This window comes from Lactiplantibacillus xiangfangensis, assembly GCF_001438845.1.
GTDB classification, from domain to species: Bacteria; Bacillota; Bacilli; order Lactobacillales; family Lactobacillaceae; genus Lactiplantibacillus; species Lactiplantibacillus xiangfangensis.
In genome coordinates, this window is sequence record NZ_JQCL01000035.1 from 1 (window position 1) to 57,671 (window position 57,671).

The 57,671-nt window shown below is 45.7% G+C and carries 49 protein-coding genes (1 of these 49 running past the window's edge); 29 read left to right on the forward strand and 20 right to left on the reverse strand.

From position 1 onward, the window contains the following. Positions 1–578: 578 nt before the first annotated feature. From adhE to IV64_RS03155, 3 genes are all read right to left on the reverse strand, one after another. Positions 579–3,182, reverse strand: coding sequence for a bifunctional acetaldehyde-CoA/alcohol dehydrogenase (gene adhE / locus IV64_RS03145; RefSeq protein ID WP_083491556.1), 2,604 nt, complete (start codon positions 3,180–3,182; stop codon positions 579–581). A 366-nt stretch (positions 3,183–3,548) separates the two neighbouring features. Next, positions 3,549–4,010, reverse strand: coding sequence for a universal stress protein (locus IV64_RS03150; RefSeq protein ID WP_057705721.1), 462 nt, complete (start codon positions 4,008–4,010; stop codon positions 3,549–3,551). A 77-nt stretch (positions 4,011–4,087) separates the two neighbouring features. Continuing rightward, the gene (locus IV64_RS03155) at positions 4,088–4,639 is read right to left on the reverse strand and encodes a PadR family transcriptional regulator (protein ID WP_057705722.1); all 552 of its coding nucleotides are present in this window, start codon (positions 4,637–4,639) and stop codon (positions 4,088–4,090) included. Between the two features lie 239 nt (positions 4,640–4,878). On the opposite strand from IV64_RS03155, the gene IV64_RS03160 reads away from it, so the two are divergent. After that, positions 4,879–5,415, forward strand: coding sequence for a phenolic acid decarboxylase (locus tag IV64_RS03160; protein WP_057705723.1), 537 nt, complete (start codon positions 4,879–4,881; stop codon positions 5,413–5,415). Between the two features lie 169 nt (positions 5,416–5,584). On the opposite strand, the gene IV64_RS03165 is transcribed toward IV64_RS03160, so the two are convergent. Next, the gene (locus IV64_RS03165; RefSeq protein ID WP_057705724.1) at positions 5,585–6,388 is read right to left on the reverse strand and encodes a 2-keto-4-pentenoate hydratase; all 804 of its coding nucleotides are present in this window, start codon (positions 6,386–6,388) and stop codon (positions 5,585–5,587) included. Positions 6,389–7,022: 634 nt separating this feature from the next. After that, the gene (locus IV64_RS03170) at positions 7,023–7,496 is read right to left on the reverse strand and encodes a GNAT family N-acetyltransferase (protein WP_057705725.1); all 474 of its coding nucleotides are present in this window, start codon (positions 7,494–7,496) and stop codon (positions 7,023–7,025) included. Between the two features lie 156 nt (positions 7,497–7,652). Between IV64_RS03170 and IV64_RS03175 the strand changes: the two genes are divergently transcribed. Next, positions 7,653–8,531 carry a DegV family protein gene (locus IV64_RS03175; RefSeq protein ID WP_057705726.1) on the forward strand — a complete coding sequence of 293 codons (879 nt, stop codon included), beginning with the start codon at positions 7,653–7,655 and terminating at the stop codon, positions 8,529–8,531. A gap of 63 nt (positions 8,532–8,594) precedes the next feature. Here the strand turns inward: IV64_RS03175 and IV64_RS03180 are convergent, their stop codons facing one another. From IV64_RS03180 to rpmH, 9 genes are all read right to left on the reverse strand, one after another. Beyond that, complete coding sequence (locus IV64_RS03180; RefSeq protein WP_057705727.1) at positions 8,595–8,999, reverse strand: helix-turn-helix domain-containing protein; 405 nt, start codon at positions 8,997–8,999, stop codon at positions 8,595–8,597. Positions 9,000–9,011: 12 nt separating this feature from the next. Next, positions 9,012–10,328: a C1 family peptidase gene (locus IV64_RS03185; RefSeq protein WP_057705728.1), complete on the reverse strand. Its 1,317-nt coding sequence runs from the start codon at positions 10,326–10,328 to the stop codon at positions 9,012–9,014. Between the two features lie 170 nt (positions 10,329–10,498). After that, on the reverse strand, positions 10,499–11,086 hold the full coding sequence (gene lepB / locus IV64_RS03190; protein ID WP_057705729.1) for a signal peptidase I: 588 nt from the start codon (positions 11,084–11,086) through the stop codon (positions 10,499–10,501). A gap of 300 nt (positions 11,087–11,386) precedes the next feature. Continuing rightward, a complete protein-coding gene (gene mnmG / locus IV64_RS03200; protein WP_057705731.1) occupies positions 11,387–13,300 on the reverse strand; it encodes a tRNA uridine-5-carboxymethylaminomethyl(34) synthesis enzyme MnmG in 1,914 nt (637 codons plus the stop codon). 20 nt (positions 13,301–13,320) lie between these two features. Further along, positions 13,321–14,712, reverse strand: coding sequence for a tRNA uridine-5-carboxymethylaminomethyl(34) synthesis GTPase MnmE (mnmE, locus tag IV64_RS03205; RefSeq protein ID WP_057705732.1), 1,392 nt, complete (start codon positions 14,710–14,712; stop codon positions 13,321–13,323). Positions 14,713–15,024: 312 nt separating this feature from the next. Further along, positions 15,025–15,942: an RNA-binding cell elongation regulator Jag/EloR gene (gene jag / locus IV64_RS03210; protein ID WP_057705733.1), complete on the reverse strand. Its 918-nt coding sequence runs from the start codon at positions 15,940–15,942 to the stop codon at positions 15,025–15,027. A 931-nt stretch (positions 15,943–16,873) separates the two neighbouring features. Next, positions 16,874–17,707 carry a membrane protein insertase YidC gene (gene yidC, locus IV64_RS03215; protein ID WP_083491554.1) on the reverse strand — a complete coding sequence of 278 codons (834 nt, stop codon included), beginning with the start codon at positions 17,705–17,707 and terminating at the stop codon, positions 16,874–16,876. Positions 17,708–17,722: 15 nt separating this feature from the next. After that, positions 17,723–18,067 (reverse strand): ribonuclease P protein component, encoded by a 345-nt coding sequence (rnpA, locus tag IV64_RS03220; RefSeq protein ID WP_057705735.1) that lies wholly within the window; start codon positions 18,065–18,067, stop codon positions 17,723–17,725. 115 nt (positions 18,068–18,182) lie between these two features. Further along, positions 18,183–18,317: a 50S ribosomal protein L34 gene (gene rpmH / locus IV64_RS14035; protein ID WP_003640225.1), complete on the reverse strand. Its 135-nt coding sequence runs from the start codon at positions 18,315–18,317 to the stop codon at positions 18,183–18,185. Positions 18,318–18,823: 506 nt separating this feature from the next. Between rpmH and dnaA the strand changes: the two genes are divergently transcribed. The 6 genes from dnaA (at position 18,824) to gyrA (ending at position 27,951) form a co-directional block, all read left to right on the forward strand. Next, entirely contained in the window at positions 18,824–20,185 is a 1,362-nt protein-coding gene (gene dnaA, locus IV64_RS03225; RefSeq protein WP_057705736.1) for a chromosomal replication initiator protein DnaA, read from the forward strand. 175 nt (positions 20,186–20,360) lie between these two features. Then, positions 20,361–21,500 (forward strand): DNA polymerase III subunit beta, encoded by a 1,140-nt coding sequence (gene dnaN, locus IV64_RS03230; protein ID WP_057705737.1) that lies wholly within the window; start codon positions 20,361–20,363, stop codon positions 21,498–21,500. A gap of 507 nt (positions 21,501–22,007) precedes the next feature. Next, positions 22,008–22,241 (forward strand): S4 domain-containing protein YaaA, encoded by a 234-nt coding sequence (yaaA, locus tag IV64_RS03235; protein WP_057705738.1) that lies wholly within the window; start codon positions 22,008–22,010, stop codon positions 22,239–22,241. Further along, complete coding sequence (gene recF, locus IV64_RS03240; RefSeq protein ID WP_057705739.1) at positions 22,242–23,366, forward strand: DNA replication/repair protein RecF; 1,125 nt, start codon at positions 22,242–22,244, stop codon at positions 23,364–23,366. Beyond that, positions 23,363–25,309, forward strand: coding sequence for a DNA topoisomerase (ATP-hydrolyzing) subunit B (gyrB, locus tag IV64_RS03245; RefSeq protein WP_057705740.1), 1,947 nt, complete (start codon positions 23,363–23,365; stop codon positions 25,307–25,309). Before recF ends, gyrB begins: the two co-directional genes overlap by 4 nt. Before the next feature lie 80 nt (positions 25,310–25,389). Next, the gene (gyrA, locus tag IV64_RS03250; protein WP_157061005.1) at positions 25,390–27,951 is read left to right on the forward strand and encodes a DNA gyrase subunit A; all 2,562 of its coding nucleotides are present in this window, start codon (positions 25,390–25,392) and stop codon (positions 27,949–27,951) included. Positions 27,952–28,706: 755 nt separating this feature from the next. On the opposite strand, the gene IV64_RS03255 is transcribed toward gyrA, so the two are convergent. Next, positions 28,707–32,051: an Ig-like domain-containing protein gene (locus IV64_RS03255; RefSeq protein WP_057705742.1), complete on the reverse strand. Its 3,345-nt coding sequence runs from the start codon at positions 32,049–32,051 to the stop codon at positions 28,707–28,709. 516 nt (positions 32,052–32,567) lie between these two features. Between IV64_RS03255 and rpsF the strand changes: the two genes are divergently transcribed. The 12 genes from rpsF (at position 32,568) to IV64_RS03310 (ending at position 44,971) form a co-directional block, all read left to right on the forward strand. Then, complete coding sequence (rpsF, locus tag IV64_RS03260) at positions 32,568–32,867, forward strand: 30S ribosomal protein S6 (RefSeq protein ID WP_057705743.1); 300 nt, start codon at positions 32,568–32,570, stop codon at positions 32,865–32,867. Positions 32,868–32,901: 34 nt separating this feature from the next. Next, positions 32,902–33,522, forward strand: a complete 621-nt coding sequence (gene ssb, locus IV64_RS03265) for a single-stranded DNA-binding protein (protein WP_057705744.1) — start codon at positions 32,902–32,904, stop codon at positions 33,520–33,522. Positions 33,523–33,557: 35 nt separating this feature from the next. Further along, positions 33,558–33,794 (forward strand): 30S ribosomal protein S18, encoded by a 237-nt coding sequence (gene rpsR, locus IV64_RS03270; RefSeq protein ID WP_057705745.1) that lies wholly within the window; start codon positions 33,558–33,560, stop codon positions 33,792–33,794. Between the two features lie 215 nt (positions 33,795–34,009). Continuing rightward, the gene (locus IV64_RS03275) at positions 34,010–36,022 is read left to right on the forward strand and encodes a DHH family phosphoesterase (RefSeq protein ID WP_057705746.1); all 2,013 of its coding nucleotides are present in this window, start codon (positions 34,010–34,012) and stop codon (positions 36,020–36,022) included. Between the two features lie 11 nt (positions 36,023–36,033). Continuing rightward, positions 36,034–36,486: a 50S ribosomal protein L9 gene (rplI, locus tag IV64_RS03280; RefSeq protein ID WP_057705747.1), complete on the forward strand. Its 453-nt coding sequence runs from the start codon at positions 36,034–36,036 to the stop codon at positions 36,484–36,486. A gap of 15 nt (positions 36,487–36,501) precedes the next feature. Further along, positions 36,502–37,935: a replicative DNA helicase gene (gene dnaB, locus IV64_RS03285; RefSeq protein ID WP_057705748.1), complete on the forward strand. Its 1,434-nt coding sequence runs from the start codon at positions 36,502–36,504 to the stop codon at positions 37,933–37,935. Positions 37,936–38,027: 92 nt separating this feature from the next. Beyond that, the gene (locus IV64_RS14295; RefSeq protein ID WP_157061007.1) at positions 38,028–38,219 is read left to right on the forward strand and encodes a hypothetical protein; all 192 of its coding nucleotides are present in this window, start codon (positions 38,028–38,030) and stop codon (positions 38,217–38,219) included. A gap of 367 nt (positions 38,220–38,586) precedes the next feature. Continuing rightward, positions 38,587–39,813 (forward strand): MDR family MFS transporter, encoded by a 1,227-nt coding sequence (locus tag IV64_RS03290; protein ID WP_057705778.1) that lies wholly within the window; start codon positions 38,587–38,589, stop codon positions 39,811–39,813. Positions 39,814–39,842: 29 nt separating this feature from the next. Continuing rightward, the gene (proB, locus tag IV64_RS03295) at positions 39,843–40,631 is read left to right on the forward strand and encodes a glutamate 5-kinase (RefSeq protein ID WP_057705779.1); all 789 of its coding nucleotides are present in this window, start codon (positions 39,843–39,845) and stop codon (positions 40,629–40,631) included. Positions 40,632–40,654: 23 nt separating this feature from the next. Then, complete coding sequence (locus IV64_RS03300) at positions 40,655–41,905, forward strand: glutamate-5-semialdehyde dehydrogenase (protein ID WP_057705749.1); 1,251 nt, start codon at positions 40,655–40,657, stop codon at positions 41,903–41,905. Positions 41,906–42,230: 325 nt separating this feature from the next. Next, positions 42,231–43,853: a peptide ABC transporter substrate-binding protein gene (locus IV64_RS03305; protein ID WP_057705750.1), complete on the forward strand. Its 1,623-nt coding sequence runs from the start codon at positions 42,231–42,233 to the stop codon at positions 43,851–43,853. 350 nt (positions 43,854–44,203) lie between these two features. Next, positions 44,204–44,971, forward strand: coding sequence for a Cof-type HAD-IIB family hydrolase (locus tag IV64_RS03310; RefSeq protein ID WP_057705751.1), 768 nt, complete (start codon positions 44,204–44,206; stop codon positions 44,969–44,971). Between the two features lie 171 nt (positions 44,972–45,142). Here IV64_RS03310 and pgmB read toward each other — a convergent pair whose 3' ends face one another. From pgmB to IV64_RS03335, 5 genes are all read right to left on the reverse strand, one after another. Then, the gene (gene pgmB / locus IV64_RS03315) at positions 45,143–45,814 is read right to left on the reverse strand and encodes a beta-phosphoglucomutase (protein WP_057705752.1); all 672 of its coding nucleotides are present in this window, start codon (positions 45,812–45,814) and stop codon (positions 45,143–45,145) included. 14 nt (positions 45,815–45,828) lie between these two features. Beyond that, positions 45,829–48,552, reverse strand: coding sequence for a glycoside hydrolase family 65 protein (locus tag IV64_RS03320; protein ID WP_057705753.1), 2,724 nt, complete (start codon positions 48,550–48,552; stop codon positions 45,829–45,831). 235 nt (positions 48,553–48,787) lie between these two features. Further along, positions 48,788–49,282, reverse strand: a complete 495-nt coding sequence (locus IV64_RS03325; RefSeq protein WP_237757307.1) for a pyridoxamine 5'-phosphate oxidase family protein — start codon at positions 49,280–49,282, stop codon at positions 48,788–48,790. Between the two features lie 396 nt (positions 49,283–49,678). After that, a complete protein-coding gene (locus IV64_RS03330) occupies positions 49,679–50,833 on the reverse strand; it encodes a site-specific integrase (protein ID WP_057705755.1) in 1,155 nt (384 codons plus the stop codon). 61 nt (positions 50,834–50,894) lie between these two features. After that, positions 50,895–51,599, reverse strand: coding sequence for a helix-turn-helix domain-containing protein (locus IV64_RS03335; RefSeq protein ID WP_057705756.1), 705 nt, complete (start codon positions 51,597–51,599; stop codon positions 50,895–50,897). Between the two features lie 137 nt (positions 51,600–51,736). Between IV64_RS03335 and IV64_RS03340 the strand changes: the two genes are divergently transcribed. The 9 genes from IV64_RS03340 to IV64_RS03380 form a co-directional block, all read left to right on the forward strand. After that, positions 51,737–51,916 (forward strand): helix-turn-helix domain-containing protein, encoded by a 180-nt coding sequence (locus tag IV64_RS03340; RefSeq protein WP_041153480.1) that lies wholly within the window; start codon positions 51,737–51,739, stop codon positions 51,914–51,916. A gap of 281 nt (positions 51,917–52,197) precedes the next feature. Further along, positions 52,198–52,416 carry a hypothetical protein gene (locus IV64_RS03345; RefSeq protein WP_057705757.1) on the forward strand — a complete coding sequence of 73 codons (219 nt, stop codon included), beginning with the start codon at positions 52,198–52,200 and terminating at the stop codon, positions 52,414–52,416. Beyond that, on the forward strand, positions 52,413–53,246 hold the full coding sequence (locus tag IV64_RS03350; protein WP_057705758.1) for a bifunctional DNA primase/polymerase: 834 nt from the start codon (positions 52,413–52,415) through the stop codon (positions 53,244–53,246). Before IV64_RS03345 ends, IV64_RS03350 begins: the two co-directional genes overlap by 4 nt. Continuing rightward, the gene (locus tag IV64_RS03355) at positions 53,206–54,822 is read left to right on the forward strand and encodes a DNA primase family protein (protein WP_057705759.1); all 1,617 of its coding nucleotides are present in this window, start codon (positions 53,206–53,208) and stop codon (positions 54,820–54,822) included. The genes IV64_RS03350 and IV64_RS03355 overlap by 41 nt, the downstream gene beginning before the upstream one ends. Positions 54,823–55,121: 299 nt before the next feature. Continuing rightward, positions 55,122–55,532: a hypothetical protein gene (locus IV64_RS03360; RefSeq protein ID WP_057705760.1), complete on the forward strand. Its 411-nt coding sequence runs from the start codon at positions 55,122–55,124 to the stop codon at positions 55,530–55,532. Then, positions 55,529–55,867 (forward strand): phage head closure protein, encoded by a 339-nt coding sequence (locus IV64_RS03365; protein WP_057705761.1) that lies wholly within the window; start codon positions 55,529–55,531, stop codon positions 55,865–55,867. Before IV64_RS03360 ends, IV64_RS03365 begins: the two co-directional genes overlap by 4 nt. Continuing rightward, the gene (locus IV64_RS03370; RefSeq protein WP_057705762.1) at positions 55,860–56,249 is read left to right on the forward strand and encodes an HNH endonuclease; all 390 of its coding nucleotides are present in this window, start codon (positions 55,860–55,862) and stop codon (positions 56,247–56,249) included. Before IV64_RS03365 ends, IV64_RS03370 begins: the two co-directional genes overlap by 8 nt. A gap of 614 nt (positions 56,250–56,863) precedes the next feature. After that, on the forward strand, positions 56,864–57,337 hold the full coding sequence (locus tag IV64_RS03375) for a phage terminase small subunit P27 family (RefSeq protein WP_041153488.1): 474 nt from the start codon (positions 56,864–56,866) through the stop codon (positions 57,335–57,337). Next, a protein-coding gene (locus IV64_RS03380; protein ID WP_057705763.1) for a terminase large subunit crosses the window boundary here: on the forward strand, positions 57,334–57,671 show its start. It continues 1,366 nt past the right edge of the window; 338 of the gene's 1,704 nt are visible here — the first part of the coding sequence; the start codon lies at positions 57,334–57,336; its stop codon lies beyond the right edge, outside the window. The genes IV64_RS03375 and IV64_RS03380 overlap by 4 nt, the downstream gene beginning before the upstream one ends.

Consider the following 57,671-nt stretch of genomic DNA (forward strand, 5'->3'; position numbering starts at 1 on the left):
TTTGTTCAGTTTTCAAAGGTCTAATTCGTTACGTTAATTCCTTAACGCAACTTAATAATCATAACATCTTAAGTTTTTCATGTCAACATCTTTTTTTCAAGAAGCAACAATCTCAATTGTCATGGCTGTCGTTGTGACAACAAAAACTATCTTACCAATTACGAAACATCTTGTCAATAACTTTTAAAAGTTATTTTGGATTATCCTAAATTAAGTGTTCAAGCTTGCTGGTTATCGCAGCAACAGCATTTACTAATTTACCAGTCTTCTCCCCCACTTGCAACCCTTAATTACTAATAACCTCAAAAAATTCTACTAAGCCGCCTTTCCCCACCTGCCGCTACACCAAGAATATTGCACTGCGCCGTCTGAATTATTCTAACTCCAATGAACCTACTAACCTAAGTTCACATAGTTTAGTTTCAAACTTAGGCATAATTAATTTCGTTTTCTTCTATATATAGTACTTAATTTCCGTCACCTGATGCTAAAACTAAAGCCCCCAAGGAAACGATGACAGTTCATCGTTCCCCTGAGGGCTCTAGTTTTAAAATGGAAGACTTAATTTAACGGCACGATTATTTTTCAGTTCCTTGGCCATCCCATTCGCGTTCCAAAATAGTCTTCAGTTCGCTAATAAGCGGTTCCCGTGGGTTAGCAGTCGTGCATTGATCTTCATAAGCTAATTCTGCTAAATGGTCAACGGATTCGTCAAAGTGCTTCTTTTCAACGCGGTTAGCCTTGAGTGACAAAGTAACATCCATTGAATGTGCTAAGTCGATGAAGGCCTTAACCAAGCTTTCCTTGAGTTCTTCGTCAGTCTTACCTGGGAAGCCAAGCGCCCGGGCAATATCCGCGTAGTCCTTCAAAGCAGTGTTGTGGTTGTACTTAGGCCACATTGCTAGCTTAGTTGGGATTTCGGCATTGTAACGAACAACTTGTGGGTAAGTGATCGCAATGGCTAACCCATGAGGTAAGTTGAATTCCCCACCAAGTTTGTGCGCAATTGAGTGGTTAATTCCCAAGAAGGCGTTCGCAAAAGCCATCCCGGCTAACGTTGATGCGTTGTGCATCTTCTCGCGGGCGTGCTTGTCGCCATCGTAAGATGCTTTCAAGTACTTGAAGGCTAACTTCAAAGCTTGAATTGACCAGCCACGGGTGTAATCCGAAGCCATCGTTGAAACGTATGATTCTGTGGCGTGGGTAATGACATCCAGCCCAGTCCAAGCAGTCGTCCGCGCCGGAACCGTTTCAACAAATTGTGGGTCAATGATCGCAACGTCTGGTTGCATTGCGTAGTCAGTGATTGGGTACTTAACGTGGGTTTGTGAGTCGGTAATAACCGCATATGGCGTTACTTCAGACCCAGTCCCAGAAGTCGTTGGAATCCCAATGTAAGTTACCTTGTTAGGTACGGGTACTTTGTAAGCACGTTTCCGGATATCCAAGAACTTTTGCTTTGCACCTAAGAAGGATGTTTCTGGATGTTCATAGAAGAGCCACATCCCTTTAGCAGCATCCATTGCGGACCCACCACCAAGGGCAATAATCGTATCTGGTTCGAAGGTCTTCATCCGAGCAACACCTTTGTAAACCGTGTCTGAAGATGGGTTTGGTTCAACTTCAGAGAAGATATCGATGTCAACGGGTTCTTTCCGCTTGTTCAAGACAGCTGTTACCCGGTCAGCATACCCAAATTTGACCATCCCAGGGTCACAAACTAGGAAAACTTTTTTGATACCAGCCATCGTTTCCAAGTAACGGAGGGAGTTCCGCTCAAAATAGACCTTGGGAGGCATCTTTACCCATTGCATATTGTTCCGACGCTTCGCAACCGTTTTGATATTGATTAAGTCGGTATCTGTAACGTTATGAGAAATCGAGTTACCACCGTATGAACCTGTCCCTAACGTCAATGATGGTTTCATGTTGTTGTAGATGTTACCAATCCCACCAACGGCAGAAGGTGTGTTGACTAAGATCCGGCAAGCAGGCATTTCAAGGCCAAATTGTTTGATCAATTCGTCATCCTTAGTGTGAATCCCAGCAGTATGGCCTAAACCACCATAATGTAGTAATTCGTTAGCCCGCTTGAAGGCTGCTTCATGAGAAGTTGCTTTGTAGACCGTCAATACTGGTGATAATTTTTCACCTGATAATGGATGTTTAACCCCAACACCATCAATTTCAGCTAAAAGCACCCGCGCGTTCTTGTCGACATCTTTTAAGCCGGCCATCTGGGCTATTTCATAAGCAGATTTCCCTGCGACTGGGCCCCGAACCGTGTGACGGTTAGGATCAATAACAGCATCACTCAATGCTTGCACGTCTTTGCTCTTAACTAAGTAGCAGCCTAAGCGTTTGAATTCCGCCATCACGTCAGCGTAGATTTCTTTGTCAATAATGGCACTGTTTTCAGAAGCACAAACCATCCCATTATCGAAAGTCTTTGAAAGAACAATGTCGTTGACAGCTTGTTTGATATCAGCAGTCTTTTCAATATAAGTAGGGCCGTTACCAGGACCAACACCTAAGGCTGGTTTACCTGATGAGTATGCGGCTGTAACCATGCTTGGGCCACCAGTAGCTAAAATCGTGGCAACGTCAGGATGGTGCATCAAATCGTTAGTTGCTTCAATGCTTGGGTGTTCGATGAACAGAACGGCATCGGCAGGGCCACCAGCAGCGGCGATTGCGGTTTGAATCACCCGGGCCGTTTCAGCACAACTCTTTTGTGCTTGTGGGTGGAACCCGAAGACGATCGTATTACGTCCCTTTAATGAAATCAAAGTTTTGAAAACGACCGTTGAAGTTGGGTTGGTTACTGGGGTAACCCCGGCAACGATCCCGACTGGTTCGGCAATCGTCATCAATTGCTTTTCATCGTCATCTTCTAAGATTCCAACGGTCTTATCATGACGGATGCTATTCCAAATGTATTCGCTTGCATAAATATTTTTAATGGCTTTGTCTTCAACCACACCACGCTTGGTTTCTTCAACGGCCATCTTGGCTAATTTCATATGATTATCCAAAGCAGCTACAGCTACTTTTTCACATAATTCATCAATTTGTTCCTGGGAGTATGATTTTAATTCAGCTAACGCCTTTTTTGAACGAGCAATGAGGTCATTAACTTCATTCGTGTTTTTGTCGGTTTTGGTTGTTTCTGTGGCTTTCATCATAAATCTGTTCCTCCATTTCAATTCCTTGTGAATTATTTTACAATCTTTATTATAGGCGACCTTGTTAAAAAATCAACAAGAAATTTAAAATTTATTGCCACCAGTTGTCGTCTGTAGCCCACATCGCCCTATTTAAAGGCGTTTTAGATTTTTAAAATAACTAAATAACAAGCTCAATCATGCACAACGGCTGCTAAACGAAATATTAAATTAACTTAATATTCCTAGTACTTTTGACACAAAGTCACGTTAATTACTGATAGCGTTGCTACTATGAGACAATCTAAGCGACAAAAAAGACTGTTCAGAAATTTTTGGATTTCTGAACAGTCTTTTTTTATTATTTTAACTCAATATCGCTGTTTATCGCACCACAATAACCGAGATTGGGGCTTTACGTGCTAACCGTGGGCCAATCGCACCCGCAATTTTCGAATGGGCAAACTGGGTATCCGCCCCCGTCACTAACAGATCAGGTTTGAATTCTGGAATCACCCGGTCCAAGATAACGTCATCCACGTCGCCGCCTTCATAAACTAAGGGTTCAACGTGGGCCACGCCTTCCGCCTCAGCCATTTTGACGTATTCCGCCACGACGTCTTCAACGTGGTGACGCTTTGCCTGAATTTTAGATGGCGTCAGTGAATCAAAAATATTGATATCTTCGCTTTCCATTACTGAGCAAATCCCCATCGGCACCGCATAATCACGCGCCAACGTGGTGGCATAACGAAACGCCCGCTCAGATGACGTGTTGTCATCCTCGTCAACGGTCAATAGTATCCGCCGATAGATTAGTGGGTCACTCATGCTTTTGCTATCCATAGAATTAACGCTCCTTAATTGACTTGAATTAGTCTGATTATCGCTATTATAACGCTTTCCTCAACTTGAGACCGCAACTATTGTTCTGCCGGGAGCGCTGCTAGAGTCTGCTTAAGCCACGTCACGTAGTAGTTTTCCCGGCCAATCGCGTGTTGCAAGATTAAATAGTGTCCGTAGTGTGCCTCAATCAATGCTTTGTCTGGGAAGACGACCGTCATCCGTTGCCGCAAATGAACCAATTTATCCGTGTGTAACCGAAGCTGCTCTTGAATCATCATTGGTAACCGCGGATCACGGTTCGAATGAATAAAGTAGAGCTTCAAAATAAATTCGTCCTTAGTTGCGGTCAAATCGGGGGTCCCGACCGTGATCCACTGGCGCAATAGCTCCGCACCCGTGGCCGTCACGTGGTACAGCTTCTTTTCCAGCTTGGCTCCACTCACCGTAATTTCGTGGGTGACGTAGCCCTGCTCCTCCAACCGTTTGAGTTGCGGATAGATTTGACTATGCTGAGCCTGCCAGAACTCACCAATTTCAGTATCAAACGCCTTGGTTAGGTCGTAGCCCGTCAACGGCTGCTGGTTAAGTAGCCCCAAAATAATAAACTGGAGTTTGTTTTTTTGTGCCATCAAAAGCCCCCCTTTGCACTCAGTATACACTCAAAACCACTCATAAGGGACATGTTTAGAATTACTGAATATTCACCCCGTTAACGCACCTAACTAAGTACGCTCATCCCCGTCTTAGCGCTTAAAATTACTTTTAGCTTGACGTTTGCCAGTCAGCGCGTTAGACTAATCACATCGTTAAATACATGTAATTATTTACACGTTAAAAATAACATAATTTGAGAAAGCAGGCTATCTACATGACAAAAACATTTAAAACTCTCGACGACTTCTTAGGCACCCACTTTATTTACACTTACGACAACGGTTGGGAATACGAATGGTACGCTAAAAATGACCATACCGTTGATTACCGAATTCACGGCGGTATGGTTGCCGGTCGCTGGGTCAAGGATCAGGAAGCAAACATTGTCATGCTCACCGAAGGTATTTACAAAGTTGCTTGGACTGAGCCAACTGGGACCGACGTTGCCTTAGATTTCTTACCAAACGAAAATAAGGTTAACGGGACCATCTTCTTCCCTAAATGGGTTCAAGAACATCCTGAGATTACCGTGACTTTCCAAAACGACCATATCGACGTCATGGAAGCCGCACGTGAAAAGTACGCCACTTATCCAAAATTAGTTGTCCCTGAATTTGCAACCATCACTTACGCTGGTGACGCGGGTCAAAATAACGATGACGTCATCGCAGAAGCCCCATATGAAGGTTTACCCGATGACATCCGTAACGGCAAGTACTTCGACCAAAACTATCACCGTTTAAACAAATAAAACCTTACTATAGAAACAACCGGTACAGTTCAACCGGTTAAAATAGTAACTATTATCAAAACAAGCCTTACTAGCAATGATTTTAATCACTGTTAGTAAGGCTTGTTTTGGCTTCAATTCATTTTATTAGTAGCGTGCGAATGTTTCACGTGAAACATTCCATACACCTTTAATCGGCCGTTACGTCCAACTGAACGTTACCGAGTTCATGGTCAAAGTCCGCTTGCCAGTGTCCCGTCGTTAAATGTGGTGGTAGCACGAAGGTCCCTGAAGAAACCCGCTGACCAGCCGTCACCGCTTTGCCCTGAGCATCTAATTTCGAGACTAACCACTGTAAGGACTTCAGCGGGTTACCTAACACCTCACTCGCCGCGCCATCGACCAGCTTCTCACCGTCATGCCACAGTGTGCAGTGTGGCGTCGCAACGTCTTCGACTGAACTAAAACGTTGATCCGTGTCTAGTTCGGTGCCATAAACGACTAAGCCCCCGACCGCGGCATCCGCCACAACCAAATTTTTGGCTAAGTCTGGGAACCAGTCAGCAAACCGTGAGTCCGGTAATTCTAAGCCCGGTGCAACCGTTGTTTTATGCCATAAGTCTTCCAGACTATCCGTCGCAGCTAATTTCTCTTTAGCCTTAAAGACCAATTCAACTTCCACTAGTGGTGACATCATTGCCCCTTGGCGTACTGTCGCCGGCGCTGCTAAGAAGTGATTCGCAACCTGGGCCCCGTACAGTGGCGAATCGGCATCAAACATCTTTTGCGTCGTCGCACTCGTCAATGAGACTTTGTACCCGCCAACGGGTTGATTTTTTAAGGTCGTTAGTTCCGCTTGCACTCGGTAAGCCGCGTCTTCACCCGCGAGTTGCGTCGTGAAATCATTCGCGTTAAGCGCGTGTTTTGTCTGATACGCATTAAAAAGTTGTTGTGCTAATTGGTTTTCCGTTTCAGTCATTGTGGTAGTTGTCATAAGCTATTCCTCCGTATGTGTATGTTTTGTCCAATTGCTACTATGTGTTACTGCTATGTGTCGCATGAATTGCGCTTGTTTCTCAATATGTGTTTTGTGACTTCATTATGTGTTAACGTTCGGTACTAAACTATGTGTTGAATCAATCTTACGCAACCATCTCGAGGATGGTTCTTCCTAAAACGCGGCTAGTCATCGTTGCCCACACTTGTCGATCACTAGCCACCTGAATGTCCGATTTCATCATCCTCACCACCTTTAAATTCAATCAAAAAAACGTCCTTTAACTAACTCATTCGAGTCAATTAAAGGACGTTTTAAACGGGGTACCACCTTTATTCGTGCTTGCTTCACAACAAGCACCTCAACGTACGGCACAAATGCGCGATACGCCGGTATACTAATGGGTACCATCCAGCGTCTTCTCCAACCAATCTTCGAGACGCAACTCCGAGGTGATCCGTACCAAGTTGTCTTGACTGCCTTTCACCAATCCGCAGCTCGCTGACTAACAATCTTAATACCGTTCCTCATCACAGTTTTTAATCTAAATTTAATTAATGTTTAGAGCTTAATCCTGGATTAGCGGGATGTCAACTCAAAAATTAAAAAAAGATTAGATTTTTTATCACCCTTATTCTGGATGTGCTTCTAAATCGACAAGTGCGATATATTGATCGACCCTGGTATCGCGTAACGTGTAATTTGGCGGCAACGCATTCCGGTCCGCCTTAACAATTTGAAAGCCAACCTGGTCGTAAAATTTTAACGCGGGTTCGTTAGCCATGACGCACTTTAAGGTTAATGGTTCGGTCGCATATTGGCGCATCTCTTCTAATAAACTTTCGCCCACCTTCAAGTGCCGAAAATCCGGTGCTACGAATAGGAGGTGAATAAAGTTAGCTAATCGGTATAGCGAACAAAAACCAGCGCGTTGGCCATTTACCCACGCAACCAGCACAAATTCGCCGCGACTATCATGTTCGAAGTCTTTCAGTTGCGGTGAGACGACCCACGGAAAATCTTGCTGACGGTCAATCAAGTAGATTTGTGCCAACGCTGCTTGGTCCGCTGCCGTCGCCGCCTTGATTTCAACTTTTGCTGTCATGTGCATCCCTTCCCCAATTTTAGTTGTTCTTATTATGCCGGTTCTTGTTTTTAATTACAATCCTCACGGGCCCCACTGCCGGCGTCCGTGCTAGATTCGCAAGGTCACAAGCGGTATAATACTACTTAATTCTTTCACAACGAAAGTGGGGTAACCATGAAAACCGCAATTGTTACGGATAGTGCCAGCTACTTATCAACTGCTGACATCCAAAAGTACAACATTCACGTCGTTCCGATCACGGTCATTTTCGGGAAACAAACTTATTTAGAAAACGTTGAAATCACATCCAAACAGTTCTACGAACGGATGCGGACGACACCGGAGCTACCGACGACGACGCAGATTACCCTCGGGCAAATGCAAACAATGTATGATCAATTAGCAGCGGAAGGGTACGACGCAGTCATTAGCATCCACCTTTCCTCTGGAATCACGAGTTTCATTACCAACCTTGAGAGCTACTTGCCCAATGTCACTAATATTCGCGTTTACCCGTTTGATTCAAAAATCACAGCGGCTGGTGAAGCTTACATGGTCCTACTGGCTGCAAAGTTAATCGCTGCCGGATATACGCCTGAACAAGTTCTTGACCAACTAGTAAATATCCGGGATACAACCCAAGTTTACTTCGTCGTTGATAACCTTAGCCACCTCGTTCGAACCGGCCGTTTATCCAATGCATCCGGCCTCGTTGGTAACTTGCTCCGCATTAAACCCGTGTTAACTTTTGAGGACGGCAAAATCGTCGCCATTGAAAAGGAACGGACCATGCGCCGCGCCTACGCTGCCATCAAAGCAAAGCTCGCTGCAGCAATCGAAGCTGCGGATTACCCCCTCCGAGTCACTATCGAAAACGGGAATAATCCCAAGTTACAGGCTGAATGGACCGCTGATTTAACAGCGTCCTTCCCCGACTTAACCATTGACGAAGGTGAAATTGGCCCAGTGGTCGGCGTCCACGTTGGTGAGGGCGTGATGGGTCTCATCTGGGCAAAAGACTGGGAAAAGTGGCCCCTCGACAAAATTAACTAATCATTTAATATCATCATAAAAGGGAACCATCCGCAGTACGTGACTGTGGTGGCTCCCTTTTTACTAGGCTTTACGTTTTTTTGATTTCTTTTTCTTCTTTTTAGCTTTACGCTTCGGTGCCGGTTCAGTTTCTTTTTGTAGCAACCGGCGCCCCTTTTTTACTAATTTCGCCCGTTGTGCTTCATCTAGCTGTTCCCAGATTGAAACTAATTCGGGATCAACCACCGTAGCTGGTTCAGTTACGGCCGCTGCCTGTGGGGCCTGGACGTCACTCGTTCCAAGCAACCACTCCGCATCAACTTGTAAGGCATCCGCCAAAGTTGCGACCTTATCTTGCTTGGCCACGTATTTACTACTGAGCCACTGGCTGATCGATGAACGACCAATCCCAGTCTGCTTCGCCAGTTGCGCGGACGTCACGTCTGCTTGTTGCATCGCGGTCTTTAAACGATCAGCAAATACTCCCATTACCGCGGCCCCCTAACTCAACGGATCCCAGGCCGGCAAGCGCCGGGCTGGTTCCGTTAGCAACGCTTGAAATTCAGGCGCTAAGAACTGCTTATGCACGACAACTTCGTAAACGTACGCATCGAACCACTCCTGCGTCATCACAAAGTAGCCCTTATCACCGTTTTCAACACCCCAACTATTCTCAACCTTCCACTTAGTTGGTGTCTCGTTGACCAGATCAACGCCGGTCAGGGTCATTGCGTGACTCACTTCACCTTCACCCGTCAATAACCGTTGGGCTTTTGTCATATGGCCGTTAATGCCGAATAACTTGGCGGATTCAAATAGGTGCGCATCAAGGTAGCCGGCTTTACGATCCATTTGCCGTAAAACGTCGTTTCCAAACCAGATCGTTTCACCAGACTTCAATTGTTGGACCGCGACGTCCGTTAAAACGCCCATGTCAACGTTCAAAAATTCAATCGGTTTGCCGCCAATGATATTGTCTTCATCCGGCAAACTATAGAGCTGGTTGAACGGCTTATCGGGTGAGTTAGTAACGACCACGTAATCGTCCAAATCAGTGTCAAAATAGTCCTGATAAAACTGTTGTGGCGTTAAGTTAGCCGTGCGGTGGTACTGATGTTCATCATCGCGGTATTCTAGGTCAAAATGAGTCGGTGGCTCGCCAAAGGAATAGGCCGCCATCCGGTATACTTCCTGCAGCATACTCTTCTCGAGTGACTGTAACTCCGCTTCATTAGCGCCATTCATCACTAACTGCCGTAATTTCAAGCCATCCTTACGTAGCTTACGTGACAAGACTTCCTGAAATTCAGACGTGTTATCGGTGTTATAAGTTTCTGGCATCACGCTGGCGGGTACGACCCCGTACTTTTGGACGAGACTCGCCGCCATCGCCCATTGGCCACCATCTTCACCCGGGTTATCAAATAAAAACTGGACTAACCGGTCGTTGATTGGCTGCCGCGCCGTCTGTTCAACATTGCGGTAAAAAATATTGGCGCGTTCAATTTTATCCCAGAAAAATAAGTAATTTTCGGATAATTCAAAATCTTTAACGTGGTACTTCGTCGCAAATTTATGCCGTAACGTATTTAACAGTGAGAATTCCCAGCACCGTCCGCTGTGTTTCTGGTTGCTGACTTTGCCCGTTGGAACTTCTACTGAAAACGTCCGGTCCAAACGACTAGCGGCTTGATTATCAAAGCTGGCCGCCTTAATCCCATTTTTAGTGATGGTCCGGGTCAAAACCGGTGCGCTCGGATCTTCCGCGTGCTTGGCTCGCAATGCGGCTAACGCTTTTTGTGTTAATTTTGTTGCCATGTGCGTTCCCTCCATCAATGATTAATTTAATACAATGTCATGTCACTTAATATTGTTACCATTCTAGGCTTGTTACCGCTTAAATTCAATCAGAAAGCCGATTTTGTTTACTTTTCTGAACTCTAAGATTAAAAAAAAGAGGCTACTATATGATAGCAGTCTCGTTCAGCTTAATAGCCGATTACATTTACATTGTGACGCCTGGTTGCGTGCGAATCCCAGATAGGAATCTTAACAACGCCAATCACGCGGTTCGCCGGGACGAAGCCCCAGTACCGACTGTCATTAGAAACTGACCGGTGATCCCCCAACACGAAGTAGTTATTCTTGGGCACCTTAGTCGTCTTTAAGACCCAATTGTTCCGATTGGACAAGGCAGCAATATCCCAATTTCCCGTCCCCTGTGTCCGTTCAAACTGGCTAATGAACTTCTGTGAGATGGCCTTGCCGTTCACGAAAATCTTGCCGTCTTGCGCGCGAACGGTATCACCCGGCATCCCGATCACCCGTTTGACGTACTTCACATTTTTTGACGTCGCATCCGGATCAACTTTGTACGCGTTGAACACGATCACGCTTAAATGTTTGATCTGCGCCGTTTTAACGACCGCTACCCGTTCATTATTCTCTAAGTTAGGCTCCATTGACGGTCCATCTACACGAACCATTGTGAAGACGTAGTGCCGGATGACCGTGGCAACGAGCAACCCCACTACGATAGGCAGCACCCAGCTCATAATATTCTTGAAAGTTTTCATTCCGTTGCTCCCTTTAGCCCCTTATAACTTCCAATTATTATAATCCAATTAATGGCGCTTGTCTGTGAATGATTAACCGTTTTTACAAAAATTATCCTTATCTCTAAAATGGGACAAGCCTCAAAAAAGCCATTCAGAAATATTTCCGAATGGCTTTTTCCTATTGTTATGGTCGAAACGTGGTCCAAAAGGCAATTTGCTCCGCTTAACGTGAAATCAGCGACCATTCCAAACCTGGGAATAGTCGCTGATTTCACGTTAATGCTCACAAACTAATCGCCTTCTGGACCACTCTTTTAATTAATCTTGAACCTTAGCAATCCGGCCCTGTTGAATGTAAACACTCAAGATGGCGATGTCAGCGGGGTTGACCCCACTAATCCGGGAAGCTTGGGCAATGGTTGTGGGTTGAATCTTCTTTAGCTTTTGGTGTGCTTCAGTGGCTAGCCCATCAATGGCATCGTAGTCAATCCGGTCAGGAATCTTCTTGGCTTCCATCTTCTTCAGATGTTCAACCCGTTCTTCCGCCTTCATGATATAACCAGCGTACTTGATCTGGATTTCAACTTGTTCAATGATGTGGCGTTCCAATGGTTCTGGTGCTGCCGGCACAAACTTCATCAAATCAGCATAGCTTACTTCTGGCCGCTTCAAAAAATCAGCTGCCAACACGCCGTCCTTTAATTCACCGGAGTTATGTGCCCGTAAAAAGGCGTTAACTTCATCACTTGGCTTAATTCGGAACTTGCCTAAACGGTCAAGTTCATCTTGAATAGCTTGTCGTTTTGCTTCAAACGCAGCGTAACGATCGTCATCAATCAGACCAAGTTCGTGACCCTTATCGGTTAAACGTAAGTCCGCGTTATCATGGCGCAAGATCAACCGGTATTCGGCACGGCTCGTCAACAAACGATAAGGTTCGTTCGTTCCCTTGGTCACCAGGTCATCGATCATTACACCAATGTAGGCGTCACTCCGCTTCAGCGTAAACTGACCGCGGTCTAACGCACGTAAACCAGCGTTGATCCCAGCAATCAAGCCTTGGCCAGCGGCTTCTTCATAGCCGGAAGTCCCGTTAGTTTGTCCCGCGGTATACAAGTTCTTAACCCGCTTCGTTTCTAGGGTCGCCTTTAATTGGTAAGGTGCGACCACGTCATATTCAATCGCGTAACCAGGGCGCATCATTTCAGCATCTTCTAGTCCCTTAATTGAATGTAAGATTTCTTGTTGGACTTCTTCTGGCATCGAAGTTGATAAACCTTGAACGTACCATTCATCGGTATTCCGACCTTCAGGTTCCAAGAAGAGTTGGTGCCGCTTCTTATCCGCAAACCGGACAATCTTATCTTCGATCGATGGGCAATAACGAGGGCCTACCCCTTCAATCACACCGGTAAACATCGGCGCACGGTCGAGGTTTTCACGGATGATTTGGTGGGTTGTTTCGTTCGTATACGTCAACCAGCAAGATAACTGGTGCTTTAAGTCGAGGTAATCCTGATCCTTCGTTTCAAAACTAAAGTGATGTGGTTCTGGATCACCAGGTTGTTCTTCCGTCACGCTGTAGTCAATCGTATTCCCATCAACCCGTGGCGGTGTCCCAGTCTTGAACCGCTCCAGGTCGAAGCCTAGCCGTTCCAAATCGCCAGACAACTTCATGGCTGGCTGTGAATTATTAGGACCTGAAGAATACATCAATTCACCGATGATGATCTTCCCACGTGCCGCCGTTCCAGTCGTCAAAACAACACTCTTGGCGCTGTAACGGGCACCAGTATTGGTGATAACCCCTTTACAAATACCGTCTTCCACGATTAACCCGTCAACGATTCCTTGACGAAGTGTCAGGTTCTTTTCGCGTTCAATCGTGTGCTTCATTTCTGAATGGTAGGCATGCTTATCAGCTTGTGCCCGTAATGCTCGGACAGCTGGGCCCTTACCAGTATTTAGCATCCGCATCTGGACGTAGGTTTTATCGATGTTGCGGCCCATTTCGCCACCTAACGCATCGATTTCACGAACGACAATCCCCTTAGCAGGGCCACCGACGGACGGGTTACAAGGCATAAACGCAACCATGTCCAAATTAATAGTCATTAGTAGGGTTCGGTTACCCATCCGGGCTGCGGCTAACGCAGCTTCTGAACCAGCGTGTCCCGCCCCAACGACGATCACGTCGTAGTCGCGGCCCTGGTACTGCTTTACTTCTGTCATGATAATTTTTTCCTCCTACACTACTTGCCTAAACAGAATTGGCTAAATAGCTGGTCTAATAATTCATCTTCGTAACTGTCCCCGGTAATTTGTCCCAGAAATTCCCAACAACGGGTCATATCAATTTGTACTAGGTCGACCGGCATCCCGGCTGCAATCCCCGTTTGGACGTCTTGCAACGCCTGCTTAGCCTGATTTAACAGACCAATATGTCGCGCATTAGTGACCATCACACTGTTTTGACTGCTTTCGATACCTTCACTGAAGAACATCTTGGCAATCCGTTGTTCCAGTTGTTCAACACCCGCTTGTTGGAGCACCGACATGCTTAAAACGTCTTTTAAGTCGACGTTTTTAGCGAGTTCGTCCTGATCCAACTGGGCTGGTAAGTCCGTTTTGTTTAGGATGACAATCCGCTTAGAAGTACTCGTTTCCTTCAAAAGCGCACGGTCTTCCGCGGTTAGCGGTTGACTGTTATCTAAAACTAACAAGACCAAATCGGCCGCACCAATCGCTTTACGACTGCGTTCAACACCGATTTTTTCGACCTTATCTTCAGTATCCCGAATTCCGGCCGTATCAACTAATTTTAGCGGCACACCGCGAACGTTGACGTATTCTTCAATCACGTCACGCGTCGTCCCGGCAACGTCGGTCACGATGGCTTTGTCTTCGTGAAGCAAGTGATTTAACAGACTTGATTTACCAACGTTTGGCCGGCCAATAATCGCCGTCGCTAACCCTTCACGGAGCACTTTTCCTTGCTTCGCCGTGGCCAATAATTGATCAATACTTTGACCAACTTCAGTCGCCTTTTCTTTCAGCATCTTGGTCGTCATCGCTTCAACCGCGTCATATTCGGGGTAGTCGATATTGACTTCGACTTGTGCCAAGACGTCTAAAATATCTTGACGGAGGTGCCGAATCAGTTTAGATAAATCGCCATCTAACTGGTTCAACGCAACCTTCATTGATTTGTCCGTCTTAGCTCGAATCAAGTCCATGACGGCTTCAGCCTGTGACAAGTCCAACCGACCGTTTAAGAACGCCCGCTTCGTGAACTCGCCCGGCTCTGCCATTCGCGCACCGTGACTTAAAATCAGTTGCAAGATTTCATTCGTCGCGACTAAGCCCCCGTGGCAGTTAATTTCAATAACGTCTTCTCGCGTATACGTTTTAGGTGCCCGCATAACGGAAGCCATCACTTCATCAACTTCTTGTTGGGTGTCAGGGTCAATAATATGCCCGTAATTAATCGTGTGCGATTTAGCTTTGCTTAAATCCTTGCCTTTAAATATCTGGGAAACGACGTTAAACGTCTGGTCCCCGCTAATCCGAATAATTGAAATTCCACCTTCACCAGGTGGCGTAGAAATCGCCGCGATCGTATCAAATTCCGTGGTTGTTGGCATCACTCATCATGTCCTTTCTTGAACGTTGACTACCCCGTGCGTTTACCCCACGGTTTAGCTGTCAATACAAACGATTTATTTAAGCGCAAACGAGTGATAAAACCCGTTATACCGCCTAATACCATACCAAAAATACTTACAATTAGTTAATAATATGTCCTAAAGTGCAGAAAAAAAGCGCCTAGTCCACGCCACCTTAAAGCGTGGATAAAGCACTTTGACTACTTTATCTAAAAGATAAGAATGATTAATACTTACTATAATAGCTCAATAGTCGTTTGTCAAACGCCTGTTTGCGTTCTCTAAACTGGACTATTTCCGGATAGCAACAACCACGGCCCGGTGCGGATCACGCCCCTCTGAAAAAGTCGTTACGTGACGATTATTCGCTAGTTCGGCGTGAATAAGCTTCCGTTCAAACGATGGCATGGGATCTAAAAAGACTTGTTTGCCCGTCGCAATCACTTCCCGCGCGGTGCTTTCCGCTAACCGTTTTAACGTTGCTTCCCGGCGGTCCCGGTAATCGTCTACGTCTAAGACCACGTTGACGTGTGACGCCCCGTGATGGTTCATGTAGACCTGTGCCAAATCTTGTAAAGCGTTGATTGTCCGGCCGTGTTTCCCAATCAGCAAGCCTTGTTTAGCGGTATCAAAATTCAACGTTGCGTACCGGTTACCAAAATCAACGTCAAGATCAGCCGTAATCCCTAATTTTTTAACAACTTCGAGTAAATAAGCGCTCAAGTCACGGACCGCTTGCTCGTTGGCTGCTTGGCGCGCGGCAATTTCTTCTGGTGAACGCGTAGATTCCTGTGCCGCTGGTTTAGCATCTACTTGAACGTCCGCCGCAGCTTTAACACTGGCCTTTGATTTCTTGGCAGGTGCCTGTGATTTAGCGGACTTCGATTTTGCAGGCTTCGTGGTAACCGTTGCTGCGGAAGCGACGATTGGCGCTGCTTGAGCCACCGTTGGTAATGGATCGGCACTAAGCGGCGCACTCGTCGGGGCCGTTGTTGGTGCAACCGTGGTAGCGGTCGTGGGTGCATTCGTCGATGCTGCGGAGGTTGGCACCACCGTTAAACGCACTTGTGCAGGCTGCTTTCCCAGACCTAAGAAACCCTTCTTAGGTTCTGCGACCACTTCAATCGTCACTTGATCACGAGTGCGTTGCATTTGTTTTAGACCAGCCGTAATTGCGGCTTCGACGGTATTACCTTCAAATACTGTCATAACGTTATTATCCTCCTCATAAAAAATACCTGCGTCCATTATAGCATTACCATTCAACCAACGCGCTAGGAAGGTTAACCCCACTAAAGTATGAAAGCCCTGAACTTATCGATACTTCCATGCTATCAATGAAATTTTTTGCTGAGCCTGCCGCTTCGTCAGTCAGAACCAGTGTGCTAAGGGGGGCGGTTTCAGCCAAAGTACGGTCTGAAACCTCACTTCAAGGCCGATACCCCACGTCTTTGAAGTGCCCCGCAAGATTAGTGCAAAGCCCGCCCACTAATCTTGCCGACACAGCACACCATTCTGCCTGCCTTCGCTAAAATAGCCTTACTATTGATATTGCTATCAGCACCGAACGGACCAGATTTTCATAATCGTAGCCGCCGTCCAAAGTACAAATTTATGTAAGTAACTCAAGGTTGAAAGCATTAAATTAGCCAGAAGCGACAATTTTACCGACTTTGTTAGTGCTAGTATGTTGCCAATATTAGTTGTTATTCCTAAACCAATTGCTTCGTCAGGCAGAATAATCTTACTATTGTTATTTTCATCAGATAATCGGAGGCCGCAACTGATGACATCGGTCGTGAAGGTGGTGTTGGCGCGGCGCTTTTTTTGCCGGGCTTACACCACGGACGGTCCGGGACAATTACGCCTTTTGCAATCGTTCCGGGCGAGGGACTAGACCGCTCCCCAGGCTAGACCCGGTCCCACGACCGCATGTCATCAGTGGCGACCGGAATAGCTTATAAACGCTAATTTTGTTGGTCCAGATATTGACGCAACAGTAACTAATCCTTAAATTTAAGTTTTAACCTTCAGTAAGTAAACGTTATTGACCGTTTAGTAAACATGAATTCACAGATTCCATTTTCTGGATTTTAGGCCAACAAAAAAGACCCGCCACACATGGCAGGTCCATTTGTATTTAACGTTTATGATTGCGAACCGCACGTTTTCTTGCTTTATCAAGTGCTCGTTGACGATCGCGTTCTTTTTGCTTCTTTTCCGCCCGTTCGCGATTAATCTTGAATGGGTTTTGTAGTAACAAGGTCTGTCCAACTTGGAACGCGTTGGAGATCACCCAGTATAACGACAACGCAGATGGTACGTTGATGGCAGTGATTAAGATAACCACTGGCATTAAGTACGTCATTGACGTCGTCATACCGTTTTGCTCTGGTTGCGACTTCATCGCTAACCACGAACTAGCAAACGTAAAGATCGCCGCTAGGATCGGTAAAACGTAGTACGGGTCTTTGTTACCTAATTGAAGCCATAGGAACGTTCCGCTCTTCAAGACTTGCGTCCGCCAGATGGCTTGGTACAACGCAATCAGGATTGGCAATTGAACTAGTAATGGCAACATGCTAGCCATCGGATGAACGCCGTGCTTAGCGTACAGCTGCTTCATCTCGGCTTGTAGTTTTTGCTGAGTTTCCACATCGCGTGAAGAATATTTCTTTTGAATCGCCTTCAACTGCGGTTGGATCTCTTGCATTGCTACCATGTTACGGGTTTGGAAGATCATCAATGGAAGAATGATGATCCGGATAATCAACGTAAAGAGGATAATCCCCATCCCGTAACTTTGACCAAACAAGTTTGATAACCAAATAATCGCCCGTGAGAAGTTCAAGATGATTAAGCCATCCCAAAATCCGGTGCTCTTATCCGTAATCGGGGTATTGCTACACCCGGTCAAAACTAGTGCGATCGCTAGTACGGCCAGCATTGCCAGTATTCTTCTGTACTTTTTCAAACGAATGTCCTCACTTTAATCATTGTCCAGCAGGTGCGCTAGCTTTAGCGCATGGCTTAGATAAGCTTTGGTTTCGGCTTGCGACTTACCGGCAACGGTTGGTCGGGCAATGACGAGGAAGTCGGCATCTTGTTTAAGCTGCGGCTTTAACTCGGTGATTGATTGCCGAACCCGGCGCTTGACCCAATTACGGGCAACGGCATTCCCAATCTTTTTACCGACTGAGATGCCCACCCGAAAATGGGGTTGCTCCGGTTTTTCCAAAACGTAAATGACAAATTGACGATTGGCATACGAGTTGCGGGTCTCAAAAACTTGCTGAAATTCAGTTTCCTTTTTCACCCGATATGATTTTCGCATAATCCATCTCCATGTGTGCGCTCAAGCTAACCTGAGCGAATTGCTACATAACTTTACAGTCCTAGACTAATGAAGGTCTAGGACTGTAAAGAAAAAGCCACTGATTATCAGTGGCCTATGCAGACAATACTTTTCTGCCTCGTTGGCGTCGACGGGCTAACACTTTACGGCCATTGCTGGTGCTCATCCGTTTGCGGAAACCATGGACACGTTGACGATGCCGCTTCTTTGGTTGGTAAGTTCTCTTCATCATGACACCTCCTTCTCCATAATGACATGAATCAATTCGATTAAGTCGTTATTTTCAAAACGCAGTCTAATCCTAAACGCATTTCCTGACTACTATAGCATATATTATTTAATTTGAAAACCGGAAAATAGAATTTTCACCCCTAAATTTGCGGAAATTTTAGTAGGGAACTCGTGAGTAACCTTGTGGATTGTCCAAACCTAACTTTCCGTTATTCGCAGGCCGTCCACAACCCTTTCCACAAAATCACGGGGTGTGATTAAGTTATGCACAGGGCATTTATCTGGTGTGTATAACTCTTAGAAACGTTATCATAGCAACCCTAGTTTTAAACTTGTTTTTGTGGATAACTCTTAGTCATTTTATTTTCGAGTTTCTTTTCGACAGCCTGTGTATATTCCGTAAACACCCTGTGAATTATTCTAACTTTCACTTGTCCACCTGTGGAAAACTATAAATGTTCATGCTAAAATGGAATTACGTTTTTTAAGAAAAGGGGTATCCACGTGCTGGAACTTAATAACTTATGGAATCTCATTAAGTTCTCTTTGGAACAAGATCTCTCAGATATCACGTTCCAAACGTTTGTCGCGCCGGCAAAACCGCTCCAACTAGATAATTCCCAAATGACGATCGAGGTACCAACGTCTTTACACCGCGATTATTGGGAAAAAAATCTGGCCGCTAAATTTACAGACCTTGCAATGGAAGCGACCCACGAGCAGATTCGTCCGGTCATGATAACGGAAGAAGAACGTCAGCAGCTTACGAAAAATTCGCAAGCCGACACCGGTAACGTTGCGATTGGTAAATCGACCACCGCAACTACCCCCACATTTATGCGGGAAACGAAACTCAACCCGAAATATACATTTGATACTTTCGTGATTGGCAAGGGGAACCAAATGGCCCACGCCGCTGCGTTAGTTGTGTCGGAAGAACCCGGGACAATGTATAATCCGTTGTTTTTCTACGGGGGCGTTGGTCTGGGGAAAACCCACCTAATGCACGCTATCGGCAACAAATTATTGGAGACAGATCCCACTCGGAACGTTAAATACGTCACCAGTGAGTCTTTTACTAATGAATTGATCAACGCGATCCAGACGAAGAAGCAAGAAGCGTTTCGAGAAGAATACCGCAACGTTGATCTTTTGCTGGTTGACGATATTCAATTCTTTGCCAATAAGGAAGCAACTCAAGAAGAGTTCTTCCATACATTCAACGCGTTATATGAAGATGATAAACAAATCGTCTTGACATCTGACCGATTGCCCAACGAGATTCCGCAATTGCAAGATCGTTTAGTATCGCGCTTCAAATGGGGGCTATCCGTTGATATTACGCCGCCGGATCTCGAAACCCGGATCGCAATTTTACGGAACAAAGCTAACTTGGAAAAAATCGAAATTCCCGACGATACGCTTAGTTATATCGCCGGCCAAATTGATTCAAACGTTCGTGAACTTGAAGGGGCTTTAGCCCGCGTTCAAGCTTATTCGAAACTAAACAACTCACGGATCACGACTAGTTTAGTCGCGGATGCGTTGAAGAGTTTGCATCTCAGCAGTAAACTATCAGAAGTCTCGATCCCCGTCATTCAGGAAAAGGTCGCCAAGTACTACCACGTTACAATGGCCGAGCTTAAGGGGAAAAAGCGCAATAAACAAATCGTGACACCACGGCAAATCGCGATGTACCTGTCACGCGAATTAACTGATAGTTCGCTACCACGAATCGGTAACGAGTTTGGCGGTAAGGATCACACGACGGTTATTCACGCGTATGATAAAATCGAAGCGGCCCTTAAAACAGACCCAGAATTGCAAAAAGCAATCGGTGATCTGAAAGGACAGCTAAAAGCTTAGTGTGGATAAAATTGAATAAGTCCTAAAGTTTTCCACAACTTATGCACATGTGGAAAACTTTGTAACGACTGGCTTCTTTATACTTTTCCACATTACCCACCGCCCTACTATTACTACGAACTTTTATTTATTAATCTATATCTAGGCTTGCGTCCCTAGAAGAGAGGATCAACTTATGAAATTCACGATCAATCGATCAGCCTTTATTAAAGAGTTAAATAACGTGCAACGCGCAATCTCATCAAAAACGACAATTCCGATTTTAACGGGGTTAAAATTAGACGTTGCTAGTGACGCCATTACTTTAACCGGTAGTGACGCTGATATTTCTATTGAAACTACGATTCCTGCTAACGATGACAACAATACGTTAGTCGTTGAAGAATCCGGTTCAGTCGTTTTACCAGCCCGGTTCTTCAGCGAAATTGTTAAAAAATTACCCGAAGATACCATGACAGTCGCCGTCGTTGATGGGTTCCAAACCCAAATCACTTCTGGCGCCGCTTCATTTACGATCAACGGCTTAGACCCAGAAAACTATCCGCACTTACCTGAAATTGACACGACCAATACCATCACCTTAGCGGGTGACGTCTTTAAAGAATTGATCGGCCAAACCGTTATCGCAGTTTCTAATCAAGAAAGTCGGCCCATTTTAACGGGGGTTCACTTTATCTTGAAAGACGGCGAATTCCTCGCAGTTGCAACGGATTCACACCGGTTAAGTCAACGTAAGATTAAATTACCAGAAGCTAATAATGCCGATTATGACGTGATCATCCCCGGAAAGAGTTTAACGGAACTATCCCGGATGATTGGTGACGATAATCCAGACGTTCAGATGCGGTTATCAGAAAACCAAGTCCTATTTGTGTTAGGTAACACTTCGTTTTATTCCCGTTTACTCGAAGGAAACTACCCGGATACATCGCGGTTGATTCCAAAGGATTCCAACACGACGGTCGAAATCGAAGCACCGGCTTTATCCGCTGCAATCGAACGGGCCTCACTGTTATCCCATGAAAGTCGGAATAACGTTGTGCGCTTCTCCGTTAACCCAAGCGATAAAACCATTACGATTTTTGGGAACTCACCCGACGTTGGTGAAGTAACTGAAAAGCTGCAACCCGCTGAGTTAGATGGCGAAGAACTCGAAATTTCCTTTAACCCGGATTACATGAAAGAAGCCTTGCGTTCATTTGGCCAGGCCATGATCAAGATTTCATTCACCATGGCACTCCGGCCGTTTACGCTGGTGCCAACTGAAGAAGGCGAAAACTTTATTCAGTTGATCACGCCGGTACGGACGTTCTAAGTAGCTGAATAAATATACAAAGGCACCTAAAAAGGGCGTCATTTCTAATTGAAATGACGCCCTTTTTGATTGGCATTAAGTGACTATAAGCGGTGATATAACTAGCTCAAAGCAATGATGTAACTTTTGAAGTTCAACAAAATGAATAATTAAAATAGGCTCTTGAATACTAGTATGCATTCTTATTCGACCAAAAAAGCTTAACCAGCTAACATCCCGTTAGGTTGAAATGAATGGCGGCGTATGAAAATCGATTTACATTGATTTTTAGGGCAAAAAAACAGGTGATTTTATTAAAAATCGCAAATTTTGGGAATTTTAGCAAATTTACCCCCCGGTTAGTACCCCAACATTAAATCAGCTTAAATCGTCTTAAAATGGCTCTGAGCACGGTTATAAATTGAATTTTCATTAAAAAACAAGTATAATATAACCTGTTGAGGCGTGTCTTAAAGCACGCCACTACGACGCTGATAGCTTGTAAACGAAGGTAAGGCAGGTGACATTGTGAAACAGCCAGTAGATATTAGAACGCCATATATGACGTTAGGGCAACTCTTAAAAGAAGTCGCCATCATTGGATCAGGTGGTCAGGCAAAATGGTTTTTGAAAGAAACAACCGTTCTTGTTAATGGTGAACCAGATGATCGGCGGGGACGTAAACTTTATCCAGGCGATACGATTGAAGTTGCGGACCACGGATCATTTTTTATTCGCGGCAATCAAGAAACGACTGATTAGATGTACTTAGAAAATTTGATTTTGCATGATTTTCGCAATTACGCGGACCTTGAGGTGACCTTTAGCCAGGGGGTGAACGTCCTTCTGGGTGAAAACGCGCAAGGAAAAACGAATTTGTTGGAAGCCATCTACGTGCTGGCCCTGACACGCAGTCATCGGACCGCTAACGATAAGGAACTCATTCGCTGGCAGACTCAGACGGCGACGCTTAAAGGTCGGCTACATAAAGCGACTGGTAGCGTTCCGTTGGAGTTAGAACTCGGTCGGCGGGGAAAACGCGCGCGGGTGAACCATTTAGAGCAAGCCAAGTTGTCACAATACATTGGCAACTTGAACGTGATCGTGTTTGCGCCAGAGGACCTCTCAATCGTTAAGGGAGCACCGGCTGTTCGCCGACGCTTCATGGATATGGAATTTGGTCAGATGAGCCCCAAGTACCTCTATAACTTGAGTCAGTACCGGACGATTTTAAAACAGCGTAATCAATATTTGCGGCAATTAAATCGTCATCAGGCCAAGGATAAAGTCTATTTGAGCGTTCTCTCAGACCAATTAGCAGCGTTTGGCGCGGAGATTATTCACAAACGCCTCGAGCTGCTCCAACAACTTGAACAGTGGGCTCAGGGGGTCCACAGCGAAATCACTCAGCAACAAGAACACCTTACTTTTCACTATGTGACACAGGTCGAACCGGCTGATCAGACGTCGGTCGACCACATTTACCAGACTTTACAAAAACTGTATGCGCAACAGGAAGCCAAAGAAATTTTTCAAGGGACGACGTTACTGGGTCCCCACCGCGACGATTTACAATTTAGCGTCAACGACAAAAATGTCCAGACGTTTGGGTCGCAGGGACAGCAACGCACGACCGCGCTTTCTGTGAAGCTCGCTGAAATCGACCTGATGAAGGCTGAGACCGGCGAATATCCAGTTTTACTATTAGACGACGTATTATCAGAATTAGACGCCGCGCGCCAGACACATTTACTAACGGCGATTCAAGATAAAGTGCAGACCTTTTTAACCACGCCGAGTTTGGACGGGGTGGCCCGCAAGTTAATTAACGCGCCCAAAGTATTTGAAGTTAGCCACGGCATTTTACATGAGGAGGAACCGCATTGACCGAAAATGAAAAAGAAACCAAGCTTGAACGTGCGCGCGAATACGACGCCAGCCAGATTCAAGTTTTGGAAGGCCTAGAAGCTGTCCGGAAACGTCCCGGGATGTATATCGGTACAACGAGTAGCCAAGGTCTCCATCACCTGGTATGGGAAATTGTTGATAACGGGATTGATGAAGCCTTAGCGGGATTTGCCAACGTCATTCACGTGACCGTTGAAAAAGACAATAGTATTACCGTTACCGATAATGGTCGGGGGATTCCGGTCGGGATTCAAAAGAAAACCGGGAAACCCGCTTTGGAAACGGTCTATACGATTCTCCATGCCGGTGGTAAGTTCGGCGGCGGCGGGTACAAAGTCTCCGGTGGACTGCACGGTGTTGGGGCTTCCGTAGTTAACGCGTTGTCTTCCGAATTGGACGTCAAAGTCACGCGGAATGGCCACGTTTACTACATGGACTTTGCACGTGGGAAAGTTAAGACACCGATGAAGATTATCGGTGACGCGTCGGATGAGGAACACGGGACCGCGGTCCACTTCGTTCCCGATCCGGATATTTTCCGCGAAACAACCGTCTACGATATCAGTATCTTAAGAACCCGGATTCGCGAATTAGCTTTCTTAAACAAAGGCTTGCGGATCACGATTCGCGACAATCGTCCGGAAGAACCAACCGAGGACGATTTCTTATACGAAGGCGGTATTCGGCATTACGTTGAATATCTTGATAAGAACAAAACCGTTTTATTCCCAGACCCGATTTACGTGGAAGGGGAACAAAAGGGGATTACCGTGGAAGTCGCCTTACAATACACGGATGACTACCATAGCAATTTAATGACCTTTACGAATAATATCCATACGTATGAAGGTGGGACCCACGAGGAAGGCTTTAAACGGGCCTTAACGCGGGTAATCAATGATTACGCACGGAAGAATAATTTATTAAAAGAAAACGAAGCTAACCTTTCCGGTGAAGATGTCCGTGAAGGGATGACCGCCGTTGTCAGCGTTAAACACCCGGACCCACAATTTGAAGGTCAAACGAAGACCAAATTGGGGAACTCGGATGCGCGGGCTGCCGTGGACCGGCTCTTCTCAGAACATTTCAATAAGTACCTGATGGAAAACCCAAGTGTCGCACGGAAAGTCGTCGACAAAGGGTTACTCGCTTCCAAAGCGCGGGTCGCAGCTAAACGGGCCCGTGAAGTGACGCGGAAAAAGAGCGGTCTGGAAATCAGCAATTTACCCGGTAAGTTGGCTGACAATACGAGTAAAGACCCTGAAATCAGTGAATTGTTCATTGTCGAAGGGGATTCCGCCGGTGGTTCCGCTAAGCAAGGTCGGTCGCGTTTGACGCAGGCCATCTTGCCAATCCGGGGGAAGATTCTGAACGTTGAAAAGGCCAGCATCGACAAGATCCTGGCGAACGAAGAAATTCGGTCACTCTTTACGGCGATGGGCACTGGTTTTGGTGGCGACTTTGACTTGAGCAAGGCGAACTACCATAAACTGATTATCATGACCGATGCCGATGTCGATGGGGCCCATATTCGGACATTACTACTAACGTTGTTCTACCGCTACATGCGGCCACTCGTTGACGCTGGCTTCGTGTACATCGCACAGCCACCGTTGTACCAAGTACGCCAAGGTAAATTTGTGAAGTACATCGATTCTGACGAAGAATTGAGTGAAGTGATGGGGCAATTGGCACCGTCACCGAAGCCAGTTGTACAACGGTATAAAGGGCTTGGTGAAATGGACGCGGAACAGTTATGGGAAACGACCATGGATCCAGAAAAGCGTCGGTTATTACGGGTTCGTGATGAAGACGCAGCGGACGCTGACCAGGTCTTCTCGATGCTGATGGGTGACCAAGTTAAGCCACGGCGTGAGTTTATCGAAGACAATGCCGTATTCGTCAAAGACCTCGATGTTTAGTTTGCCAGGTGCGCTATTTAGCCTAGTTGGTCTAAACGCTAAGAGGACAACAACGGCAGTCAATGAAGGAGGATCTTGTTTTGGCTGATTCAGATTTATCAAATAATCGAATAACAGACATGAACCTCTCCAAAACCATGCGGACGTCATTTTTGAGCTACGCGATGAGTGTTATCGTTGCGCGGGCGTTACCGGATGTGCGAGATGGGTTAAAACCAGTTCATCGCCGTATTCTTTACGGGATGAGTGAACTTGGTGTGACGCCGGATAAGCCGTATAAAAAATCGGCCCGGATCGTCGGGGACGTCATGGGGAAGTATCATCCCCATGGTGACTCCGCAATTTATGAATCAATGGTGCGGATGGCCCAAGACTTTAGTTACCGCTACATGTTAGTGGATGGTCACGGGAACTTTGGTTCAGTCGATGGTGACGGTGCCGCTGCGATGCGGTATACCGAAGCCCGGATGAGTAAAATCGCGGTTGAAATGTTGCGGGATATTAACAAGGACACCGTTGACTACCAACCGAACTACGATGATACTGAACGGGAACCAGAAGTTTTACCAGCGCGTTTTCCGAACCTGTTAGTTAACGGGGCAACCGGGATCGCCGTTGGGATGACCACCAATATTCCACCGCATAACTTGTCAGAAGTGATTTCAGCAATTCACATGTTGATGGATAATCCAGATTCAACCACTGCGGACTTGATGGAAGCTTTACCAGGGCCTGATTTTCCAACTGGCGGGATCGTCATGGGTAAATCCGGTATTCGGAAAGCTTATGAAACTGGTCGTGGCAATATTATTGTCCGCGCCAAAGTCGACATCAAGGAAGAAAAGAACGGTAAGCAACGGATTATCGTCAACGAATTGCCATACATGGTCAACAAAGCGAAGCTGATTGAACGGATTGCGACGCTAGCACGGGACAAAGAAATTGAAGGCATCACCGACATTAACGATGAAAGTGACCGTGAAGGGATGCGGGTCGTCATTGATGTTCGGCGCGATGCCAGTGCTTCCGTGATCTTAAACAATTTGTATAAGATGACGCTGATGCAAACGAACTTCGGTTTCAACATGTTAGCAATCGTTAAGGGTGCCCCAAAGGTCTTGAGTTTAAAGCAAATTCTGATCTATTACTTGGAACACCAAGAAGAAGTTATTCGTCGGCGGACCGCGTTTGATTTGAAGAAGGCGCAAGCCCGTGCCCACATTTTGGAAGGGTTGCGGATTGCGCTCGACCATATTGATGAAATTATTGCGATCATCCGTAAATCACAGACGAGTGAAATTGCGAAGAACCAGTTGATGGATAACTACGGTTTATCCGACAAACAAGCCCAAGCCATTTTGGATATGCGGCTCGTGCGGTTAACTGGTTTGGAACGTGAAAAGATCGAAAGTGAATACCAAGACTTATTGAAGTCAATTGCGGACTACAAAGCGATTTTAGCCAGCAAGGAACGGATCAACCAGATTATTTACGAAGAATTGCTAGAAATCCAACGTAAATTTGGCGATCCACGCCGGACTGAATTAATGATTGGTGAAGTCTTAAGCCTAGAAGACGAAGACTTGATCGAAGAAGAAGAAGTGGCCGTTACCTTAACGCACAACGGTTATATCAAACGGTTACCAACGACTGAATTCAAGTCGCAACACCGTGGTGGCCGTGGGATTCAAGGGATGGATGTCCATGATGATGACTTCATCGAACACTTATTAACGACGTCGACCCACGATGTCCTCCTCTTCTTCACCAACGCCGGGAAAGTCTACCGGATGAAGGCGTATGAGATTCCTGAGTACGGTCGTACGGCTAAGGGGATTCCAGTGATTAACCTGTTAGGGGTTAACTCTGGTGAAAAGATCCAAGCCGTTGTGAACGTCTCGGGTAGTGATGATAATTCCGATAAGTTCTTGTTCTTTACGACCGTTAAAGGGGTCGTTAAACGGACACCCGTCCAAGAGTTTGCCAATATCCGGAGTAACGGGTTAAAGGCAATTACCTTGAAGGACGACGATGAATTAATCGGCGTAACCATCACGGACGGTCATCAAAACGTGATTATCGGAACCCACGACGGCTATGCCGTTAGTTTCGACGAAGGTGCGGTTCGTTCAATGGGACGGACAGCAACCGGGGTCCGCGGGATTCGATTACGGGATGACGACTTCGTCATTGGTTTTGATATTTTGAAACCTGACAGCAACGTCTTTATCATTACCGAAAAGGGTTATGGTAAACAGACGCCCGCTAGCGATTACCCAATTAAGGGTCGTGGCGGTAAGGGGATCAAGACGGCCAACGTGACTGAAAAGAACGGTCACTTAGCTGGTTTGACGACCGTTGAAGGCGCCGAAGATATCATGGTCATGACGGACCAAGGTGTGATGATTCGTTTCAACATTACGACGGTCTCACAAACTGGACGGGCCACCCTCGGGGTTCGCTTAATCCGGCTTGATGACGGTGGTAAAGTTGCCACGATGGCTAAAGTCGACCAAGCAACGGACGATGAAGCAGAAGACGACCAAGCAGACTCAGCAACCACTGACGATGCGACGGAAGCTCCAACCACGCCCGTAACGAATGATTCGGATTCAGACACGACCGATAATGATCAAGCATAATATAGACATTAAACTGCAGCTGCTTTAAGTGGGCCTGCAGGTCATAACGATAAGTAAACATCCCCTAAGTGGCCAGTTTAAGGCTACTTGGGGGATGTTTTTTTAATCTGCTAAAGGTTGAAAAGTCTAAAACTGCTATTAACACCGCAACAGTAGCGATAGTTATTCCTGAATTATCCGCTCCGTCGGGTAAGTCCTGGTGTGCTATGGGGGACGGTCGCAGCCACACTGCGGTCTGCGACCTCGATACAAAGCCGACAGCCCGCGTCTTTGTATCGCCCCGCAAGATTAGCAGACAAGAAACGTCTGCCAATCTTGCCGACACAGCACACCAAGACTACCCGACTGCGCTCAAAACAGTCTTACTATTGTTATTACTTACTGTCAGTGGTAACCGGACTCACTCACAAGTAGCTAAGTCGTATTAGTCTAATACTGATACAACAGTAATCAGTCCCTAAATTTAATTTTCAACCTTTAGATATCCGTCTAAGGTTGCAAATTAGTTGTTTATAACCTAGTCCGGTTGCCACTGATTATCCGTCAAAATAACGATTACTACTTTTACAATATTGACGGTGATTTTGGGCTTTTCGGACTTTTGAGAAAAATAACAAAGAAATCAAAAAAGCCCTACTAAGCTGAGTTTGATTATCGCTAACCAAACTTTGCTTAGTAGGGGGTGGTGTCAACGCGTGAACGAGGTATTGTTGATATTGGGTTAAGGTTGCGATTGGGCAATCCGCCTTTCTGAATTAGTGACGACGTAAATCAAGGTAACCAAGTCCGATACCAAAGAGGATTGCTAAGCAACCGATAATTGTGTCGATCATTGCGTTGTGATTCTCATCGGTTTGCGGCAACTTTTCTGATGTTGAGGCGGTTGAACTTGGCTGTGCCTTGGCTTGAATCTGTGGGCGTACACGTTGAGCCGGTACAGCTGGCGCTGCGGGCACTGGCTTGCTCAGTGCTGGTGCGTTTGGCTTAGTTGGTTCGGTGACGCTAGGTTTCACTGGCGTCGTTGTTTCTGGCTCAGTCGGCTTGGTTTCCGGCTTAACTGGTTCAGTGACGCCAGGTTTTTCTGGTTCGCCGGGCTGACTCGGCGTTGTTGGCGTTACGGGTGGTGTCGGTTGACCAGGCGTTTCCGGTTCGTTTGGTTCGTTAGGGTTGCCAGGCTCACTAGGTTCATTAGGTTCACTAGGTTCTTCTGGTTCGGTAACCAAGTCTGGCCGATCAATCTCGGTGGTGGCACTACCGTCATTGTCGTTGTCGTCAGTGTAAAGTACGGCGTTGTCAAAGACGGCGGCACCATTTGCGGTATTGGTCTTTGTTTGATAGGTCAAGTCAAAGTCATTTGTAACGGTTCCTGCGACTTTAAAGGTCAGGGTGTGATCCGTTACCGTTACGGACAACGGTAACGTTTGGCCGGCCTCATCGATAGCTTTAGCGCTGTCAGTAACGTAAGTTTGGTTATTGCTGAAGGTATCGGTAATGACTGGATTAATTAAAGTATTGCCATTCGCATTAATACCAATGGTCCAATTAATGGTGGTCATGTCGTTGGGATCGTTCCAAGCGGCTTCTTTGGATACGTCAATTGGTACTTTGACTGTCGGCGGCGCTTCACGATCGATGGAGCTACTACCTTCCGCGTGATTGTTGTTATCGTCATCAACGATTGCGGCGTTGTCAAAGGTTGCCGCACCCGTGGCTTCGTTCGTTGTCGTCTGATAAGTTAACGTTAAATCGCTGCTTAATTCACCCGTAAACGTGATGGTCAGGGTTTGACCATTGATAGTGACGGTCGTTGGCACTTGGTTACCGTCGGCATCGACCGCTTTAGCACTGTCAGTAACGTAAGTTTGGTTGTTGCTGAAAACATCCGTTACGACGGGATTCTTGAGCGTATTGCCGTTAGTATTGATTTGCAATTGCCAATTAATGCGATTTTGGTCGTTAGGGTCAGACCAAGCGGCAGTCTTAGTCAGACTAATCGGATCTTTAGCTGGCTCAACCGTTGGCCCCTCGCGCTCGATCGAAGTGTTAGCCTCCGCGTGATGGTTAGCATCATCGTTGACGACCGCGGCGTTGGTAAAGGCGTCCGCACCCGTTGGGGTATTGGTGGTCGTCTGGTAGGCTAGTTGGACATCGGTTGAGAATTCTCCTATCAGTTCGAAAGTTAACTGATGGCCGTTGACACTGGCGATAACGGGGATTTGGCCGGTAGTATCACGAGCCGTAACGCTATCAACAACGTAAGTCTGGTTATCACTTAATTGGTCGGTAATAACGGGGTTGTTTAATTGTTGACCATGGGTAGCAATGTTTAGGGCCCAGTTAATCTTGGTTTGGTCGTTAGGATCAAGCCAAGTTGCGGCCTTCGTCATGGTGATTGGCACTTCTGGTTCGGGTTCCCCAGGCGTCTCTGGCTCTTCAGAATCTTCGGTGATTTCACGATCGATATCCGTGTTGGCCGCGGCCTGGTTGCCAGCGTCGTCCTCATAAACGGCGTCGTTAGCAAATTGTTCAGCCGAAGTCGGATCATTGGTTCTGGTTTGATAGGCGAGTTGAAAATCAGTCGTGTAACTTCCTGGAATCTTAAAGGTGACCTCGTTACCATCGACGGTCGCGGTAACTGGGATTGTTTCGTCCGTCGCGGTGACCGCAATAGCACTGCCAGGGATGAAAGTTTGGTTAGGACTCATGTGATCCGTGATGACCGGATTAACCAGCTGGTTGCCATTGGATGAAATCGTCAAATTCCAGCTGAGTTTGGTTTGATCATCGGGGTCAGACCAAGTCACAGCTTTAGCCATGCTGATTGGTGGCTTAGCTGGTTCAATCGTACGGTCGATTGTAGCGTCAGCGGAAGCTTCGTGACCAGCATCGTCCGTGTAGTTGGCATTGTTGGTAAAAGTTTCTAGCCCGCGAGTTGAAGTAATCGCACTTTGATAGGTCAGGTACAAATTAGTCGTAAAAGTGCCGACCGCCTTAAAGACAATCGAGCGGCCCGCCCCGCTGACACTAGTTGCCAGTAAAATTGGTTGGCCACTCGCAGTCGTCATCTTAGCGCTATTTGGCACGTAAGCCTGATTGTCGCTTAGATGGTCAACGATTTGCGGGTTAATGAGCTGATTATTATGTGCGTTGACCGTAATGTCCCAATTTAACTTAGATTGATCGTGTGGATCAGCCCAACTGACGGACTTATCCATGGTAACGGGTTCCTGAGGCGCCGGTTCACTAGGACCCGGATTACTTGGGGCCGCTTCACGGGTAATCGTAGCGGCAGCGTTGGCTTGGCGGCCCTCGCTGTCACTATAATTAGCGTTGTTATTAAAGGATTCAGCACCGGTTGGTAACTTAGTTTGGGTCTGATAATCCAGCGTAATGTCTGATGTGAAGGCGCCGGATAGCTTAAAGGTCATACTATTCGTGAATAAACTTCCGGAAGCCGTTACGGCGACATTTTGACCCGCAGCGGTGGCGTGAACACTGCCAGCAACGTATTTCTGGTTGCTACTGAAAGTATCCTTAATGACCGGATTGGTCAGGGTGCCGCCGTTGTGGTTGATGGTTAATTGCCAGTTAATGACCGTTGGGTTTTTGGGATCGACCCAACTAGCAGTTTTACTCATTGAGATTGGTGCTGCTGGCGGGGCTTTGACCGGAACGTTAATTTTAAGCCAACCGTGTCGGTTAAGCGGGTTGTACTGAAAGTAGCGGTTAAATGTCATAACGCCGGTAGAACTCCCCGTACCGATATGCACCGTGCCAATTGCAACGCCGCTACTGGTGTAGGCGGTAAAATCATCGTCGGCAGGGATGTAAACGTTGGGTGGCAGGGTGAAGGTCATGGTGTCACCGGCCCTAACGGTAACGCCGTTAGGAATACTCCAATTGTAATTGACGATGTATTCGCCGGGAGCTAGTTGAACGTCGTGCCCAACGGTATTACCCTGAGCATCTTTGATGACGGCGCTATTCACGTCGACCCCCGTAGCTTGCACCTCACTTGCTCGACCAAGCAGGGGTGGACTCAGAATCATGAGCGCTAGGCCGGTAACAGCTAGCAAAAAGAAGCGCCAAAACTTTTGCATTATTGATTCCTCCAATCAATGCTTTTTCTTGTCAATTCGCACTAGGCTATCTTGACAAACAAAATCTAGCACGTCGGGAATGACAACGATTACAGCGTTGATTCGTTTGTAAACCTGACAAATTGGTGGAATCGGTGCTACGAAGCGCTTCTTATTGCTAATTTAATAGCTTAAGCGGGAAGCCTGGTGACGATTAGGGGCGGTTGGCCCACGTGACCGGTTAAATAAAATTGTAAGTGATTATTTTTGAAATGATTGGGTGGTCTAGTTACTGGGTGAGTGAAAATGAGTTGGCAGTTAAAAAGCTGAAAAAGAGACGCGAGGCAAGGAGAGAAATTGCGTATTTAGACTATGTAACGCATTCCAAAATCTTTTTAGTTAGTCGGCCGCCCCACCCTTGCAACAAATTTATTTAGATGCTATACTTGTAATTCGTGAGTATCTAAGTATCACTTAGCTTACTTTCCTTGCTCTTCAAAAAGAAGGGCCTGAAGTCCATAAGGAGGTGCAAATTTCATGAGTGAATCAAAGAAATATGAAATTACTTACATCGTGCGTCCCGACATCGACGATGCTGCCAAGACAGCTTTAGTTGATCGTTTCGACAAAATCTTAACTGATAACGGTGCACAAGTAATTGATTCAAAAGACTGGTCAAAGCGTCGTTTCGCATACGAAATCGGCGGTTTCACTGAAGGTACTTATCATATCGTAAACTTAACTGCGACTGATGACGCTGCCTTGAACGAATTCGACCGTCTTTCAAAGATCAATGATGACATTTTACGTCACATGATCGTTAAACGCGAAGACTAATATTCGAAATTAAACTAGAGAGGAGCCCTTCTGCATGATTAACCGTACAGTTCTTGTTGGCCGACTAACAAGAGATCCGGAATTACGTTATACGAACGGTGGTGCCGCTGTTGCGACATTTACCCTTGCCGTAAACCGTAGTTTCACGAACCAAAATGGTGAACGTGAAGCTGATTTCATTAGTTGCGTCATTTGGCGTAAAGCTGCTGAAAATTTTGCTAACTTTACTCATAAAGGTTCACTTGTTGGGATCGATGGCCGGATTCAAACCCGGAACTACGAAAACCAACAGGGACAACGAGTTTACGTCACAGAAGTCGTCGTTGATAACTTCTCATTATTAGAATCACGCGCAGAGTCTGAAAGACATCAAGCTGCAAATGGTGGTAGTGGTAACAACAATTACAACAATGGTGGTAATTCGAGTTACAACAACAATAATAATAGTGGGTACAGTAATCAAGGCCAAAACGCTGCTCCTCAACAATCATCATCTAATAATAACAATAACAATCCTTTTGGTAGTGGAAATGGCAACAATGGGAATGCGACGAGCGCTGCGCCTTCAAGCAACGCTAATAACAATAACCAAGCCGATCCATTTGCCAACAATGGGGATCAAATTGATATCTCGGATGATGATCTACCATTCTAGTAGCTTAGCTACAGATATCGAGGAGGGAAATACCAATGGCACAACAAAGAAGAGGTGGCCGTCGTCGTCGTAAAGTCGACTTCATCGCCGCAAACCATATCGAATACATCGATTATAAGGATACTGACTTATTACGTCGTTTCGTTTCAGAACGTGGGAAGATTTTGCCACGTCGTGTAACGGGGACTAGTGCTAAGAACCAACGTTCTTTAACTATCGCCATCAAACGCGCACGGATCATGGGCTTATTACCATTCGTATCCGAAGAATAATTCAGTTTGTAAGAACCACAGCCTTAGGCGCTGTGGTTTTTTTGTGCCTCAAAAATGTTATTGATCGTGGCATAACGGCGCAAATGAGCTAACCCGATACGTCTCGCTGTGTTAGTTGTCCGGCGCCAATTTACTTTGACGAGTAAAGTCTGAAGCGCCGAGTGGATTGTGATAAAATATAGTTATTACTGAAGAATTATTGAGGGATTTTTAAAATGAAAAAATTTTTTTCGCGCGAAAAAATTCCATTTTTCTTGCAAAATCAACAGTTACGATTACTAGCGCTGGTCATTATGGGCCTATCGCTGATAACCCTAGTCACTGGCTTTTTAATGAACTGGATTTTTGGGACCATTATCTTGATCCTAATCATTATGGCGGGGGTCATGTCGTATAACACGTTGATTGAGCTGAGTTCGAGCGCTAACGAGTACATTTCGGACCTATCGTATCGAATCAAACGTGGGGAACAGGAAGCGCTAATTCAAATGCCAATCGGGGTCATGATTTTTAACGCCGATGAGACGATTGAGTGGGTCAATCCATACTTGCAGCGATATTTTGGTGACCAAGATGTCTTGGGCTATCGACTCGAAAATATTGATGCGGAACTAGCGGCAACCGTTAGTGCGCACCAAGAAGAACCCGCGACCATTCGCTGGAAAGATTACCAGTTCGATTTACGCGTCCAGCGGAGTACTAATACGGTTTACATGATGGATGTAACCAAGTACGCGGAGTTGGCTAATCAGTTTGAAGATGAAAAGTTGGTCATTGGCCAAATTTTCTTGGATAACTATGATGAAATCACCCAGTCAATGGCGGATACGGATATTTCTAACCTGAATAACTACGTCACGAACGAATTATCGAAGTGGACGCAGATGTTTGGGATGTATCTCAAGCGGCTAGACGACGACCATTTCTTCTTACTGGGGTATGCGAACAGTCTACGCCGGGTCGAGGAGAATAAGTTTCGGATTTTAGACCGCATTCGTGAGTCCACCTCTAAGCAAAACTTCCCGTTAACGTTAAGTATCGGGATTGCTTATGGTGAACGCAATATGAACAACTTAGCCGACTTGGCCCAGAGCAATATGGACCTCGCCCTTGGACGGGGTGGGGACCAAGTTGTCGTTAAGGCCGAAGACGAACCAGCGCGCTTCTACGGTGGGAAAACTAACCCAATGGAGAAGCGAACCCGGGTCCGGGCGCGGATGATCAGTCAGACGTTACAAGAGTTAATGAACCAATCGGATCAGATTTTTGTACAGGGGCATCATCAGCCCGACATGGATGCGGTTGGGGCGTGCTTAGGCATTCGCCGGATTGCCGAGATGAATGGCAAGCAGTGTTGGATCGTCTTGGATGAACAAAACGTGCATTCCGATATTCAACGGTTACTCGACCAACTTAAATCGGATGAAAAGATCGAAGCTTCGATTATTTCACCCGCAGAAGCCTTAGAAAAAGCGACTGATCAAAGTTTATTGATCATGGCCGACCATTCCAAGCCAAGCATTTCAATGTCACAGGCGCTGTATGAACGGCTTGAAAACCGCGTGATGATTATTGATCATCACCGCCGGGGCGAAGAATTTCCAGAAAACCCAGTTTTGGTTTATATTGAACCGTATGCATCTTCCACTTGTGAGTTGATTACGGAAATGTTTGAATATCAGTCACACGACGCTGAACCAATCAATAAGATTGAAGCAACGGCTATGTTGACTGGGATCGTTATCGATACGAAGTCGTTCTCATTGCGATCCGGTTCACGGACGTTTGACGCGGCCAGTTACTTACGGTCAGCCGGTGCGGATTCCTTGCTAGTTCAACAATTCATGAAGGAAAACGTTGATAGTTACCTCCAGCGTAATCACTTAATTGAATCGGTTGAATTTGTTAATCAGGATATGGCACTGTGTGTTGGGGAAGATGACCAGGTCTATGATCCGGTCACGGCGGCGCAAGCGGCTGATTCCTTACTGTCAATGTCCGGTGTGGACGCCTCCTTCGTGATTACGCGTCGTGAGGATGGTCGCATTGGGATTTCAGCCCGCTCGTTGGGTGAGATCAACGTGCAAGTTTATATGGAAAAATTGGGTGGCGGTGGTCACTTATCGAACGCCGCAACGCAAATTGAAGGTCAGTCCGTTGATGAAGTTAAACAGTCATTAATTGATTTATTGACCGCAACGGATGAATCAACACCAGAATCTAATTAGGAGTGAGCAAAATGCAAGTTATTTTCTTAAACGATGTTCGTGGTAAAGGTAAACGGGGCCAAATTAAAAACGTGCCCGATGGTTACGCACAAAACTTCTTAATTAAAAAGGGTTTAGCTAAGGAAGCTACTAAGTCGGCGATTGCTACTTTAAAGGCGGAACAAAAGAACGAAGCGGCTAAGGCTGAAGAAGAATTAGCCGAAGCTAAAACGACTAAAACGGCCCTCGAAGCTGACGCAACGGTCGTAGAACTCAAAGCTAAGGCCGGAACGGATGGCCGATTATTCGGTTCCATTCCTAGCAAGCAAATTGCAACGGCGCTGGCTGATCAATATAACGTTAAGTTAGACAAACGTAAGATTGAATTACCAGATCCAATTCGGGTCCTTGGTTATACCAACGTCCCAGTGAAATTACATCCAGAAGTTACGGCAAAAATTCGCGTTCACGTTATCGAAAAGTAAAAAAGGGGACCATAAATGAACAACGATGTGCTAGATCAAACCCCACCACAAAATATTGAAGCTGAAAAAGCGGTTCTTGGGGCGATCTTCCTAAACAGTGACGCGCTTGTTGAATCAATGGAGTTCGTCGAAGCGCAGGACTTTTACCGGCGCGCACATCAAATCATCTTTGCCAGCATGGTGACGTTGAATGATCGTGACGAGGCCATTGATGCGGTGACGGTCAGCGATTTACTGACGGCCCAAAATCAATTGGATGACGTTGGTGGGATGAGCTACATTGCGGAACTAGCCGGATCCGTTCCGACGGCGGCCAATGCCGGTTATTACGCGAAAATCGTTGCGCAAAAGGCAACGGTTCGGCGACTAATCAAGACGGCCACTGAGATTACCCAGAAGGCCTACACGGAAAATGACGACGTGACAACGCTGTTAGATGACGCTGAACGAGACATCATGAATGTTTCTGAACAACGGAATCAGAGCGGGTTTAAGTCGATCAACGACGTGTTGAATTCCACGATTGAAGAAATTGACCGGTTATACCAAAACGATGATGATATTACCGGGTTACCAACGGGTTTCACCGAATTGGACAAGATGACCGCGGGGCTTCAGCCGGATAACTTGATTATCTTGGCAGCCCGGCCAGCCGTTGGGAAAACGGCCTTTGCGTTGAATATTGCGCAAAACGTTGCGACGAAGACGGATACGACGGTTGCTATTTTTAGTTTGGAAATGGGGGCCGAGTCGTTAGTTAACCGGATGCTTTGTGCGGAAGGTAGTATTGACGCCGGTCATTTACGGACGGGGCAACTGAATGAAGAAGAGTGGGAACACTTGGTGGTGGCCATGGGTAGTTTATCCAAGGCCAGCATTTTCATTGACGATACGCCTGGAATCAAGATGTCCGAAATTCGCGCGAAGAGTCGGCGGTTAGCGAAGGAACAAGGTAACTTGGGCCTAATCGTGGTCGATTACCTGCAACTGATCGAAGGTGGCAACACCGAAAGTCGGCAACAGGAAGTTTCTGAAATTTCGCGGCAAATGAAAAAGTTAGCTAAGGAATTAGGGGTTCCGGTCATCGCGCTGTCTCAATTATCACGTGGTGTGGAACAACGTCAGGATAAGCGACCAGTCCTATCCGACATTCGTGAATCCGGATCAATTGAACAAGATGCCGACATCGTAGCCTTCCTATACCGGGAAGATTATTACCGGTCTGAAGACGACGATGACGGTGGCAACAACTTCAGTAATGGTGGCGGAGGCGGCGATTTCAACGGCGGCGATCCGCGCGATGATGATGCCTCTGAAGACGTCGGTGAAGTTGAAGTTATTATTGAAAAGAACCGTGCCGGGGCGCGGGGGACCGTTAAACTATTGTTCGTCAAACCGTTTAATAAGTTCTCGTCCGTTTCCTACGCACAGGACCCGCAACAGGGGTAAAACTAACAATCACAAATGGTGCTTGAGACTTGGTCTTGAGCACCATTTTTTTAGATTGAATTGTGGTCTAAAGAGGTTGAAGGCGATTCCGGTTGTCACTGATGACATGCGGTCGTGGGACCGGGGCTAGCCGGGGGAGCGGTCTAGCCCCTCGCCTGGAACACTTGCAAAAGACGCAATTGTCCCAGACTGTCCAGTGGTGTAAGGACGGAAAAGCACCGCCCAACACCACCATCACGACCGATGCCATCCGTGGCAACCTCCGAGCGTCCGATGAAAGCTAGATTTATCATAGGCAAACCCAGCTATGTTATAGTTGCTGACAAATTTAACCGGTTTATTTTAAAATAATCTTAGCGTAGTCGGCAGAACCAGCGAGCCGTGTCGGCACTGTTAGCTGGCGGCTTTTTGCCAGGTTACAGTGCGGGGCGACTTGGAAGACTCGTCCTTTGAGGCTTTCAAGCGAGGCGGAAGACCGTTCTTCCTGCAGCCGACCCCATGGCCCACTGATTTTGCCAGCGAAGCGCCGAAAAAGGCTGGATTCCTAACGATAAGCAGTGCCATGGCAATTACCAGTTGCGGCGCGCCCCTGTTATTTTTGGCGAACTTTGCTATGATGAAAAGTAGATTGAATGAATGGGTGGTGGTGCTATGGCACGAAGACAAACAATTGCAACGCCCTGGCTAATTGCCGGGCAGTTTATGAATAACATTGGAATGAGCTTTATTTGGCCACTAACGACCATCTATATGCATAACGTGTTGGGCAAGTCGCTCACGGAAACGGGGGTCGTCTTGCTGCTCAATTCCGTGGCAAACGTTCTGGCCAGTACGATTGGTGGTCGAATCTTTGACCGGGGTAATCCGTATTACCTCCTATTAATGGGCATCGTCCTCAACGGAACGGCCAACTTTATGCTGATCTTTTTACATAGCTGGCCATGGTACCCCATCTTGTTAGTGGTGACTGGCTTTGCCGCTGGATGGTTGAACACCATGTTTAACGCCTTAGCAGCGAGTGTGCCACGTGATAAAGTCCGGCGAACCTTCACCCTCATGTACTTGGCAGCCAATTTAGGGGTCGTTTTTGGAACAATGTTCGTGGGAATTGTTTACAGCATGGGCATGCAACTACTATTCTCCATGACGACGGGCTTATTCGTCGTGTTCCTACTGATTGCGCTGTTTGAATATAACGTTGATTCAGAAAATGTGACTGGGGTTGACCCGCGTCAGGGGGATGGAATTCAGCTTCCAAAAGCGAACTTCCGGATGGTTTGGACATTCTTTATTAGTTTATTTATTATTTGGCTACTGTATGAACAATGGGTCAGCAACCTGTCCGTCTACATGACTAACTTAGGGATGCCATTGCGCAACTACAGTTTCCTATGGACAATCAACGCGGGACTGCTCGTTTTGATTCAAAGTATTTTAAGTTTATTAGGGGACCGCATTAAAAATTTATACTATCAATTTTTCTTTGGCATGTTGTTTGTGGGGCTTTCCTTCTTATCGTTGGTCAGTGCCCACGACTACGCCCACTTTGTATTTGCCATGGTCCTGCTGACGATTGGGGAGGCGACCTGGTCACCAGCAATGCCGACCCTTGTCAGCCAGTTAACACCAATTGCGGCGAAGGGCCGTTACCAAGGACTTGTTCAAGCGTTTAGTGCGTTAGGACGGTCACTCGGCCCATTGTTTGGTGGGGTCATTATTGATAACTGGTCGTATAAAGCTTTGTTTTTATTAGCTTTTGTGGTTTTATTAGTAGTGTTAGCAGTTAATATGGGCGTGGTGCACGTCAATCGACGTGGCGCCACCGATTATATGAAAATCGATATTCAATCAGATAATGTTTCACGTGAAACAAAATAATTAAGAGGTTGGTGGCAACAGTGAAAGTCATGCGAAAATTACGTGCAAAACGGGTCGTAATCAAGGTCGGAACTAGTACCTTGGTTTATCCGGACGGTTCGATCAATTTACGCGCAATTGACCAGTTAGCGTTTGTAATCAGTGCCATGCGTCACCGGGGGCGCGAGGTCGTTTTGGTTTCTTCAGGGGCCATTGGGGTCGGGCTGAACTATATGGGCCTAAAGCAGCGGCCAAAAGCGATTCCAGAACAACAAGCAATTGCAGCGATTGGTCAGACTGAATTAGTGTCGATTTATAAAGAACGCTTTGCCATCTATGAACAAAAAATTGGGCAAGTGCTCTTAACCCGTGACATTTTCGTCTACCCCAAGAGTCATAAAAACGTTCTGAATACTTTTGAAGCACTGATGCAGCAAAACGTGATTCCAATCGTTAATGAAAATGATACGGTTGCGGTCGACGAGTTGGATCATGAAACTAAGTTTGGGGATAACGACCAGTTGTCAGCCATTGTGGCGACGAATATTGGCGCGGACTTACTGATTATGTTGTCCGATATTGATGGCTTTTACAACGGGAACCCGAATGCGGATGCGAAGGCCCAACTGTTGTCGCACGTTGAACAGGTCGACCAACAGACTTACGAATTAGCCGGCGGCAGCGGCAGTCGGTTTGGTACGGGTGGCATGGTCACCAAATTAAAAGCGGCGGAACGGATGATCAAAGCCGATGGCCAAATGATTTTGGCTAACGGCGAAGACCCGGCCATTATTTTTCAGATTATCGCCGGGGAACCGGTCGGAACGCTGTTTGGATAATTTACTTTTAGGAGGAATCAACTATGGAAATGGCAACTGCTGATTTAAATCAGCTTGGTCAACAAGCCCAACAAGCGAGTTATTCACTTGGCTTATTATCGGCGACTAAAAAGAACGATGTGTTACTCGCAATGGCGCAAGCCTTAACGGACCAGCAAGATGCAATTTTAGCGGCGAACGCGCGGGACTTAGAAAATCCGCAAGTGTTGGCGAAGTTTATTGACCGTTTAAAGCTGACTACTAGTCGAATTGAAGACATGGCGACGGGCTTAAAGCAGGTGGCGGCATTGCCAGATCCAATTGGCAACGTTGACCGAGCTTGGCGTAACGAAGCGGGCCTGACCATTGCCAAGGAACGGGTTCCGCTTGGAGTTATTGGGATGATCTTTGAAGCGCGGCCTAACGTGACGGTCGATGCTTCGGCCCTCTGCTTTAAAACGGGGAATGCCGTTATTTTACGCGGGGGGAAGGAAGCACTGCATTCCAACCAAGCCCTAGTCAAAGTCTTACGGGGTGCGCTCAAAGCGCAGGGCGTGGACGAAAACGCCGTGCAACTGATTCAGGATACGTCGCACGAAACGGCGGGAAAATTTATGCAGTTGACGGATTACATCGATGTTCTGATTCCACGTGGGAGTGCGCGGCTTATCCAAACCGTTTTAAGCAAGGCGACCGTTCCCGTGATTGAAACGGGGGCTGGGAACTGCCACGTTTACGTTGATAAGGACGCTCAATTAAAAATGGCGACTGATATTATCGTTAACGGGAAGGTTCAGCGGCCATCAGTTTGCAACGCGACTGAAAAAGTCCTCATTCATAAGGATGTTGCGGAAGCTTATTTACCAACGATTATTAAGGCTTTACGTGATAACGGGGTCGAGGTGCGTGGCGATGAAGCAACCCGGGCCATCGTAAAAGACGTCATTCCTGCGACGGAAGCCGATTGGGGAACGGAATATAATGATTTGATTATTGCGATTAAAGTGGTTGATTCAGAAGCTGCGGCGATTGCACATATTAATCACTACAATACCCAACATTCTGAAGCCATTGTGACGGATAATTATCAAGCCGGGAAAGTCTTCCAACAACGAATCAACGCGGCGTGTGTTTACATTAATGCGTCGACCCGGTTTACAGATGGTTTTGAATTCGGCTTTGGCGCGGAGATTGGGATTTCTACACAGAAACTCCATGCGCGCGGCCCAATGGGGTTAGTTGAATTAACATCGTATAAGTATGTGATTGACGGCAACGGTCAAGTCCGCCAGTAAAGCTTATCTTTAGGCGATTATGGTTGGTTATAACTTTTAAAAAAAGGGGTTTGAGAATGAGTTCTCGAACGCCTTTTTTTAGTGTAATGATTTGTAATTGACAATGACTAGCTGCTGTTTTAATCTTACATTAATTAAAAAATCATCATTTTTTAATATTTATAAAATGCTGGTTAAAGATCAGGGAGGCGTTGAGCAGTGAAAAATCAACGAAAACAACGGTGCGTTAACTTCCGTACCATCACGGACAATGGGGGCCTTCCAAACATGGGTTGTCAGTCATGACGGCTGGCGGATACTTTGATTTTTAACTAGGGGTGGCAAAATGAAATTAAATAAATGGTTGTTTTCAACGGGAATTGCGACGTTGGCGCTTGTCTTGGCCAGTTGTGGAACACAATCTAGTTCTAAGAAGCAGGATAAGACCTTATCAGTGACGGCTACGCAAGCCATGGCGACGGCGGACCCCGATAAGGCGGACGACGTTGTCAGTCAAGAGGCCATCGCACAATTCATGGAGGGGCTGTATACCACGAATACACGTGGCAAAGTTGTGCCGGCGATTGCGACGAAGGTTGTGAAGCCAACGAATGGCGGTAAGACCTACACGTTTAATCTGCGACATAACGCGAAATGGTCTAACGGTGCTCCAGTTACGGCGGCGGATTTCGTTTATTCGTTCCAACGGCAAGTTGACCCGAAAACGAAGTCGCAAGAAGTGGGGCACGTAGCGGAGATTCAAAACGCTACGGCCATCACCAAGGGGAAAAAGGCGGTCAGCACGTTAGGTGTTAAAGCGTTGGGCAAGTATAAGCTACAAATTAAGTTAATCCAAAAGGTGCCCTACTTTAACTACCGGTTAGCCACGGAACTGTACCCGTTAAATCAGAAGTTTACGGAAAAGTATGGGAATAAATACGGCACATCGGCCAAAACGACCTTGGCAAACGGGCCCTACGTTTTGAAGGGGTGGAATGGGACCAACGATACTTGGTCGTATAGTCGCAATGCGAAGTACTATGACAAAAAAGCCGTTCGTATTAAGACGGTCAAAGTTCAGACGGTGAAAACCAATACGACGGCGCAGAACATGTTTGAAAGTAACGCCGTGCAAGTGACCCAGATTACGGGGACGCAGGTCGCTGACGCGAAGCAGGGGGCCTTAAAAAAGCAATTAAAGATCACGAAGATGAATCAGCTGTACTTCATGCTCTGGAATCAAAAACGGGCTGAATTGAAGAATACGGCGTTACGGCAAGCGGTTAGCTATGCAATGAATCGACAATCCTTGGCGAAAAACGTGTTGAAGGATGGTTCGGTCGCCGCAACTTCCTTAGTTCCAACGGGAAATACGAAGAACCCCACAACGGGCAAGGACTTCAATGCGGATACGGGTAACCTGTACCCTTATAGCCCAGCTAAGGCTAAGGAATACTGGCAAAAGGCTCAGGCCAGTCTAGGGACGAAGCACCTGACGTTACAGCTGTTAACAAATGATAATGATATTAATAAGTCGGTTGCAGAATATATTCAAGCGGCTATTGAAAAGAACCTGAAAGGCGTTACGGTGAACGTTAAGTCGGTGCCGTTGACGAATGAAATCTCAACGTTGAACAAAGGTAACTTTGATTTTGCGACGCTCGGGTGGTCCAGTGATTTCCAAGACCCGGTCGACTTTCTGAACAAGGCCTCAATCACCAATTCCGTTGACTTTGGGAAGTTTAACGACCCGCAGTATGAAGCGTTAATCAAGACCATTGCGGCGGGGACCCAGTCTAAAACTGACCGGTATCAAACGATGCAAGCAGCCGCTAAAATGATTGCGGAAAAGCAAGGCGTCACGCCGTTATATCAAACGTCGGCGGCGCATCTCATTAGCTCCAAAGTGGGTGGTGTGCACGTCACGCTTTTGCGGGATGTCCTGTACCGGTACGCTTATTGGAAATAACGAGTGGTTTTCATAACGTTGTTGTTTAAACGAGGATCAATGGGAGCTCGTTGGAAATTTTACAAAAAAATTACACGAAATTGATAGTGACGGCGGGACTGGCTTTGTATATTATAACTGTACTTCTTAATCAGCACCCCGCGATTATGTCATTAGGAAGTATCCCCGTCGATCCTTAAGAGACGTAGAAAAAGGTTGTGACTTTCCTTGATTGGTCATGGCCTTTTTTTGATGCGCCTGAACGTTGATGGTAAGGCGCTTTTCCCATTGTCGGTGTTGGTGGCGGTATAATAGTGAAGAGAGCCCCAACCAAATTTAGTTGGAGGGAGAATTAATTAGGAGGTCTTTCTTTGTATCAAGCAGTCGTATTTTTTGATTTGGATGGCACGCTGATGCGCGATGACAAGACGGTGGACCCAAGTAGTGTCGCTGCGGTTCAGCAGTTGAAGGCCAACCACGTTTTACCCGTGATTGCGACCGGTCGGAACGTTTTTGAAGTCGCTGATATCATGGCACAAACGGGCATTGATTCAATTGTCAGTGCGAACGGGAGTTACGTTGCGTATCAGGGACAATTTTTATCCGTCCATGAAATTGATAAGGATGTTTTAACGGATCTAACACACTTTGCAAATGCTAATCAAACTGCTTTGGCTTATTATAATAACGCCGGTTTTGCGTTGAGCCATCGGGATGCCCTAACCGTTAAAAATTATCGGGTCTTAGGACAGACCGCAACGGTTCAACCTGACTTTTATCGGCATAACGTGATCAACTTTTTATTGACGTTTGAAGCGATGGCCGGCACGCAATATTCACGGCGTTACCGCGGGCGATTGAGTTTCGTGCGCAATAATCCGCGTGCGCTCGATACCATGCCGTGGGGTGTTTCGAAAGCCGTCGGGATTCATGATATTTTAACGAAGGCGCATTTAACGAACGTACCGACTTATGGTTTTGGTGACGCCATGAATGATGTTGAGATGTTTCAGGCGGTGCAAAAGCCGATTGCCATGGGAAATGGCAATGCCACCGTTAAGCACATGGCAGCTTATGTGACCGCTGATAACATGCACGACGGGATTAAGCAGGGACTTGCGCACTATGATTTAATTTGATGATGTGATTTTTAAATATTCAAAACGGCACTCGAGTCGATGAACTGGCTAGTAGCGTTCATCAACTTGAGTGCCGTTTTGGCTTAATAGGGCCAGGAACGCCTTGTAATGATGACAAAAAAGCATGTTTCCAGTTTAATTTACTGAAAACATGCTTTTTATTTTGATTGTTTAGTTCAGCGCTGCTTTAATATTAGCTAAGCTTAACTGTGCTGTATCGGTAAAGTTAATGTCAGCGGCCGCTAAAATTTTCGGATCGCCGATACCGACGGAAGTTTCGCCGGCACCGTTGATGGATTGCACGCCGGCAGCGGCGTCTTCGATCCCAATACATGCGGCTGGGTCGAGAGATAAAATCTCAGCCCCGCGCCGGAAGATTTCAGGATCGGGCTTGCCGTGCTTTAAACTCGCGGGATCAACGGATTTAGGGAAGTAATCGCCCAAACCCAACTTCTTCAAAACGAGTGGTGAGTTTTTCGAAGCTGAAGCTAGTGAAAGCAGGTAGCCCTTAGCCTTTAAATCTTCCAGGAATGCTTTGATTCCGGGTAAGATGTCGGCAGGCGTCATCTGATTAACGAGCTTCAAATAGTTGTCGTTTTTTTCAGTGGCTAGTGCGACTTTTTCGTCCTCGGTAAAGTCGTTTTCCTTGTGGTCCTTAGCGAGGATCAGGTTTAAAGAATCCATCCGGCTAATTCCCTTCAAGGCATCGGCAAGTTCGTCATCCCACTTCACACCGACTTTATCGGCAACTTGGTGCCAAGCCTGACTGTGAAAGACAGACGTGTCGGTGATGACACCGTCTAAGTCAAAAACGAATCCTTTAATATCTGCAAATTTGGTCATTGTGATGCTTCCTCCTAGTGATTAACGTAGGCCACAGTTAGTGGTTTCTTCGATTTTAATTGATATTTTTTGCCAGCAATTTGAATCTCACAGGCTTGATCCGCAATCACACAGACTTTGGTATGGCTAATCTTAAAGGTATAGTGAACGCCCTGGAAGCAATGCTTGAACTTTAAGCCATGCCACTGGTCTGGCAATTCTGGCTCAACTTTCAAGTCGCTTCCGAATGGACTGACACCGCCAAAGTTACGAGTTGTTAGGTTCAAAGTGGCGCACATGACGCCAAGGTGAATCCCTTCGGCGGTCGTCCCACCCTGAATGTCGTAGTAGTCGGAAACAAGCGCCTCTGAGAAGAGTTGCCATGCGTCGTCGTAGTTTTCATCCAGTTGGTTTAAGACCGCGTATACGATTCGTGACAGTGTTGAACCGTGGGTCGTCCGCGCGAGGTAAAACTGAATATTATGGGTCAAATATTCCTTAGGAAGCTTGTAACCCATCTTTTTGATTAAATCTTGAACGGTTGTCACGTCGAAGTTGTAGAAGGCCATCAGTGCATCGGCTTGTTTGGCAACTTGGTAGGCGTCGGGTGTTTTATCCTCACCCTTTAAGATTCGGTCCATCCGCGAAATGTTACCGTACTTTTGACGGTATTTCCGGAAGTCCAAGGTCGGCAGGTTAAAGTACCCGTCAAACTGTGCGATAATACCGCTCTGGTTGATTTCAAGTGTTAGTTTATGTCCGATTGCGTCCATCTTGGTGGCCAGTTCCTGACTGAAGTCAGCTGCTTTAGCCGCCTTTTGATAGTCATCGTCATCCAAGATAGTCCGGAGTTTGCTAATGGTGTTAAATAGCCAAACGACCATGATATTGGTGTACGCGTTGTTGGTTAGACCGGTTTCAGCGCTGTTAGGGTAGTTTTCATGAAATTCATCAGGTCCCATGATGCCGCTAATGCTGTAACGATCCGTTTGGGGATCATAGGTCGCTTTACTGATCCAAAACGCCGCGACTGAAAGTAACATTTCCATGCCATAATGACGTAAAAACTTCTTATCGTGCGTAGTGTGATAGTAAAACCAAACGTTGTAAGCAATATCTAAAGAAACGTGTCGTTGAAGGCGGCTATTATCCGGGTCCCATTTTTCCGTGAGGGGATTCAAGTGGGTAAATTGCGCTTGCTCATCCCCCTTGTGGGCCGATTGCCACGGATACATCGCACCGCTAAAGCCCTCGGCCTGTGCATTCTTACGTGCCGCGGGAAGTCGCCGGTAACGGTATAACAATAGTTGTTTTGCTAATTCTGGGCGGTGCAAGGTGTAGAACGGTAAAATGAACATTTCATCCCAGAATACGTGGCCCCGGTAGGCTTCGCCATGTAAGCCCCGGGCGCCAACGGAAGCATCCAACTGTCCGCTTTCAACGGCGGCTGCGGATACGAAACTGTGGTAAATATTGACCCGCACCATTCGTTGACTCGTAATGTCGCCATGAATGCGGATATCCGCGTCCTGCCACGTCTGATCCCAGTAAGTGGTGCTGGCTTTGACCGTATTGTCAAAACTGGACTGGTTCAGCTCAGCACTGACCCGAGATAGTTGAGGATCATCCTGGGCGTTGCTGGTGGCAATGACAACATTCTTATCGAACGTATAGGTTTGACCAGCTTGAACGTGGAGCGAAACGCTCTGACGAACGCCCTGAGGCTCCTCACTGCTTTTGAAATCTTGTGGTGACGCAACGTCGGGACTCGTTAACTGCGCGCCGAGCGTGTAATTAACGTGCGATGAACGGGTCTCACCTGATAAGTACACGGTGTTAGCGTGTGACTCGATTCCAAGCGTGTGAAGGTGTTGCTGGTCAAAAACATTATACCGACTTACATTGCTGTTGACAACGCTTCCATCAATTTCAGAATAGATTTGTAATGAACCTGAGAAGTTGAGTGGCGTGACTTGGTAGCGAATACTGTAGCGGTGCCAGTCTTTCATGTTAGCGATTTTTTTAGAGACCACTTGAAGCTGGTGGCCAGAGGCGAGTTGAATGATCTTAGTGGTCGTAAGCAGCCCAGTCTTTAGGTTCAGGCTGCGGTAAACGTCTTGGAGCTCGTGTTGATTGAGTGTGAAAGGGGGTTGGTGGTCAACGCCAAAGGTCATGAACTGCGCGTTTGGTAAGTTGACGAGGTCTTCATTGGTAACATCGTGATCGTGAATTTTAGTTGTTTCGGTGTCAAAGACGCCTGCAACGTAGGTTCCGGGATAGTTATCTTTATCCGCGTGGCTCTCTAAGAAAGCGCCGCGAACCCCGAAATAGCCGTTGCCGACAGTCAGCATGGCTTCTTGGCCGTTGTTACGGACACCGTGGTACTGACCATAGTAATCCAGGTGCCACTGTAAGTAATGGACCTTTTGCTGAATCGCTTTATCAAGGCCAATCTTACGAACGGTAGTGGCGCTGACGACTGGAATGTTTAACAGGTTTGTTAACGCTAGGCCCACGTCGATCCGGTCGTAGTTGACGCCGACAATCGTGTCAGAAAACGGATAATCTAAGCCGTTATCCAGAATGGCGGCGTCAAAGTGCAATCCGGCGAGGCGAACTTTGATATTTTCCAAGTTTTCGCCAATCGACTGTTCGGGATTATAAGCAATCAGGTAATGGGCCGTTTCCGGTTGGTCGGCGTCTGAGTGATAGGTGATATCCATTGCGTCATTTTCAATGCGTAATCTAATTAATTGCATAAGTTTACACTCCTTAATTCGGTTACTAAAAAAGTAGCAGTATACATAAAAACTAAAATAAATATCCTAATATCAAGCCTAGACTCTTTTCAGAACCCCTGCAAACAATGTGGTGTCAACGCGCGAGTTAGCGGGAATAAACGGCAGTTACTTATAAAAGTGAATAAACAAAAACGACTGAGAAATAATTCTCAGTCGTTAGTGATTGCAGCGAATCAGCGCTGAACGGATAAAATTAATCCAGTGGCTGATCAAGTAATTCTAAATGATCCATCGTCATCATTTGACGTACTTTGACCGCACTCGTTTGAAATCGCAAAATGACCGGGTCCTTGTAATTGAGGCGCCGTTGAAAGGCGTTAAGTTCTAAGTGCCAATCTTGATCAAACGCGTCGATCCCCGCAAAAGTCAGGTGCCCCTTTAGCATCACCGAAGAATAGTCGCTAAGATTATAGCAAAATAGACTCGCGCGTTTACTAGCCCGAATGTTTTGCGCCGTCGTTGTTTGCCGACTAGTATAGAAGAACAATTCTTCGAGGCTGCGGTGCGTTGGCATCGGACTCAGTGCAACCATGGTCGGAAAGCCGTTGGCATCAATCGTTGCGAGGGTGAAGATGGGGGCCGCCTGGATCATATGTAATGCGATTTGACGTGTGGTGTGTTGCATGTTCATCATCCCCTTAACGTCAGTATGCCGGAACGTAACGGTAAAGTCATACGTTATGCTCATTAAACGTAAAGCCAGCGAGGGGACGGTTTGAATAAAAAGTGCATAAAAAAAATCAGCTTCCACGGTGGATAATCACGGCGTGAAAACTGATTAATGGTCATATGATGGGCAGTCAGGGGTTTGAACCCAACTGAAACATAAACGCTATTAAACCAGTGCTTATGCGGTGTTTCACGTGAGACTTTTTACCTTTGGCTTACCAATTGGCTTACTTTTACTATGAAGTGTTAAAATAACCCAGTTTCCTGCTAGAACTGAAAATGTTTTTTTTTAACGTGGTCCACGTGGTCCGGTGGTCCAAACGCTGATATATCAGCACTTCAAAGACCCCTTGACGTGGTCCATATGATGGTCCAACGTGGTCCACTTGGTAAAAAGTACCTGAATATGCCAAGTTTAAAAGCCTAAATAATTGGCTAACTTATTGGCCGCCTGTTGATTTTGGCCCTTAGTGACGTGTGTGTAAACATTTAGGGTTGTAGCAACGTCCTCATGGCCCAATCTGGTTTGTACTTCTTTAATGGTGGCACCAGCGGCAAACAAAGCGGAGGCGTGACTGTGTCGAAATCCATGTACGGTAATACTAGGGGTTATGTGGTAATCAGTGATGATCCGCTTTAACCACTTACCCGGAGTATTAAGCGATTTAAAACCGTTCTTAGTGTTAGCAAAAACTAACTGATCCGGCTGTAACGTATTAAAACCTAAAAACAAATAATACTCACGTTGCTGTTTATGCCAGCGTTGTAATATTTCTACCGTCGTATTGTCTAAGCTGACAGTGCGGCGGCCCTTTTTTGTCTTAGGGGCTTGAATAATCTGCTTGCCGCGTTTCCCTTGGGTAAGTGTTTTATTAACCCGCAAGGTCTTATGGACAAAGTCAATATCTTGCCATGTCAGGGCTAAACACTCGCCGCGTCGCACGCCTGCAAACGCTAGTACCCGGAAGAGGCAATACTTTTCGGGCTCTTTTTGTTGGTCAATGCACTTGAAGAACGTCTTTAGTTGATCGCGATCCCAGAAGTTATCGGGCTTATCACCCCAACTATCAGGCTTGACCGGCATTGTAATCATTCTAGCTGGATTATGTGTGATATAGCCGTGTTTTAAGCCGTATTCAAAGACTGATACCAGATAATTGTACCAACGCTTGTAATTGTACGTGACTTCTTTAAACCATAGATTAACAGCACGCTGGCACTGGTTGACGGTGATGGTTCGTAACCGCTTGTTACCAAACAACGGCAAGATGTGATTATCGAACATACCAGCAGTCCTTGCCCAAGTGCTTTCACGAACGGTATTAATATACTGGTCGTACCATTCATGATAGACGTCAACGAAGAGAATATTGTTATCAACTGGTAAAACCGGTTCTTGCTGTAACTCTACTTCAATTCTGGATAAAGCAATACGAGCAGCGCTTTTTGATTTAAAGCCCCGACGCCGGGTTGATTTTTTTTTACCAGTTTGAGGATCAACACCTAAATAAACTTGAAACTGATAACGGGTATTCCCGTCCTTGTCCTGATACTTCTTGATTGTTGCCATTTATAATTTCCTCCATAACGTACCGTGCGGGGGCAGTGTTATGTAAGAAAAAGAAGATAATTTAGAAAAAAGTTTCTTCTTGGTGTTCTTTATGAATACGTTCGAGGATTTGTGAGAGACTTTTCTTTAAATTTGATCCATCATCTAGGTTTTGCACAATTTCATTTAAATCGTGTTCGATTGTTCCCTTGAACCACAAACGGTAATCTTTCTTTTTGATACTATCATTTTCTTTTCTTAATTCTTCAAAGGGGTTATATTTCAAAGCTGAAATGTCGGTAGGGTTACCTTTAATTTTTTCGAGACGGTATTTATTTGTGATTGCTGTTTTGTCATGTTTTACAAAGTCTAGAATATAATCAATTTCTTCAAATTCATTCATATACAGTAAAGATCTAACATACTCGATAATCTTTGTTGTTTTATCAGCACTTTCTGAAGCAATTTCTGCTGATCTTGTGGCGCTTAATTCGGCATAATATTGCTGCCAATCATCATCATTTGCATTAATAAAGTATTCATAAGTGTAGTAGTCATTGACATTTTCCGGTATTCCATCAGTAATTAACCAGGAAGGCAGATTGAAAATATGAGCAACCTTTGGAATGAATGAGGCTGGTATGGTTCTGTCACCTCTTTCGTAATTACCAAGCGTATTTGTTGGAATATTTAATTTTTGTGCTAATTCTGATTGCTTTATTTTTTTGATTTTTCTTATTTTAGCAATTCGATTACCTATATCTTCATTTGAATTTTTGAGTGACATAAGAATACCTCCTTTAGTAAGAATAACTCGAAAATACTTCAAAATAAAGTTTTTTCATTCAAAAACTTGCAAAACGTTAAATTGGGGTTTATTATGTTTTTATACCACATAACGGAGTTTAAGGGAGGCGGAACAACATGCAAAAAGAATTGCCACGTTATATGACATATAAGCAAGCTATGGACTGCTTAAATATCAAGTCATACAACACGCTTTACAAATATATTAAGCAGGGTTTACGAGTAGTTGCAATCAACGGTACAAAACGTATTGACCAACTAGACGCTGATAAGTTCATGGAAGCACATAAAATTTAATTGTACCGTGTGGGGGCAGAATAAATTTTAGGAGGTGATTTCATGATAGCAACAACAATCTTATGGGCAATCAAGTTTATGATTGTGTCGTTTGTTGGCAACGTGGCGTTTAAGGTAATCAAGGACCCGCGTCGGTATTTTGGAGTGTGAGGTCAGTCATGGGAAAGCATACAAAAAAGACCTACTTTGCTTTGGACAGCAGTAGGTCGAATGGGGTTACTTCAAAAATATGCTTTCCCTTATTTTAACACGTTAACACGGTTATATGGAGGGAATTTGTAATGAAGAAAACTAAAGATTTAGATGAACTAGCGTTTGAGGCTGGATCACTCGTAACTTCAATAGATGCTTTAGATGATTTTGTCTATGACTACTTCGTTAATAAAAATATAGAGCATTCCGAAACATTGAGTGGACTAATCACTGTCATAAAGCAATATGCAGAAGATCACTATACAGATATTGATGAGCTTAATACGTTTGGCGGTGCTGAAAAATGAAAGAGTTCGCAACGCTCGATAAAGCCATTGAGCTGGCCAAAAAAGGCTATGCTGTTTACCCACTGATTGAAAACACGAAGAAGCCACCGAAAGGGGTGGCCGGCTATAAAGACGCAACTAGTGACCAAGGAACCATCTTCGCATGGTTCGAAAAGCACCCAATTTATAACTTAGGGTTGCGCCTAGATTTATCAGATTTATTAGTTGTTGATATTGATATGCACGAGCAAACTAAAAATGGTCGTAATAGCTTGGCACAACTATTTAAGCAAGGGTATACATTGCCAAGTGACACCTATATCGAAAAGACAGCTAACGGTGGCATACATTACTTCTTGAAATACGCAGGTGCTAAGTTTAGAAAAGTTGACGTTTGGCCCGGAATTGATCTGCTGAGTGACTTCACGGTGATCGCACCAAGTGAGATTAACGGCAAGCAATATCAACCCTTAGATGGCAGAACATTGGCTGATATTAAGCCGGCACCTAAATGGTTAGTCCATAAGTTGGCGGGCCAAAAAGTGAACTGGCCTTCAGATCGCGCTCATACCACACGCCAAAAGAGATATACCGGTCATTTGCTTGATGAAATGGTAACCGGGACAACCCAAGGTAATCGCAACGCTTGGTTAACTAAGATGATTGGAAGATTGTTTGCTACCGGTGCGGAGCCAGAAAATATTTACGCATTAGCTTGTTCAATTAATGAGCGATTTATTGAGCAGCCACTAGAAAAGAAAGAAGTTACCACGATTTATAACTCGATTTTGAAACGGGAGATGAAGCGATTTGAACGAAATTCCATCAGAAACTCAAAAATTGCTGGCTAACTACCATGATAAGAAGCGTTTATCCGTAGTTGTATCAAAAGACGGCAACGCCATCGACGAGGGATTAACTCCAATTGATGTGAACTTTATTGAAGCACCTAGTACTGCGATTTTAGCAGATTCGGAAGCGCTAAAAGAATTTAACCAACAGCTAGAACAGCAAGTGCCATCATGGTTGCACGTTTATTACAAAGCAGATAGTAAGAAAGACCCCAAGCCAATTCTAAAGGCTTTTGTGAGTGAAATTGCATTAGGCGATAAGCTGATTAAGCATGACCATCTAATTAGTTTTCCAATGCTAAAAGAGGGCGCTGTTTATCTTGAGATTACCGGCACTTGGCGAATGTTTAAAGATAAAGATGCCGTTAATTACATTGAAACCCGCCTGACGCATATTTTGAAGCCGTGGGGCGTTTATAACGATGGCAACATTGCTAGAGCGCGGCACTACACTCAACGCTTTATGTACCAAGCTAACCGGCTAGACAACCCATTTGACAATGCCGACCCGAATTTGGTCGCTTTCCGAAATGGTACGTTCAACATGGCAACCGGAAAACTGGAACCCAAAAAACCTGAAAATTATTTGCTAAACGGCCATAATTATGACCTAGACGTTAGTGGCAAGCCAACACCCCGAACAGACACATTACTGCATGACATGGTCGGCAATGCTGCCACTTTCTTGAAGGAGTATATCGGCTATGGTTTCTATCACAGTTACCGGCCATTTCAAAAAATGGTGTTTCTTAGTGGTAGTGGTGGCGAGGGCAAGTCAGCATTTCTAGTGGACTTACTGGCTCGAACGATTTACGGTGCTGATAATTATGCGGCCGTTCCGCCTGACGAATTAGCTGGCAATGACGCACGTTTTAAGCCAGCACAATTGTATGGTAAGGAAGCTAATATCGTTGCTGATATTCCCAAGGGCTATCTTAGCAACACGGCCGTTTTGAAGAAACTTAGCGGTGGAGATCCAATTGACGCGGAATTTAAGGGCATGCAAAACTTTACGTTTATCAACTACGCCAAGATGATTTTCAGTGCGAATGCTTTACCATCTTTCACTGATTCATCTAATGGTATGACTGAACGATTAGTTCTAATCAAGTTTATCAACGGCAACACCCGAACAGTCAATAAGGATTTTTGGAAAGAACATGATATGCAACTCGTTAAGGCTGAAAGAAGTGCATTCGTGTACCAGTGCATTAAAGCATTCATGGCGGCCATGCAACGGGGATCACTGACTGAAACAGACGATATGAAGCTTGCTCGTGACGAGTGGGTCGACCTGAACGACCATTTCGGCCAATTCATTGAAGAAGCTTGTGAGATTGATACCAGCAAGGACGAGGGCGATTCCAGCAAGGACGTAGTGGCTGAATATAAAGCTTTCTGCTTAGAAAACAATTACTCCGATAAGACTACCGCACAAACGATTGCTGAGAATTTAAAAACGTATGGGGTGCAAAAAGTTAGAAGCCAGCATGGAACACACGACCACAATTTTATTTGGCGATTTAGAGGATTAAAGCTAACAAAAAGCTATATCAACCCAGCATTTAAGAAGTAATATCCATAATATCCAAAAGTATATCCAATGTAGTATCCAGAAAATTTCTTAGAGCCACAAGGGACTATCCATAATATCCAACCTTAAACTCATACTAAAAAAATAAATTTAAAAAAATAATAGAATATATATTATTATGCGTGCGAGGGATACCCCATAAATGTTGGATATTATGGATACTATGGGTTAAAACGTTGATATATAGGCATTTTTAAGCTATAAAAGTTGGATATATGTTTGGATATTACTATCCATAATTTCGGGAACAGCCCACTAATTACACTAAGGAGATTACAACAATGAAAATCAAGTATCCACAATTGGTCGAAATGGCCTTTGAGATAATGAAAAACAAAGCTCCACTGAATATGGTCAACGCCAATGAAATCAAGTCTGCTATCTACCGTGAACTAGTCGATGAGGGTGCCCTTGATGAGAATGGTCAGCCGACACAACTGGCTTTCAGTAAAGGCTTGGTAGATGGTGGACGTCATCAAACACTTGCCGAGTATAAACAGGAATTTCCACAGCTTAAAGGCTTTTCTGCTAATCACTTTAAATACACAAGTGACGGCTGGGGATTTGACAATTACGTTATGCGATCATTGGCTAACAAGGTATTCAAGACAAGCCGCAACGAGTTTGAACGACAACGGGCACTAGATATATTACGGCAAGTAGATGAAGTAGAAAAGGAGAGCAAACAATGAAGCAATATAATCTAAGCCGCCTGGATAAGCGGGTACAGTTTGGCACCGTCAAGTCTGTTCAGAACTTAATAAATGGCACAACCAAGCAACAATTCGTACCGCTGTTTACTGTCTGGTACGGTGAATTCATGCTAACCGTTAACAACACCATTAGTCTTACAGGTACGACTGCAACGACTGATGAGCTAATTGCGGTGCGCCATGATGAACGTATTACCACAGCACTACTAGCGTTGATAGATGGTGTTGAATATAAAGTTGCTGGCGTCAGTTCTGATAGCGAGCTGAATGCTTATGACGTGGTCACACTGACCAAGGTTAATGGTCATGGCTAAACCAATGAAGATGTGTGAGCACCCGGGTTGTCGTACGCTGGTCGCATATGACACACGCTACTGCGAGAAGCACCGCAAAGCTACCAACAAGTGGCGGTATCATAAACGCATGTACGATTCTGACGAGAGTAAGTATCAACAGTTCTACAAGTCGTCAGCATGGCGTCGCCTATCGCGGCGATTCTTAGAACTTAACCCAGTCTGTATCAAGTGTTATGAAGATGGGGAGATTCGTAAGGCAGATGTAGTTGACCACGTTATCGAAATCAAAGACGACTGGTCAAGGCGACTTGATGAAAGCAACCTCCAAGGTCTTTGCCATAGACACCATAACCGGAAGACTAGACTGGCTAGAGAACAGCGGGAGCAACAAACTAAATAACCAATGAGTGTCGTGCTGAAAGGTACGGCGCTTTTTAGCTGAGCGGAGTTTTCCGCTAAGTGAATCAGACTGGCTAAGCTTAACTTAGGCAATAGATCTGCGCAAAACTGCGCTGAACTTTCAGCCGAGCTACTGAGTCGAAATTTTCGACCGAGTTAACCAACCCGCATTTTGCGTCTACGTTACCGAAAGTGGCAATGGACTGCGCCAAGTTTTCGGCCGAGTGAACAATTCAAGTTGGCGGCTTAATTTTCGGCCACGAGACTAATTCAAAACAGCATGACAGCCCAGAAACGTTGATATGGGGGGCTATGGTCGACCAAAAAGGAGCGGACAGCATACTTTTGTGTTTATAAAAGTCCCTTTTGAACTTTGATTTTTTGCTGATTTTGCTGGATTGTGAAATATCCCTACTAATAATGCGAAATTTGAACAAATAAACAGTCAGGGGGTGATATGTAAATATAAACATGTTATTAATTGCACTTTATCGGAATATGTGCGATAATATAGATATAATAAACGGATTCTGGATATATGTATCAATCAGCCGCTATGGGTCTAACCCGTGGGGGCTTTTTGGTACGTAAATTTAAACGAAAGGAGTGCTCCGAATGAGCCAAAAAGTAAAAGCCTTAGCTAGTATGAAGAAACATTTAACCAATGATGAACGTGATCAACGCAAGGACGCTGAACGGGCCCTGTTTGATTATCCGGTGCTTGATTTAACCCCGCCAGATTGGTTACATGATCGGGCCTTGACTGAATGGCAACGGGTAGCGCCTTATTTAAAGGCCAATACCCCAATTAGTGAACTTGACCGGGCGATGTTAGCCAGTTATTGCCGCGCTTATGCCACGGTACAGACTTGTGAGAATGATATTCGTAAAAATGGACTAGTACAGACTAATCAAGAGACTGGTTCCCGTAAACCGAACCCTTACGTGGCCTTGCAATCACAAGCAATGAAAGATTTAAAAGCCTTAGCCAATGATTTAGGCATGTCGCTATCGAGCCGGGCCCGCATGGAATTAAACAAGCAGAAAGATGAGACACCCGAAGATACTTTCGAGGCGATGTTGTCATGATTGAATATGTTGACCAAGTTTTATCGGGCCAAGTGTTGGCTGGTCAAAAGATTAAATGGGCGTGCGAGCGATTTAAACGCGATTTAAGCCGTTCTAAAGAAGACAGCTTCCCGTTCTACTATGATGAAGACAAAGCGGCACAGGCGGTTAAATTTATCGAATTAATGCCGAAGACTGACGGTAGCCAACTCACCATGCAACCATTTCAAAAATGGATTATCAGTGAGTTATATGGCTGGCGTGAAAAAGCAACCGGTAATCGGCGCTATGATCGAGCATTCATTAGTATGGCTCGGAAGAACGGTAAAACCTATCTGGCTTCTGGTATGGCCGC

Coding starts and splice junctions, on each gene's coding strand:
- adhE (WP_083491556.1), bottom strand. CDS start 3,182: ATGAAAGCCACAGAAACAACCAAAACCGACAAAAACACGAATGAAGTT.
- IV64_RS03150 (WP_057705721.1), bottom strand. CDS start 4,010: ATGGATAGCAAAAGCATGAGTGACCCACTAATCTATCGGCGGATACTA.
- IV64_RS03155 (WP_057705722.1), bottom strand. CDS start 4,639: ATGGCACAAAAAAACAAACTCCAGTTTATTATTTTGGGGCTACTTAAC.
- IV64_RS03160 (WP_057705723.1), top strand. CDS start 4,879: ATGACAAAAACATTTAAAACTCTCGACGACTTCTTAGGCACCCACTTT.
- IV64_RS03165 (WP_057705724.1), bottom strand. CDS start 6,388: ATGACAACTACCACAATGACTGAAACGGAAAACCAATTAGCACAACAA.
- IV64_RS03170 (WP_057705725.1), bottom strand. CDS start 7,496: ATGACAGCAAAAGTTGAAATCAAGGCGGCGACGGCAGCGGACCAAGCA.
- IV64_RS03175 (WP_057705726.1), top strand. CDS start 7,653: ATGAAAACCGCAATTGTTACGGATAGTGCCAGCTACTTATCAACTGCT.
- IV64_RS03180 (WP_057705727.1), bottom strand. CDS start 8,999: ATGGGAGTATTTGCTGATCGTTTAAAGACCGCGATGCAACAAGCAGAC.
- IV64_RS03185 (WP_057705728.1), bottom strand. CDS start 10,328: ATGGCAACAAAATTAACACAAAAAGCGTTAGCCGCATTGCGAGCCAAG.
- lepB (WP_057705729.1), bottom strand. CDS start 11,086: ATGAAAACTTTCAAGAATATTATGAGCTGGGTGCTGCCTATCGTAGTG.
- mnmG (WP_057705731.1), bottom strand. CDS start 13,300: ATGACAGAAGTAAAGCAGTACCAGGGCCGCGACTACGACGTGATCGTC.
- mnmE (WP_057705732.1), bottom strand. CDS start 14,712: ATGCCAACAACCACGGAATTTGATACGATCGCGGCGATTTCTACGCCA.
- jag (WP_057705733.1), bottom strand. CDS start 15,942: ATGACAGTATTTGAAGGTAATACCGTCGAAGCCGCAATTACGGCTGGT.
- rnpA (WP_057705735.1), bottom strand. CDS start 18,067: ATGCGAAAATCATATCGGGTGAAAAAGGAAACTGAATTTCAGCAAGTT.
- rpmH (WP_003640225.1), bottom strand. CDS start 18,317: ATGAAGAGAACTTACCAACCAAAGAAGCGGCATCGTCAACGTGTCCAT.
- dnaN (WP_057705737.1), top strand. CDS start 20,361: ATGAAATTCACGATCAATCGATCAGCCTTTATTAAAGAGTTAAATAAC.
- recF (WP_057705739.1), top strand. CDS start 22,242: ATGTACTTAGAAAATTTGATTTTGCATGATTTTCGCAATTACGCGGAC.
- IV64_RS03255 (WP_057705742.1), bottom strand. CDS start 32,051: ATGCAAAAGTTTTGGCGCTTCTTTTTGCTAGCTGTTACCGGCCTAGCG.
- rpsF (WP_057705743.1), top strand. CDS start 32,568: ATGAGTGAATCAAAGAAATATGAAATTACTTACATCGTGCGTCCCGAC.
- ssb (WP_057705744.1), top strand. CDS start 32,902: ATGATTAACCGTACAGTTCTTGTTGGCCGACTAACAAGAGATCCGGAA.
- rpsR (WP_057705745.1), top strand. CDS start 33,558: ATGGCACAACAAAGAAGAGGTGGCCGTCGTCGTCGTAAAGTCGACTTC.
- IV64_RS03275 (WP_057705746.1), top strand. CDS start 34,010: ATGAAAAAATTTTTTTCGCGCGAAAAAATTCCATTTTTCTTGCAAAAT.
- rplI (WP_057705747.1), top strand. CDS start 36,034: ATGCAAGTTATTTTCTTAAACGATGTTCGTGGTAAAGGTAAACGGGGC.
- dnaB (WP_057705748.1), top strand. CDS start 36,502: ATGAACAACGATGTGCTAGATCAAACCCCACCACAAAATATTGAAGCT.
- IV64_RS03290 (WP_057705778.1), top strand. CDS start 38,587: ATGGCACGAAGACAAACAATTGCAACGCCCTGGCTAATTGCCGGGCAG.
- proB (WP_057705779.1), top strand. CDS start 39,843: ATGCGAAAATTACGTGCAAAACGGGTCGTAATCAAGGTCGGAACTAGT.
- IV64_RS03300 (WP_057705749.1), top strand. CDS start 40,655: ATGGAAATGGCAACTGCTGATTTAAATCAGCTTGGTCAACAAGCCCAA.
- IV64_RS03305 (WP_057705750.1), top strand. CDS start 42,231: ATGAAATTAAATAAATGGTTGTTTTCAACGGGAATTGCGACGTTGGCG.
- pgmB (WP_057705752.1), bottom strand. CDS start 45,814: ATGACCAAATTTGCAGATATTAAAGGATTCGTTTTTGACTTAGACGGT.
- IV64_RS03320 (WP_057705753.1), bottom strand. CDS start 48,552: ATGCAATTAATTAGATTACGCATTGAAAATGACGCAATGGATATCACC.
- IV64_RS03325 (WP_237757307.1), bottom strand. CDS start 49,282: ATGAGCATAACGTATGACTTTACCGTTACGTTCCGGCATACTGACGTT.
- IV64_RS03330 (WP_057705755.1), bottom strand. CDS start 50,833: ATGGCAACAATCAAGAAGTATCAGGACAAGGACGGGAATACCCGTTAT.
- IV64_RS03335 (WP_057705756.1), bottom strand. CDS start 51,599: ATGTCACTCAAAAATTCAAATGAAGATATAGGTAATCGAATTGCTAAA.
- IV64_RS03340 (WP_041153480.1), top strand. CDS start 51,737: ATGCAAAAAGAATTGCCACGTTATATGACATATAAGCAAGCTATGGAC.
- IV64_RS03345 (WP_057705757.1), top strand. CDS start 52,198: ATGAAGAAAACTAAAGATTTAGATGAACTAGCGTTTGAGGCTGGATCA.
- IV64_RS03350 (WP_057705758.1), top strand. CDS start 52,413: ATGAAAGAGTTCGCAACGCTCGATAAAGCCATTGAGCTGGCCAAAAAA.
- IV64_RS03360 (WP_057705760.1), top strand. CDS start 55,122: ATGAAAATCAAGTATCCACAATTGGTCGAAATGGCCTTTGAGATAATG.
- IV64_RS03365 (WP_057705761.1), top strand. CDS start 55,529: ATGAAGCAATATAATCTAAGCCGCCTGGATAAGCGGGTACAGTTTGGC.
- IV64_RS03370 (WP_057705762.1), top strand. CDS start 55,860: ATGGCTAAACCAATGAAGATGTGTGAGCACCCGGGTTGTCGTACGCTG.
- IV64_RS03375 (WP_041153488.1), top strand. CDS start 56,864: ATGAGCCAAAAAGTAAAAGCCTTAGCTAGTATGAAGAAACATTTAACC.